The sequence below is a fragment of the Phaeobacter sp. B1627 genome, assembly GCF_006265095.1.
Classification (GTDB): Bacteria; Pseudomonadota; Alphaproteobacteria; order Rhodobacterales; family Rhodobacteraceae; genus Epibacterium.
Genome location: NZ_VCNK01000036.1, coordinates 1 through 48,316 on the forward strand (window position 1 = coordinate 1; position 48,316 = coordinate 48,316).

A 48,316-nucleotide genomic window follows, 5' to 3' on the forward strand; every position below is an offset into this window, starting at 1 on the left:
CCCGGGGCAAGTGCAACAGCGGCTTTGGTGCGCATTCCTATTCCTCCCTCGCAAATCGGACATGCCGTTTGCCTTTTGGAAAATTATGGTCGGCAATGGTATGCAGAACAACTAAGACCAAGGTGGGTATTCCAGGGCGGTGATTTTTCCACGAAATGCGGATATGATCCGTCCATTCAGGGGGAATGTTCGTGAAGTCACTAAAATATCTGGCACTATCGCTTTTGATCTCGAACACCGCAGGCCCGGTTTTCGCTACAGATTTTGCCGACCCGACTTGGCCTTGCGTACAACGCAAGGTGGAAAAACTGTCACTGGGGTTGATGTGGCCGGTCTCGGATACGGAAATTGCGCCACCCTCCCCGGAAGCCGCCCTCGCCATCGACACTCTGGCCGATTCGCTGGCGCTGCGCCGTATTGCCCTGCCTGAACTGGAACCAAAGGTCGCGGCCTTTGTCTCTGCTGATGAAGAAAACTCCGCATTGCTGGGGACGGTCTTCGAAACCGTTTTCTCCTCCTTGTCCACACGGCGCAGCCAGATCATTCAGGGCATTGGGGAATTCTCCCAAAGCCAGATCGCATTGGCGGACAAGATCGACGGGCTGCGGGCTGGCATAGCCGAAGAAATGGCAAAACCCGAGCCCGACTACGACAAGGTCGATGCCTTGGAAGAACAGCTGGATTGGGATCAGGTGATCTACAGCGACCGGCAACAGTCGATTACCTATCTCTGCGAAACGCCCGTCCTTCTGGAGAAACGACTATATGCAGTGGCGCAGATGCTGCAGAATTCCATGGACTGATCACTCGGGCTGATCAGAGGTCACTCCCACTCCAATTCCGTAAATGCCTGCGTAGCGTTACGCGGATTAAAAGACGGGAAGAGGTGCCAATGAGGCTCTTCATCTTCAGCGATATGGGTGACCGCATCCGCCAACCGTTCGCCCGCACGCAGCGCTGCGCGGGTGTCATGGGCAAGGATCTCAAGATAGCGCTGAACCGGGCGGAGACCATCCGGCCACGGCAGGACCGGGCCACCGTGACCCGGCACGATCGCCGTGACCTCAGCCGAGGACATCTCGGCCAGGACAGATTGCCATCCCAGCAACCTTCCATCGAGCGAGGGAATGTGCTGGTCAAAAACCAAATCCCCGGCAAACAACGTTCCCGTCATATGGTCGAGAACAGTCAGGTCGTTGCTGCTATGGGCCGTCGGCCAAGCCTTCAGGGTCAGACGCCGCCCGCCGAGATCAATCTCTTGCGAATGCGCCACCGTACCAGTGACTGTGGGCGCGGCGGTTCCCGCTATGGCCTCTGCTCCAATCATCGGCACCAGGCTCGCGAGATAGTTGCTCTGCCTGTCTGCCAACGCGCGCGGCAGCGCCTCATGCGCCAGGATTTCTGCGCCCGTCGCGGCCAATGCGGTCGCACCGAAAACATGGTCCGGATGCATGTGGGTCAGGATGACGTAGCGGACCGGAAGATCGCTCTTGGTGCGGACCGCACGCCACATCGCCTCGCCCAGCCAGGCTGCAGAACCGCTGTCGATGACGGCGATACCGGTCTCGCCAACGATGAATCCGAGGTTCGACACATCGCCGCGATTGTTCCGATCCGGCTCTGCCACATCCCCTTTGTGAACAAAGACGCCCGGAGCAACTTCGGTGATCTCCAGCGCGGGGCCCTGCGTCTGGCATCGCATGCCCTGTCCCACGGGCAGCGTCGCCTGACATCCCCCCAGACTATCGGCTTCATGTCCGGGCACCAGCGCGACCCGACAAGCCCGTTCCTCGCCATCGGACACCGCAACACACAGAGTGATAACCGCTTCAAATATCAATAGAACCTCCCGGAGTTGGTTCAGTCTATGCCCTGAACAGAGGCCGTGAACAGAGAGTCTTCTGTATTAGTTTCCGAATTTGATGCATACTGTTCAGGCATCCATGCAGGAGGAGAAGGCATGGTACTAACACTGCGAAAGGCCGCTTTGGTGGCGTTGTTGACGGTTGCCTGCGTGCAGATGGCGTCGGCCACCGATGCCGTCTCCAACCCGCTCATCGAGGGAGAGACATGGGCGGATCTGAAGGGAGATATCATCGGCGATGAACCGATCCTGGATGACAATACGCTATTCAGGCTAGAGGCCCCGAACCGGGCACATGATGCGGCTACGGTGCCGGTTGTGTTGAAGCAGCTCGACCCGGCACGCCCGATCCTGGGCGCGACGGTCGTGGTCGATGAGAACCCCGCCCCGGTCGCCGCCGAGTTTGAATTCTCAGAGGCTATGGCACCCTTGAATTTTGAGCTTCGGGTGCGCGTGAACCTCTACTCGAATGTCCGCGCGATTGCGCGAACGGACGCAGGGCTGATCATGGATGGCAGATTTGTCAAAGCATCCGGTGGCTGCTCGGCGCCTGCAACCCGGGATCCGGAAATGGCTGCGCAAACAATGGGGCAGATGAAACTCCGCCTGTTTGGGCCTGATCCGCAGCTGTCCCTGCCCAAAGGGACACGGCGAGAAGCGCAGATCATGATCCGGCATCCCAATTACTCGGGCTTGCAACGCAACCAGCTGACCCAACTGTTCATCCCTGCGCATTTCATAGATCAACTGGACGTCTGGCAGGGGGATGAGAAGCTGTTCACTATGACGGGTGGGATTTCCGTGTCGGAGAACCCGGTTTTCCGCTTTGAATATACCGATAATGGCTCTTCAGACCTGCACATACGGGCCACGGATACCGAGGGGAACGCGTTTGAACAGCTTCTGCAGAAAACGGCCGGGCTTTGAGCGCGGCCGTCAGTTGCTGTGCCTCTTCACATCACTGAAAACAGAATATCACTGAAAACAGACCAGCTCGGCTTCGGCCTGCGCCCGGCGCAGGTCCGCCACGATCGTCGAGGCCACTGCTGCAGACCGAAACAGCGACAAGCGCTCGCCGCCGCCCCGCCGCAAGGCCAAAACGGTTTCGGCACTGACATAGTCTTCATACGGCAGAATTCCTGCGATCTCGTCAATCGAACAGGCGCATTGCTCCAGTATCCGTCTCGTTCGGCCGTTCGCGGACATGCAGCCAAAGATGTAATCGGCACGTGCAACCGTCGGGTAGTCATTGTATCGCGCTGCTGCCCCTTGTGCATCGGCGCGCCCCGGCTGAATGGCAAGGATCAGAACAGACAGAACAGATATCATCACAAGGCTGAGGCTGGGGCTGACCCTACCGCCTCTCCGGTTCAGGAAAGCCGTCATTTCGCTGTCTCCAGACCATCAAAGCGCAATTCAGACTGATATACGGCACCGGCCTCCGCACTGAGCGCCAGATACCAGCCCGGAACCTCTTCTGACATGACCACCTGCAGCTCCAGATCTCCGAACCCTTGCATCCGCTCGCGATTGGGATCCTCTTCAAAAGGAAACAGGCTGATTGTTTGCGTCTCGATGGTTTCGCCTTCGAACTCCCCAAGGCCCGCAGTCACGTTGCTCGGCTCCACCAAAGCCTGTTTGATCCGGTTGCGAATATAAAAGGGGCTGCCGCCTGCGGCTTCCGCCATGTCCCGAATGGTGGCTTCGTAGAAAAACATGATGACCGGGTTACCGACGCTCGCCGGAAATTGACCCAGCCCGCGGTGCCTGTCGCCTTGCCGCAATTCCAGTTTCACCAGGTCCGACGGATCACTTGGACGGATGGACAGGGCAATATCACCGCTGTCTCGTTCCGCAGCTTCCGGTTTCAACTGGTTCGTGACGGACCGGCGATACACAAGCGACGTGTCCCGCGCTATACTGTCCAAAGTCCCCTCCCGAAACAGCAGATCATACGTCCCCTGCCCGTCCAGGGTTTCCGCATTGGCGAGCCCGGCGGCAAGCATCAGCCCGAAGACGGTCGCGCAAATATGGCGTTTCATTCCTATATCCTCCCCATTCGTGTTCATCTGCCCCCCAAAAAACATCAGGCCAAAGGCGATTGCCCCCCCATGCTGGCGCGGGCCTTCCATTCAATGAGTGGTCGCAGCCGTGACGGCTGAACCGGTTTGGTCATGACCGAAAATCCCCGCTCGCGACCAAGGATCACCAGATCCTCCGAACGATTTGCTGTAATCAGGATCGCCGGCACGAATGTGCCGGAGTGGGCGCGAATCTCGGCGATCGCCTGAACCCCTGTGGCCCCATGGTCGAGGTGATAATCAACCAGCAAAATATCCGGTGGCATGCCCATGTCCCGAAGGTGCTTCAAGCCCTCTTCCACCGAGCTTACCGGCAAGACATCTGCGCCCCATTGTTCCAGAATGCGGGTCGTTGCGAAGAGCACATCTTCGTCATTCTCGATGACCATCGCAATCAAATCGAGAGGCTGACCATTTTGTGGCGGAGCCGGATTTTCCGGGTCCGTTTGTACCTGATCGCCGGGCACGCATGTCATCTCAATACAAAAGAGAGAGCCCTTGCCCGGAGTCGAATGCACCCAGAGCCTGTGACCCAAATGCCGACACGCACGTTCGACGACCGACAAGCCAATACCGACCCCGGTGACAGAGGCGGAGCTTTCAGCGCGCGTGAATTCGTCGAAAATACGGGTCTGATCCGCAGGGCTGATCCCGATCCCACTGTCCCAGACCTGCAGGATCGCCTTGTCTCCCTTGCGTCTGCAGCCCACCAAAACGCGACCGCCTGAATGATTGTACTGAATCGCATTCACCACCAGGTTTTGCAATGAGCGCAGCAGATACACAGGGTCGCTCCGCACATATAGCGAACTCGGCACAACACGAAGATCCACATTCTTTTGATTTGCAACCGCGAGCTGATCGTCAAACACCCCTTGCATCAGACTGCGCAGACCAACCTCAGCATGGGTGATTGTATCTGGCGCCGCACTTTCCAGCCGCGAGATATCAAGCAGCGCCTGCAGCAGTTGCTCCGTTGACCTGAACGCGCGCTGCAACCTCTTGACGCTGTCATGGATCGGCGTGTTCTGACTGCTCTGCACTACGGTTTCCAGCATCAGTCTGGACGCGTTGACCGGCTGCAGCAGATCGTGACTGGCGGCCGCCAAAAAGCGCGTCTTCGACGAAACCGCCGCCTCTGCCTGCTCCTTTGCCAGCCTTAATTCTTCTTCAACCCGGGCCTGGGTTTCATATTGCCCGGTCAAACGCTCGTTGGCGCGGGTCAGCTCTGCCGTGCGCTCGGCCACACGTTTTTCCAATGTGGCCGTGACCCTGCTTTGTAGGGTTACATCCTTCAATTCAACCAAAAACCCACCGTCGGGCAGTGGATTGGCCTGAAGGTCCAGAACCTGACCTTTCGGATGCTCGACCCGCATACGGAATGCCCGACCAGCCGCCATGGCGTCCCGCCAATCCTTTAGCTGACGCAGCGTATATGGACCAACCAGCGCTGAACTGCGCAAGGTCGACAGGATCTGAGAGAGCGGCATACCCCATTTTATGGCGGTCCCGGGCAAGCCCAACAGCTCGCGGAACGCTGCGTTGAACATGATGACCGTACCCGAGGCAGAAAAACTGCAGACACCCGAAGTCATATTCTCGAAGACCGCCTGCAAGTAAACGGCCTGCGCGCCGATCAGGCTTTCTTTCTCATTGCGGTTTTGACGCACGATGGAGGTGATCTCCGTCATCATCAAGACCACCCGATCTTCTCTCATCGGCTGGACCCGCATTTGAAACCAACGATCCTCCGTCAGCTCCAGAACAATTGACAGGACCGGCATGCCATTTGGTGTTCGCGTGTCGCTCTGCCCGCTGTGTCGATTGGTGGAGACAAGGGTTTTACTGGCAGCCATCAGGTCCAGATACCGCGACAAAGTCAGAGATGGCGTCAGCGCTTGCGAGATGTCCGGCAGGAGCTGACGAAACAACTCGTTGCACACCACGAAATGATTGTCGGTAAAAAGCGCAAAACCGCCCTCCATCGCCTCGAGCGCATTGTCCAGATTGGCGCGTGTGCGCTGTTGTTCATACCGGAGGCTTTCCAGTTCATTGGCCGCCGCCTCAAGATCACGGGTCTTCAAGGCGACCTGAGCGCGCAGCTCGATGGCCGACTGAAACGCGCTATAGGCGGACAGGCTGACCTCATTTTGGCGGTCCGCACGGCCGATCAGGGCCGCGATAATTTGGTTTTGACGCGCGACCTGCTCCCGAAGGGTCTGATCTGTATCGACAAAATTCAGAACATTTCTCCAGCACGAGGTTCAAAAAACGCAATTCCAACAAACGTCTGGTTCATGTGCACGCCTGCATGTTGCTCGCCGTAGGTGCTGAACCCCAGCACGCGGTGATCGCGCAAAATGGCAGACACTGGCCTCAGGAGCTGCTTTTCCCCGAATTCAAGCTTGCGCAGGATGCAGTCAAAACCAAGGATGAAATCCGGCGCTTGCCCTGCAGAGTTCGTGCGATCAAGTCCGCGGCGCAGTGTCTCGATCCGCTCTTGCCCCTGACCAAGGGTCATGATCAACCCATCATCAATCGCGGCCATGAACGACAGGGCGTTTTCATCCACCACATCCCGGACAGCCCGCACATAGTGATTGTGTTTATAGAGGATCAACATCGGATTTTCGGCAAAAACCTGCGGGCACAATCGATCAACCGGGCATCCGATGAGCCGGGCATATTCCTGAGCCGCAGGCGCACCATTGATCTCATAGACCAGTCGTTTTTCCGGATCCGCCCGTGTGATCACCAGTCGCAGGTCGGTCGGCAGGAAATGGTCGAAATTGAGGCTCTGAAACTCCAGATCCGTTTCCAGCATCAGCAGCACCGCAGTGTCCTCGTGAAACTTGCCATCGTGCAACACATATGTTGTCCCGAAATTCAGCCCGTCCGCCGCTGATCCACCAAAAATCGGCAAACCTTCGAGAACGGTATCGAGGGTTGAGGCCAGAATATCCTCCTGATTTGACATGCCGTCCGTGAACAGAAGAGCCAGACGATTCCAGCCGTGCGTGTGGCGAAACCTCTCCGCATGTTTCTTGGTAGTTTCAGCGAAATCACCTACTGAGCGCCCGCTGATCCGGTCCAGTAGAATAGAAGCGCAGCGGAAATGAGCCTTTGGAAAACCCATGACCAGAAGGCTGTCAGTGTCGTATCCCGCGCCCGTGATCTGTCCCGCTGTTGTACAGCCGAAGGCCGGTACACCATTGAGCGCCGGACCCAATTCGCAGGCCAATGAGGAGCGGTCAAATCTGTTGGGTACGAAGAACAATACAAACCGGCAGTCGTCCAGATCGATTTGTGACAGGCAGTCCCGCAGGGCCTCGACCGCAGCCGGAGCGTCCGAACTTGCATATTGCACAAACAGGGGCTGGCCAACGGAGTCCTTCATTTGCAATCCAGTGATCTATTTCGCCAAAAATGACTGTGTTTCCGGTTCCATTCCTGGGCTGGGTTTCTTCATGGCCTCCAGAAGGACCGCCGCCTGGGTGCGGTTTTTAACGCCGAGTCGACGTAAAAGCGCCGTAATATGCGCCTTCACCGTGGCTTCAGCCAAATCCAACTCATACGCGATCTGCTTGTTTGGCTTTCCGGCGCAAATCAGTCGCAAAACACGTTGCTGTTGAACCGTCAGCGCCTCAAGGCGCATGCTCAGATCATTCGGGAACGCACCGCCCGGCGCTGGCGGCTGTGTGGGCTGAAAGTTTTGATTTTGGTATTCTTTTGGCAAGACCTTTCGACCTTCGGCAATCTCAAGAAGAAGCGACTTCAGCTCCTGTGCAGAGCAGTCTTTTGGCATGAACCCTGCCGCACCCTCATCGATCAACGTCCGTGCAACCTCCGGCGAAGCTAGTGAAGAAATGACCAGAATCGGCCTGTCCGGCAGTCTGTTGCGAAGGTTCATGAACCCGGAAATCCCGGCAACGTCTGGCAGTTTGAGGTCAAACATTACCAGGTCTGGCTGGAATCCCCGATCAAGCTTTTCAAGCGACGCCCGCAATGTGCCCGCTGTCTCAATCACAACATCAGGAAAGATGCGCTCCACCGCAGCAGTCAACGCGTCGCGATACAATGGATGATCATCAACGATCATCACACGAAGAGAGCCGCCCTGAGCCATAGCAAAGGTCGAGTGTTTCATTATTGAGCCTCCCTACCGAAAGGCTAACCCAGGGACGATTGATTGCATAGAATTTTATCTGCCCATTTTTGACGGCTTTTTTCTGCAATCACGGAAGAGCCCAAACTGCGCGATTGGTTTCAAGCGGCGGCGCCCCCTGATCGACGCCCCCCTCCCACGTCATCGGTCGATCGTAAAATGCGACCTCGACTTCAGCCACACGCGACACCGTCACCCGTACGCGTCGAGGGATTTTTGCGGGCGGCTCATCCGAGCAGGAGCGAAGAATCAAGATATCGTGGGCGCGACACCGTGCCTTCGCGCCCACTCCGGATTGGTGCGGCATGAGGGCACCAAGGATTTACTCTTGGCGCAAACCGGGCCCCATACTCTATCGCCGGCTTCAAAGTCACTCCCGGCGCTGAAAACGAGGTCAGCCAGGTCGCAAATCACAGGCCCAAAAGAAGCTCCCAGCCTATGTTCGCCTCTTGACCGCTATATAGGTCACGTAGTCCCTCAGAGACGCCGGACTTTTCATATATGAACTCGTCCGAAGAATAATGTATTTCGGATATGTCCTGTGATCTATCGTCACTGACCGGATTGAGAGTTTGCAACACGTTGTCGTCGGCCGTGAGGTGAGAGCTTTGGATAAAGTGAAACCCATCTTGCGCCGCCGGGTCGTTGACCTCTGGCCTGCTTGGCCGCAATTCCGCCGCATCATCAATATTTGTGGAAGAGGCAACATGCCCCCCTTCGTCAATGAAACCTTGCCGCTCTCCGGCCGATGGAGTCATGACACAGATCCATTGATCTCCTTTGACCGGATTCTCCTCGCTTCCAAACGGATTGGGGGTCGGATCCCGCCAATAGCTGACGAGTTCGTCGATAGGCGGGCTGTCAAAACCGCCAAATTGATTGACATAAGTTAAAATCGACGTGCCATACTCATCTTCTGAAATGACCCCTCGTTGCAATAAGTCGCGTACGCCGGTTGCGCCTCTCAGATGGGCCGCTGCAAGGATACCCGTCATCGTGAGCTGAACCTCAATGGTTGCGCCCGAGGCCAATTGAAATTCCAAAACCTGGCCGACATATTCCGAGGTTGATTGCCCGGATCTGGAGAGCATACCATCCAGCAAAAACAAATTGTAGCCAAAGGCTTCGCAAATGGCCATTTCCTGAACGTCGTAATTCATAAAGTCATCCAGGCTATTTACACCATTCCGGCCGACCCAGGACCCATCCCAAAGATTTTCACTTTCTCCATTCAGATAGTATTGATCGTCTTGATAGTATCCCAAATCAATCAGCAGAGCCTCACCGAACTGAAACCCGACAAATCCAAGAGAATTCATTGATCGGCTTGCCATCGACAGCCATTCATCGGACGACAATTGCGACCATGACGTATAACCATCGAAAAAGTCAGCAACAGTACCGCGAGCCCAAGTGTTGAGTTGCTCGTCTGAAATCTGACCCAGATCATACCGTCGCCGATCCCAACCTGACTCAAAATCCAAAAGGGCATTCGTGAATTCCTGAAAACTTCCCCGAGACATTGCACCCACCAAACACAACCAAAACCGGATTCTTTATCTGGTAAAACCGTGGTAAGATTATGAAGGATTCGCCACCGGAGCCGGGTAAATAGATAGAAATTTACAAGCTGCGGGTGGGATAGAATTTTCCGTAGTATTCCAGGGGATTTTTAATCTAATAATTCACTCTTGGCGTACATAATTCAGCATTGGCGCCTGCTCTTTTAGAGTGGTATTGACGCCAAAATATTCAAGTTTTTCTGACCCTGCGGGACATTGTGCAGTTAGCCTCCCGCAGCGATGAACACGGCTGTGCCGTCATCCTGTCCCGCCGCCAAAGGCACAGAATGCCACCGCGTGGCTATAGCGGTCACACCGTCAAGTGCCAGACCATCAGCGACGGCCGAACACCAACACCCGCTGAACGACATCGGCCCGGCATCTGTAAAAGTGTCACCCTAGCCCCAAGACCACGCGCGCGCCCCATCTGTGGAGTTCCAGCGACAGCCTGAGAACAAAAGTGGCAAAGAAGGGGTGATCGAAATTTGAGCACATCCCAAGGAGGGTTCCTTCTGAAAGATGGAATTCCACGGTTGCCACAAAATATGTGTTGAGGTTCAAATGGACATGGACAAGAACTGCGGATCAAGTCGGCAGGTTACTTACCATGCTAACTTTTCTGACAAGCCCATTACAGGATATGCTATGACCCGTCTGACATCTTTGACCGCTATTGCTGCCAGCTTGTTGGCCTCTTCGGTTTCTGCGGAAACGCTGACCATCTCTTGGTGGGGCTACAACGGAGACAAGCTCAACGCGAATATCATCGAGCCGTTCAAAGACATCTGCGGCTGCGACGTGGTATTTGAGACCGGCAACAACGCAGACCGCCTTGGCAAGCTGACAGCACGCGGTGGGAAAGGCGTCGATGTCATCTACCTGACCGACAGCTACAGTCAGGTGGGGATTGAAAATGGGGTCTTTCAGCCGCTCGACCGGTCCAAACTCCCCAACGTTGCCAAGCTCTACGATATCGCACAGGATCCACAAGGCGGCTACGGTCCGGCCTATGCGGTTGGCCGTGCCGGTATTGTGTATGACAGCGCGCAGGTGGAGCCGCTGACGTCCTGGGCGGATCTCTGGCGTGAGGATTTGGCTGGGAAGGTCTCGTTGCCGGGCATCACCACCACTGCGGGACCCATGGTCGTTATGCGCGCCGGTTCCGTTGCCGGAACGGATGCTTTGACAGATAGTGACGGCGCCTTTGCACAGATCGAAAAGATCAAGCCGAACGTGGTCAAGAATTACAACACCGGTTCCGAGATGGTGAACCTGTTCTCCACCGGAGAGGTCTCGGTCTCCGTTGCTCAGGATTTCGCGCTTTATTCGCTGAAAAAGGCCGTGCCGACCATCGCATGGGCTGAGTTGGAAGATGGCGACATCGCAACCTTGAACACCGTCAATATTCCCGTGGGGTCCGAAAATGTTGATCTGGCCTATCAGTTCATCAACTTCATTCTCTCCACCGAAGTTCAGACCAAGAACGGGGCAGAGGGTGTCGACGCTCCTGTCAACGCCGAGGTTGAACTGACGCCGGACCAAGCGGCCCTGTGGACCTATGGTGCCGAAGCAATCGCGAAACTGAACCGTATGGATTATTCCGCGATGAACAAGCACAAGGCGGATTGGATCGACAGCTGGAACGAGATTTTCGGCTACTGACCGCATAGATCAGTCACACAAAACCTGGGGCGGGTCACACCGCCCCTTTGACATTGTTGGACAAATAAAATGAAACACCGCCTGCTGGCTTGGGGATTGGCTTTGCCGGCCATTCTGCTGGTTGCGATCTTTCTGGGCCTGCCTGTGATTGAAACGCTTCTGACGACCTTTGCGGACCCCAAAGGAGCGTTTGCTCCCTATATCAAGTTCTTCAATTCGGGCTTCCGACGCACCGTCCTCTGGCGGACAATGGAAGTGGCGGTGATCACAACGGTTCTGTCCGTCTTGATAGGTTTTGTCACCGCCTGGGTCGTGGCAAACGCCCCAGCCAAAGCAAAGAGCTACCTCATCATCGCAGCGGTGTTCCCATTGCTCACGGGGGTTGTGGTGCGCAGTTTCGCCTGGCTGGTCATTCTGGGCAAAAATGGCATCCTCAATTCGCTTCTGCTGGCGCTCGGTGTCATTTCGGAACCATTTTCAATGCTCTACACCCAAGGCGCGGTCATCGTGGCGATGGTCTATCTATTTGTACCGCTGATGATCCTGACCTGCGTCGGAGTTCTGGAGGGCATCCCGCAGGACCTGACGGACGCGGCGGCCTCGCTTGGCGCCACACAGTGGGGAATATTCAAACAGGTGATCCTGCCAATGGCCGTGCCGGGATTGATCGTGGGGGCCGTTCTGGTGTTTACGGGCTCCTTCACATCCTACGCCACGCCGCAGCTTCTGGGAGGCGAGCGGCAGATGATGATGGGCACATTCCTGCATCAACGCGCCATGGTCGTCTTTGACTGGGTTGGCGCGTCGACCATCGCAGCCATCATGGTTGTGGTGACACTGGCGACGGTGCTGCTCATGTCGAGACTCGCCCGTAAACTCAATCCGGTCGCAGGCTAAGGGGCGGGACATGAAACGCAAATTGCACCCCGCCCTGATCGCCTTTGCCGTATTGGTGTTCATCTTTCTGACCGGCCCGCTGGTGATCATCATCGGATCGTCGTTGTCGTCTTCCGAGTTTCTGGAATTCCCGCCGCAAGGCCTGTCGCTGCGCTGGTATGAAAACGCGTTCGATATCTCGGCCTTCCGCCGCACGATGGGGACGTCATTCTTTCTGGCGGTCGCAGGGACTGCGCTGTCCATGCTCGTTGGCGTGCCTGCGGCCTATGCCATGGCGCGCTATCGTGTAGAGCTGCCGGGCTGGCTCGGCAATGTCTTCGTTCTGCCAGTCCTGATCCCAGAAATCGTTCTGGGGTTTTCAATCATGAAAACGATCACCACGGGCTATGAGGTTCCCGTGCTGCCCAGCCTGTTGATCGGCCACGCGCTGCTGGTTTTGCCCTATTGCGTCCGCGTCACCGGGGCCTCTCTGAACTCGTTCGACTTTTCGATCGAGGAGGCAGCGGTCTCTCTCGGGTGCCCGCGCTGGAAAGCATTCTTCGTCGTGATTCTGCCCAACATCCGTGCCGGGTTGATCGCGGCATTCATCCTGGCGTTCATCACCTCTTTGAATGACGTGTCGATCTCCCTCTTCCTGACCGGCCCCGGCGTGTCGACACTGCCGATCCAACTGCTCGCCCATATGGAGCAGTTCTTTGATCCGACAATCGCTTCGGTTTCCGTTGTTTTGATGTTCATCACCGTTGGGGTGATGGCCGTCGTGGAACGGACTCTTGGCCTCACCTTCCTGACAAAGTAGCCAGACATGACCGTATCTTTGACACTTGAAAACATCACCGCCCACTACGGCAAGACCATGGTCCTGGAGGATCTGGACCTCCATGTCGGCGAGGGCGAGCTCGTTTCGCTCCTGGGTTCTTCCGGTTGCGGCAAAACCACCACCTTGCGGCTTGTTGCGGGGTTTCTTGAACCAACCTCCGGACGCATCAGGCTCGGCGAGCGGGATCTGACCCGCCTGCCATCCCATGCGCGCGATATCGGACTGGTGTTCCAGACCTATGCGCTATTCCCCCATCTGAGCGTCAGGGACAATGTCGCCTTTGGCCTGAAGCAACGCGGCATTGCCACATCCGACCGCAACAAGCGTGCGATGGACATGATTGAACGGGTCGGCCTGTCCGGTTTTGCCGATCGCTATCCGGCCAATCTCTCCGGTGGCCAGCGCCAGCGCGTCGCCCTCGCCCGCGCTCTGGTCATTGACCCGCCCTTGCTGATGTTTGACGAGCCACTGTCCAACCTTGATGCCAAGCTGCGCGTTGAAATGCGGGTCGAGATCCGGCGCCTGCAACAGGCGAATGGCACCACCGCGCTCTATGTGACACATGATCAGGAAGAAGCCTTCTCCATATCGGACCGTGTGGCCATCATGAACAAGGGGCGCATCATGCAGCTGGACACGCCCGAAGTACTCTATTCCAGACCTGCGAATGCGTTCGTCGCGGATTTCGTGGGGTTCGAGAATGTGATCGAGGCCGTCGCGACCGGCGAGGAAGGCGGCATGATCCTGGCCGAAGCAGGCGGCGCGCAGCTGAAGCTTCCGAAATCGCATTTCGAACTGCCGGCAAAAGAGTTCCTGCTGGCTGCCCGGGCCGACGGGCTCCTGGTCGCAGAAACGGGCGAAGGCTTGCCCGCCACGCTTGGATTGCGGACATATCTCGGGCGCGCCTATCAATACGTCTGCGAAACCCGCGCAGGCAACCTGACCGCGAATGGCCCGCTGGGCGCACCGCTGGAGACCGGTGCGAATGCGGTTTTGATCCCGCAGCCGGAGCAATGCTGTGTCCTGCACCGCGAGGCGCGCTGAATGTACCTGACCAACGCCCGTATTCTGACCATGGATGCGGCGCTGACCGAATATGACCGGGGCTGGATCTGCATCGAGGGTGACCGGATTACGGGGCTCGGTGCCGGAGATGCCCCCGGCGCGGGCCTCGATATGGGAGGCGATCTGATCATGCCGGGCATGATCAACAATCATGCTCATCTGGCGATGTCGCTGTTCAGGGGATTGGGCGAGGATGTTGATGATCGCCTGATCCGCTATATTTTGCCGCTCGAACGCGCATTGGTCACCGCAGAAGTGGTTGAGGTTGGAACCGCGCTGTCCACGCTTGAGCTCATTCGCGGTGGAGTCACCACCGTGGCCGATATGTACTACTTTGAGGATCGTGTCGGGGCCGTGCTTGATTGCGCTGGGCTGCGCGGCGTCCTCGGGCAGACGCTGGCCAATTTCGATGCGCCCGACCACAAGAACATGGACGAGGGCTTTGCCCGGATCGAAGCCCTGCATGATCAGTACAAGGATCATCCGCGACTGACAGCCTCTCCCGCCCCGCACGCCCCCTATTCAACAGGGCTGGAGGTCATGGCACGTGTCGCGGAGTGGAACGCGGGTTATGACCTGCCGGTTCAGATGCATCTGGCCGAGACAAAGCCGGAACTGCAATGGGCCCGGGAGACATACGGCCTCAGCACTGTCGAGGTCACCGACAAAGCCTGCCTGCTGAACAGCAATCTGGTCGCCGCGCATCTGATGTACCCATCCGAGGCTGACATGGATTTGCTGGCCGAGCGGGGCGTCCATGGCGCGTATAATGCGCGATCCAACGGCAAGGCCGGTCGCGGGATCGCGCCGATAACCGAGCTGCGCGCAAGAGGAATGTCGGTCGGGCTCGCGACCGATGGTCCGATGTCGGGCAATATGCTGGATCTGTTCTCCCAGTTCGCTCCCGCTGCGATGTTCCAAAAGATCGCACAGCAAACCCGAGGCGCCATGCCCTGCACCGACATCGTCGCCATGAGCACGTCAGAGGCCGCAAAGACACTCGGCAAGGAAGATCAGATCGGCTCGCTTGAGGTTGGCAAACAGGCGGATCTGATCCGCATCTCGCTGGATGATCCACGGCAACAACCGATCTACGACATCTATTCCACGCTGGTTTTTGCCACGCTGCCCACAGATGTGCAGGCGACCATGGTGGCAGGGACATGGCTGATGCGGGACCGGAAGGTGCTCAGCATGGACGCCCCCAAAGTGATGTCGGACGCCAAGCAGATGGCGAACAGATTCAAGGCAAGGATCGTCGAAATCGACAGGGTGCAAGCAGAGGGGAACGGCGCGAATGGTTGACGACATTCTGGACTATGCCGAGGCAAACATGCAGGCCTCGCTGGAGCGCCTGTTCGAACTGATCCGCATTCCCTCCGTCTCGACTGATCCGGCCTATCGCGCGGATTGCAGGCGCACGGCCGAATGGCTTGCAGCCGATCTGAAGAATATGGGCGCCGATGCTTCGGCCCGCGAGACAATCGGACATCCCATGGTTCTGGGCCATTTCAACGCCCCCCAGGACAAGCCAAAAGTTCTGTTTTACGGGCATTATGACGTCCAGCCCGCTGATCCGCTGGCGCTGTGGGACGGTGATCCGTTTGAACCGGTGCTGGTCACCGGCCCCGATGGCAAGCCCGATATCCGGGCGCGCGGGGCCTCTGACGACAAAGGCGCGATGATGACTTTTGTCGAGGCCTGTCGGGCGTGGATTTCTGTCCGCGGAGCGCTGCCTGTCGGTGTTTCAGTCTTGTTCGAAGGCGAAGAGGAAAGCGGCTCCCAGTCGCTTGGCCCCTTTCTGGCCGAAACGGCGGAAGAGCTGGCCTGCGATGCGGTTCTGGTCTGTGACAGCGATCAATGGGATGCAGACACCCCGGCCATCACCACCATGATCCGTGGCATTTGCGGACAGGAACTGACGGTCCGGACCGCAAATCGTGACCTCCACTCCGGGATCTATGGCATGGCCGCGCGCAACGCCCTCACCCTGATGTGCGACCTGATGGCAAGCCTGCGTGCGCCGGATGGGTCGGTGGCCATTGACGGGTTTTACGACGGGGTGGAGGAACCGGACCCATTGGTGGCCGAGGCCTGGAGCAGGCAGCATTTTGATGGTGACACTTTCCTGAACGATATCGGGCTCAGCCTGCCGGCCGGCGAAACCTCCCGCACGATCCAGGAACAGGTCTGGACGCGACCAAGTCTGGATCTGCACGGCGTCTGGGGCGGCTATACAGATCCGGGCTTCAAGACGGTCATTCCTTGCGAAGCCCATGCGAAACTGTCGTTTCGCCTCGTGGCAGGGCAGGATCCTGCACGGATCGCAGAACTCTTCCAGAGCCATATCAACGCCCGCCTGCCACAGGACTGTTCCGTTGAATTCCACGACCGCACCATGGGCCAGCCGATCGCCCTGCCGGTCAGCTCGCCCTATCTGCAGGCGGCTTTGGCGGGCCTCAAGGACGAATGGGGCACGGCGGCGATTTCTGGCATGGGCGGATCGATCCCGATCATTCCGCAACTGAAGGCGGCCACCGGTGCTGACGCCCTTCTTGTGGGCTTCGCCGCATTGGACAACCGCATTCATGCGCCGAACGAAAAATTCGACCTCGAGTCCTTTGAACGCGGCATACGGTCGTGGATCCATATCCTGCACAGGCTGTCAGAGCTATGAGACCAGTGATCATCGACACGGATCCGGGAATCGATGATGCCATTGCGATCCTCTTTGCCCTGAACCATCCCGGTCTGGAGGTGCTGACATTGACGACTGTGGCCGGCAATATCGGCCTTGATCGCACCACATGGAATGCGGGTCGCCTCGCGGCCTTTATGGGACGTGACGTGCCTGTGCACCCGGGCGCCGCGCGTCCTTTGCGCAGCGACGCAATCAACGAGGAACGTATTCACGGAGATGACGGGCTGGGCGGTGTCGCCTTTCCTGCACCCCGTATCCCCGCGTCGGACGTCGGCGCGACAGAGGCCATGGCCGATCTGCTGGACCGCCATCCGGAGCGCAGCATCACGGTGCTGACCCTGGGCCCGCTCACCAATCTGGCGCAGCTGATCACGCAGGCCCCTCAGGCCGCAAGCCGCATCGGCGCGGTTGTCAGCATGGGCGGGGCCGTGCACGAGCCCGGCAATGTTGGCGACAGGGCCGAGTTCAATATCGTCTGGGATGCCCATGCCGCCGACATCGTATTCCGTGCGGGTCTGGACCTCACGCTGGTGCCGCTTGATACAACGCGAAAATTTCGCGCCGACAAGGCCTATCTCGCCGCCTTGCGCCGCACCGGGCAGAAGGCGGCGATCGCCAGTGCGGATCTGATCGCAGCCTATCAGGATCAGAAAAACATGGCCGGGCACAGTCGCCCGCTGCATGATCCATGCGTACCAATGCTGATCACCGCGCCCGGGGTGTTCGACGTTCAGCAGATGAACCTGTCAGTCGATACAGAAACCGGTGCCATCAGATCCGGCGAGTGCCCGCTCAAGGTCTCGATGGGGCTGGATGCGGAGGCCGCGCGTCAGGTGCTGTTGAGGGGGCTGTCCTGAGCCACCTCGGCGATCACCGCAGCTCCTCTTTGACCAACGAACACCAAAAGCCGACGCCAGCCGGGATACAGGCATCGTTGAAATCATAGTTGGTGTTGTGGTGCTGGCCCGCGGGCCGCATTTCGCCCATGCCCAAATGCACATAGCAGCCTGGCACTCGGCTGCTGAACTCGGAAAAATCATCGCCCGGCGTGATCGGGTCACGCTCGGTCACCAGCATATCCTGACCAAGGCCGTTGATAACCGCACGACGGGCGATTTCCGTTGGGGCTCCGGCGTTGATGACTGCGGCGGCTCCGCGCGCATACACCACGTCGCACTCCACTCTGCCAGCCGCCGCGATCCCATTCGCAATCCGCGCGATCGCTGCTTCGATCTGATCGCGAACGTCCGGGTCGTAGCAACGCGCCGTGCCGCCGATTTCAACATCATCCGGGATGACATTCAGCGCCGCGAAATTGCCGGCCCGCAACGCACATGCGGACACCACTGCCGGTTTAAGCGGGTTCAGCTCGCGTGCAACAATACTGTTCAGTTGCGCCAAAAACAGGCCCGCCGCCGTCATCGGTTCACGCCCTTCCTGCGGCTTGGCTCCGTGGGTGCCTTCGCCCTTGAACGTGACGCGCCACCGATCCGAACACGCCAGTTGAGGACCTTTTACCGCCGCGACCTGCCCCAATTCCATGCCTGGCGCATTATGAAGCCCGTAAGCTGCATCAACCGGAAACTCAGCAAGAAGCCCGTCCTCGATCATTTTCGCAGCACCGCCAAGGCCCTCTTCGGCAGGTTGAAAAATGAAATGCACAGTGCCTGAGAAATCCTCATGCACCAGCTGTTCTGCAGCCCCCAAAAGCATGGTGGTGTGGCCATCATGTCCGCAGGCATGCATCCGGCCGGTGGTTTTGGATGCATAGGGCAGCCCGGTGGTTTCAGTCATCGCCAGAGCGTCCATATCCGCCCGCAGCAGGATCGCCCGGTTTCCGCTGCCTTTGCGCAACGTTCCGACCACACCGGTGCCCCCAAACCCGCGCGTCACCTCAATACCCGCCGCCGCAAGCCGGGTTGCTACGATTTCCGAGGTCCGATGTTCTTCAAAGCCGATTTCAGGATGTTCGTGCAGATCCCGTCGCAGCGCGACGAGCTCTCTCAGCGTCTTCGGGTCCATCTGCTGCATATTCATCAACCCCGAGCCTATCTCTTTGATTTTGTCGGCAATATACCTCAGTAAGAAATTCGAGAACAAGGGGTAAGCACGTGCGACTTGATGTCTGGCAGGACCTTCATGATGATCTCCGACCCGGGGTACAGGACGACGGCGAGACCTTTGCCGCAGAGCTGGGGCGTCAACAGCTCCTGCTGCCGATCCGGACCCTGCCAAATGGCACCAATGGCGTGGCGTCCCTCATCCTGAACCAGGCCAGTTTCAGCGTCCTGGACGCGATTGCCGATCATGTGGCGGCCCGGCTTCGCCCTCATGCGCCCGACGTCATCGTGGCAATGCCAACCCTCGGCTTGCCCCTCGGCGAAGCACTTGCGCGGCGTCTGGGTCACAAGCGCATGGTTCCACTCAGCACCTCGCGCAAATTCTGGTATGAGGATGCGCTTTCCACCCCGATTACCTCGATCACCACTCCCGATCAGGGAAAGCATCTGTACATGGATCCCCGCATGGTGCCGCTGCTGCAGGGGGCGCGTGTTGCGGTGGTTGACGATGTGCTGTCCAGCGGCAAGAGCATGAGCGCGGCGCTCACCCTCATGGCAAAGGCAGGCATCGCTGCGGATGTGATCGGATGCGCCATGCTGCAGGGTGAGGCATGGCGCGGCGTGGTGGGGCGGACGCCCGTCTGCCATGCCATTCATACACCGATCCTGACGCAGGAAAAAACCGGGTGGCGCCAATGAGCGACGCTGAACTCTCCCCGCAATATGAGGCCGATCTGCGTCGGGATCTCATCGAAGTGGCCCTCGGCAAGCGCGCTGCAGACACATTGCTGCAGCTGGACAGATTGCTGGACACCGGCACTGCGCTCTGGCGGGAAGATGTGGACATCGCCATGTACCGGGGTCGCGTCGCCTATGTCGGCCCCCGCGGAAGCTATATCGGCAAGGCCAATGAGGTGGTTGCGCGCCCGGGCCTGTCTGCGGTGCCTGGATTGGGAGAAGTCCACAAACACATCGAATCCAGCCATGTCACCCCGGAATATGAGGCACGGCTGGTGTTGCCGCACGGCAATACATGGACCTGCGAGGCAAGCCATGAGTTCTCCAATGTTGTTCCCGAAAAAACATTGGATTTTTGGGAAGCTGCGCGCAAAGCAGGCTCGCCTCTCAAGATTTTTCCCCTCCCGGGCTCGGCCGTCCCGCCGACGGCCTGGGAGCACGGGGCCCATTTGGATGGCGTGAACCAGTCACAATTCCTGTCACAATCTCCGTGGGTTGTCGGCCTGGACGAAGTCATGGATTGGCCCGCAGTCAAAGGCCGCGACAATCCCGCCCACGACCGGCTCTGGTCCATGATCATTGCGACCTGGACAGCACGCGCCGTTGTCGAAGGCCATGCGGCTGGCATTCGGGATCTTCCCAATATCAACGGATTTGCGGCCTCCGGCATTGCTTCGGATCACGAGGCCTGGACCGCAGAAGAGGCGTTTGACAAATTGCAGTCGGGCCTCTTTGTCGAAATCCGTATCCACACAGGCGAGGAGATCATCAAGGGCCTGCTGGACCGCGGCCTGAAAGACTGGTCTCAGGTCGCTCTGGCGACAGATGACCGCCCCGCCTCCGAAGTTTTTGCGACAGGTGCAACAGACCAAAACGTCCGCATGGCGATCAACGCCGGTCTGCCGCCGGAAATCGCCGTCCAACTGGTCACGATCAACCCAGCCCGCCACATGCGCTTGACCCCATGGGTCGGCTCGGTGAGCCCTGGGCGTTTTGCCGACCTGGTGCTGCTGTCAGATCTCGAAACGTTTGAGATTGATCAGGTCTGGGCCGATGGTCGGCAGGTTTCACAAGGCCCGGACTATATTGCCGATGTGCCCCATGTCGCCTGGCCGGACTGGGCCACGCGCAGCATCCATATCGGCCGGGACCTGACAGCTGACGATTTCGCGATCAAGGCGGCGCCCGGCCGCGAGACCATGCAGGCCGCTGTCTTGCGCCCTTTTCACTGGGCAGACGATTTCCTGACGTTTGAGATGCCGGTCCGCAACGGCGCGGTGCAGCGAGATACAGACAGAAACCTGACGAAATTCGCGATCATTGATCGCTACAGCGGCCAGGCCTCGGTCTCAAGAATGTTCTGGCTCGGCTGCGGGCCCCGCGATGTTAACACCGCCCTGTGTTGTTCGATGGCGCATGACAAACACAATGTCTGGTGCGTCGGGTCATCGGATGAGGCAATGGCATTGGCGGTGAATACCCTTGCGGCAATGGGCGGCGGCTGGGTTCTGGTCCACAAGGGAGAAGTGGTGGCCAAAGTCCGGTACGAAGTTGCAGGCCTGATGACCGCACGCCCTGCAGAACAACTGGATGCCGAAATGCAGGCGCTCTATGCGGCTGGCGAAAAGGTAGATTGGATGTTTGAGCCGAGCTTTCACCCGCGCTGGGCCCCTGGATTTCCCGAACGTCTGGCCTTTGCAACGCTGACCTGTTCGCCCTGGCGTTGGAATTTGGTTGCCCCGTCTCTGCATGCGCCAGACGGGTTGGTTCAGGTTCAAACGGGCGAAGCGCACCCTGTGGTCTGGTGATCACGTCGTGCCGTTCAGAAAAAGCGGCGCGGCGACGCGCGTCAGGCTCGGCCCTTGTGATTTGGGGGCCGCCGCGTGGAGACAACCGGCACGCGCTTGGTGCTATCTTGATGCGAAATGGGAACTTGCTTTGATCTACCGCATGACAAATGGGTCGGGGATTGGGGCGTCGCTGGTCCGCAGCCAAACCGCCTTGACCTTGGTGTAATCTAGCGCGGCCTCGATGCCCCCTTCACGGCCGTGCCCCGACAACCCATGCCCGCCAAAAGGCGCGATCGGGCTGACCGCCCGGTATGTGTTGACCCAGACGATGCCAACGCGAAGTCCACGTATCATGCGATGCGCCCTGGTCAAATCCTTGGTAAAGACGCCCGACGCGAGACCATACGCAGTGTCATTGGCGAGCTGCAGGGCTTCGGCTTCGGTGTCAAAACCGAGCACCGACAAGACAGGACCAAAGAACTCAGTCGTCAAACAAGGCGCAGTCGGCGCGTCAGAGCAATCAAGGATTGTCGGCGGGAAATAGTGCCCTGCACGGTCAATCGCCGCGCCGCCGGTGATCACCCTGGCGCCCGCGTCCTGCGAGGCTTTGACAAGATCAACCGCGGTCTTCAGCTGGGCCTCGGTGCACAGCGGGCCGACCTCTGTCGACATGTCATCGGGGGCGCCGATCACGATCGCTTCGGCCTTCTCTTTCAAACGTGCAAGGAAAGCAGCCTTGATTTTGTTAGAGACGATCAATCGTGAACCGGCGACGCAGCTTTGCCCGGTCGCGGCGAAAATGCCCGAGATCTGGGCATTTACCGCGCTTTCGATATCAGCGTCCTCGAACACGATGAACGGCGACTTGCCACCCAGCTCAAGGGATGTGGAGGCCAGGTTTTCCGCCGAATTCCGGACGATCTGCCGGGCGGTATCAGGGCCACCCGTAAAAGCCACATGATCCACTTTCGGATGCGCGGTCAGCACCGCGCCGCAGTCCGCGCCAAACCCCGTGATAACGTTCAAAACGCCGGGCGGAAAACCTGCCTGATCGAATATGCGCGCAAATTCCAGCATCGGTGCCGGCCCTTCTTCTGACGCTTTGAGTACGACAGTACAACCTGCGGCCAGGGCCGGTCCAATTTTGACCGCCGACAGAAACAGTTGCGAATTCCATGGCACAATCGCGGCGACAACACCAATGGGCTCACGGCGTAGCCAGACCTCCATATCAGGCTTGTCAATGGGCAGATGCGACCCTTCGATCTTGTCGGCGAGCCCCGCATAGTAACGGTAGTACTCCGCCACATACGCGATCTGGGCGGCGGTTTCGCGGATGATCTTGCCGGTATCGCGGGTCTCGAGCCTGGCCAGGGCCGGGGCATTTTGCGCGATCAGGTCAGCCAAACGGTACAGTAATTTGCCCCGCGCAGAGGCCGTCAGACCGGCCCATTCAGGATCAAGAAACGCGTCTTGGGCCGCTTTGACCGCGGCATTGACATCCTCGGCCCGCGCCTCGGGCATCATCGCCCAGACTTCTCCAGTCGCGGGATCGCGGCTTTGGAATCGGGCGCTTCCGTCCGTGAAGGCCCCGCCGATGTATTGCTGAAACTGCTGCATGGATTTTCCTTATGCGAAGGCTGGCATGACATCGTTGATGAACCGCTCAAGAGAGGCTTTCTTGCGCTCAAAGCTCATCCCGCTGTCGATCCAGAACGAATATTCGTCATACCCAAGATCCGCATAGCCCCTGATCCGGGAAATCGCCTGTTCAGGCGTGGCAATCACGTTGTCGCGCAGCATGGCCTCGGGTGAATAGAAGGGGTGCGCGGCGATCTCATCCTCTGTCAGTTCGGCAATCAATCCTTGTGATACGGGCCGTTCGTTTTTGAACCATGCGCCGAAATAGCAGTAGAAGCGATTGATTTCTTCCGCCGCGCGCCGGGCGTCTTCGGCATCCGTCGCGATATAGGTGTGGTTCAGCAGCATGATCTCAGGGCGCGCGCTATCGGGGAATTTGGCGCAGGCGGCCTTGAACGTCTCCATCAGGTTTATGATCTCGGCATCCCCCTGCCAAAGGGGGGTCACCTGCACATGACAGCCGTTCGCAACGGCAAATTCATGGCTGTTGGGATCACGTGCCGCAACCCAGATGGGCGGGCCGTTTTCTTGCCGTGGTTTGGGGGAGGACGTGGTCGCCGGAAAGGAATGATACGTGCCTTCCTGCGCGTAATCCCCTTTCCAAAGGCCCTGCACAGCGGGGATCAATTCGCGCATGCGCTGGCCTGCCTCCCAGGCGTCCATCCCCGGCATCATGCGCTCGTACTCATAGCTATAGGCACCGCGCGCAATCCCGAGATCAAGACGCCCGTCTACAATCATATCCGTCATTGCCGCTTCACCGGCCAATCGAATCGGGTGCCAGAAGGGGGCAATGATTGTGCCGGTCCCAAGGCGCACATTTCGGGTATGGCGTGCCAGATCGACAAGGTTCAAAAAGGGGTTCGGAGCGATGGTGAAATTCATACCGTGATGCTCGCCTGTCCAGATTGCGTGCATTCCGCCTTCGTCTGCGATCTTCGCGAGGGCAATGAATTCATCATAGAGACCGCGCTGGTCCTGCTCGGCAGAGGTCCGCTCCATATGGACAAAAAGTGAAAAGCGCATGTGTCTCCCCCTATGCGATCACGCGGACGTCGCCGCTGTTTTGATTTCCGTAGTAGATGCCAAAGCGGCCAGTGGCGGCCTCCCGGCCCAAGCGTTCCAACATGGCAAGATTTGCCGGATCCGAGACATCATCCAAAGCGGCCGAGGTCAGCGGGACAAAGACGCCCTGGCGCGGGGTGCCCTGTGCAGCAGAGCATAGAAATGCGATATTTTGGCGTTTGCGCCCGGTGTCTTCAAAAATTGAATAGATGAAGCCCGGCTTCCCCGTGAGGCCCGCTGCATCGATCAGGCTTTGCACTGCAGCAGTAGTGCCCTCGCCGCCGACACTCGTTTCCGGCAACGCCATTCCACCGTTGCCATCATCGATCAGCAGTACGCTGCCATTCCGCTCGATCACCGCAGAGGCGACCAGATTGCCGTTTTGAGCCAAAGCCTCGGCCGTCATGGCGGGGGTAACATATGCGCCGCGCGCGTATCCCAGACCGGGGGTCGCGGTTTGCGCAAATGCCACTACAGTGCCGATCAAAATGACGTGGTCGCCCGCATCGACCGTTTTGTGCATTGCACAATCAAACCACGCAGACACCCCAGCGATAATCGGCGATCCGTGCGGACCTGTTTTCCAGTCGACCGTGGCAAATCGGTCCTCGGCCGGACGTGCGAACCTGTTGGATACCTCTATCTGCGTTTCGGCCAGAATATTCACTGCAAACCCGGCCGCAGATGTCAAAGCATTGTAGTTCCTTGAGGTCTTGGCCAAACAAACCAACACCATCGGCGGTTCAAGTGAGACCGACGTAAATGAGTTCGCAGTAAAGCCGATCGGCTCGCCGCTGTTGCCATATGCGGTCACAACGGTCACGCCCGTCAAGAAACTGCCGAAAGCGCTGCGCAGGGCGCGGGGATCAAGCGCTGTCATGGCAGCTCCCTCATCGGATTGGGCCTCGTCAACCAGGCGATCAGATGCGTGTTCGTGATGGTTGGCGCGGTCAATGTCATCATGTGGCGGTGTCCCTCCACGATAATGGCCTGGCCATCGGACGCAGCAGCGGCCATGGCGCGGGACATGGCCGGGGTTGAGTTAGGGTCATCGCTTCCTGTGAGCGCGACAAAAGGGCATTGGATTTGGGAATACTGTGACGCATAGGTCATATCGCCCCGGGCGAAGGCCCCATAGGCCGTTGCGTACCCCTCCGGATCAACCTCACTTAGCCACTGGGCCACCTGATCGCGCGCGGCGATTTCAGAGGCGCTGTTACCAAACCAGCGTGCCAAGGGCGCTTGCGGATCGAACCTGCCGACCTGGATCTGATCTGCCCTATCTATAACCGCATCACGCGCCGCTGCATCCCGGCGAAAGACCCCGTTGATGAGGCAAACGCGCGTGGTCAACTGAGGGTGGTCCACCGCGAACCCGCCGGCGATCAACGCGCCCATGGAATGGCCTGCGATGCTGACGGGCCCGAGGCCCAAAGCCAGCACAACCTCATGACACCAAGCGACAAAGGCGCGCAAATCGCTACCAGGAGAAAGTGGGCTGCTCCCGCCGTGGCCCGGCATATCCACCGCTATGACCCGGTGCGTCCTGCTGAGCGCCTCGATCTGCGGCCCCCAGGCAGCCGATTGCATCCCGACACCGTGAATTAAGACAACCGGCGCGCCAGCCCCCTGATCGCGCAGGGCAACGCTATTCCCCGATTTAGATAGACGCAGGGTTGTCAACGTCATGTCCAAGTTCCTTCAGGTCCTGATAGCGATCGCCGATCCGGTGGTGTGGGCGCCCGCCGATGGACGCACCCAAGGCGATCAAAATTTCGTCGCTGGCAGGCGCATCCGCCACGGCGGTTTGGATCGTCAGGTAATGTGAGCGCCGCCCACCATCGTTTTTATCCATCAAAGGGATCATCAGCGGAGCATTCGCAGGCCCGCGTGTGTTGCAGAAGGACAGATAGGACTTTGCGCCGACTGCATTGCGATAGTGGTTGCCGAAATGGAGAGTGTGGATCAGCGCCGAGGCATGCTCCACCTCGCCATTGAGACCAACGATCCCTGCTTTGCCGTAGCCTTCGACCTGATCGCCGCCGCCGGCGGCATCCAGGATCATCCCCGTCAGCAAAGACCCAAGGCCAGAAGCGCAATCCCGGATTTCGGGCGACAGATCTTCGACAAACCCGCGGCCCGCCCAGGGGTTCCGGATCACTGCGATCGCCGCGATCATTTTCAAAGGTTTTTCGGCAGGCTTGCCACCTTCAATCAAGGTGGTTTCGACGTGCAGCAGTGTTTTTCTGATTTCAGCGGGCATGGACCATCTTTCATAGCGCCTGTAACTTCACCACAATGGTATACCATCATACAATATGTCAATCGTGCTGTTCATTTTTGACCATTCGGGTATGGTCGCGCCTATGGAACAGTCAAAAGTAACGCTCGAAAAAATTGAAAATGCGCCGCAAACCCTTCGGGATATCGTGCAAAACCGCTTAAGAGAGGCCATTCTAAGCGGGCAATTCGCACCAGGGGCACGCTTGGTTGAGCGTCCGCTGTGCGAACAACTGGGGGTGAGCCGCACGGTGGTCCGCGAGACTATTCGCTATCTTGAGGCCGAGGGGCTGGTAGAGATCATCCCGAACCGAGGGCCAGTTGTCGCGACGCTCAGCTGGGACCAGGCCAAGCAGGTTTATGATATCCGGCGCCAACTCGAAGGGGCTGCTGCTGTAGCTTGTGCGCAATCGCACGGGAGCGATTTCGCCCCGAAGCTATCCGCTGCACTGGCCGCGCTTCAAAGTAAAATCCATGATACGGAATGGCGCGATTTTCTGCAGGCGACAACGCATTTCTATGAGTTGATTTTTGCAGAGGCGGGCCACAGCATCGCCTGGGAGATTGTCCAGCGATTGAATGGCCGGATCAGCCGCTTGCGCACGCTCACCCTCACGGACCGCACCCGCGAACGTTCAGGCATGAGCCATATGGTTGCAATCCATGATGCCATTTTGGGCCGTGACCCTCTTGCCGCTCAGCAGGCTGTCGAAGATCACATTGCTGATGCCGCCAAGGTCGCCAGCCGGTTTTTACAGACCTCCGACGCGGAGGTTGACCATGGCTGAAGGGAACGGGACGGCTCCCCCTCCTTTTAGACCTCGCTCTGCATTTTGACCGCACCCTCACCAGAAGGACGCCGCTATGGGCACATTTGACGAAGATCTGTTTCTGAAGGGGCTGGATCAGCGCAAAGCAACGCTGGGCGCTGACTATGTTGAAACAAACCTAGCCGCAGCCGACGATTTCACCAAACCATTTCAGGAAGCGATGACGGCATGGTGTTGGGGATTTGGCTGGGGAGATGACGTTATCGACGCCAAGACCAGATCAATGATGAACCTCTCCATGCTCGGCGCTTTGGGAAAGATGTCAGAGTGGGAATTGCACTGCCGCGGGGCGATCAACAACGGTGTCTCCAAAGAGGAAATTCGCGCCATCATCCATGTCATTGCGATTTACTGCGGCGTCCCGCAGGGGTTGGAGTGTTTCAGGGCAGCCAGAAAGGTCTTTGATGAGGATTGATCACCCCCTGCGGGAGCTGCGGCCCTGCGCCCGGCCCGCCCTGACCGTCAATGAAGGCGATCATCGCTTCAATGGGCGGTCGAGTTCCGCCTGAGCAAAACAGGCTGACGTCTTGGGCAATATCTCATTCGCCTGGCGCAGCACGCGGTCCTCACGTTCGAGAGCTTTTGCCCGATCGCGGTCCCCGGTTGCGAGACCATCGCGCATGGGGTGGGCTCATGTATCCCAGCAACCACGCTGGAGTCACAACGAGATCTACTCGCCACCTCCACTTACAGCATTGAATTGATCAACAAATAATCGGATGTGGGCAAAAAGCCTATGACACCGACGAATGGGCTTTTCCAAAAGAGACCCGGAATTCTCGAAAGAGAGCCGCGGCTCTCCTTTGCCGGAGCGAAAACAGTTCTGCCAGAACACTGGCGCAGTTTTCAAACCGATAGAGGATTATCAAATGTCTGATTACACAGCCGCCGAATTGCAGGAAATGGAAGCAGAATTTTCGGCCATGGATGCCGAATTCGCGGGCCTCGGCCTGGAAGAACTGGACAGCGAATTCGGTGAGGCCTTTGCCGAATTGGACGCTGAACTGGACGCCGCAGGGATCAGCACGCTGGATGTCGAGGCGATGTCCATCGGCGAGATGGCCGAGAATGACTACGATGCTCAGTTCATCGGGCGCTTCCTGCGCAACAAGGCCAAAAAGCTGATCGCCACCGTCGTCCGTCTGGTCAAGCGCTATGGCAAATGCGCCAAATGCGCACCCAAGGTCCTGGCCGCCGTGAAGTACTTCAAGGCGAAGAAATATGCCTCCGCGATCCGCGCCGCCTATGACGCCTATCGCTGCATCCGGGCTTGCACCAAGACGTAACGCCCGCCCGCGAGACCATGCCCTCCCTCATGGTCTCGCGGCCCTCTTCGCCTGGACCCAGAAAACGGCTGGCATGCCCAACAGGAGCTCCCAATGACACGCCCCATCCTCCCAAGCGATCAAGAAGTGATCGATGCGTTTCTCGCCGAACATGAGGCGGCCGAGACCGAACCGCTGACACACGACGCCTCCATCGATCAGTTGATTGCCCAGCTTGAGGCCAGTTTTGCAACCGTCAAACAACTGACCGAACCCGAACCGACCGGTGAAGACCGATTGCGTGACGCGGTGCGCGACCTCGCGACGCGCCTTGAGGAGATCGCCACTGATCTGGCTCAGATCAATCAGCAACTCAACGACTAAAGGATAATGCAATGCACGAGGTCACATCCCGCAAAGATCGCAAACCCACGCGTCAATTCATCATTGGGAAGCCAGCGACCCCGCCCGCCCATTTGCAGGAGGTCGATCTGGAAGCTCTCGGTGAAGAACTCACGCGGCGCCAGGTGCAAATCGCGGCCCAAACCGTTGAGGGCGATGCAACTGCCCCTCTGGCCTTCAAAGCGATGCGCGACCCGGACAGCCATCAAATCCACACCCTCCAGGTCGAGCTGACAGAGGCCCATGCCGATGAACTGCGCGCGCGCCATGGCGAAGCCTTGATCATCGAAGAAGATCACGACCTTGAGATGTTCACCATCAGCCCCGGCGCTGACGCTTTCGAAATGAGCATGGCGCGCCCTCTTGCGGCCCAAAGTGACGAGCTGAAAGTGACGTTGAAAGTGGTGGACGAAAACGATGCCCCGCTATCAAAGGTGCAGGTCGATCTTGCCGGTGATCTGTGGTCGGATCGCCAGTTGACCAGCACTCAGGGCAAGGTCACGCTCAAGCTGTTCGGCGAAACACTCGACAGCCTGACCCAGCTGCGTGTGAAGCCCGCAAATGGGTATTGGAGCCGCGTCATTGAAAGCCCGGCACTCGCAGCGCAAAACAACGTGGTACGGCTCAGCCCGTTGCCGGTCTCGCTTGAGGGACCACAGGCCGATATGTGGGGAAACGAAGCGGTCGGCAATGTCGTGATGCCCGAAGGCAATCGGGTGCGCGTCGCAGTGATCGACAGTGGATTTGCCGATGGGCACCCCGATGTGGTCGCGGCAGGTGGTCGCGGTTTTGCCGAAGGGGGCGATCCGGAAGAGGACTGGAAGACCGATGACAGCGGGCATGGCACCCATGTGGCCGGCACCATCGGCGCGCTGAACAATGCCATCGGCATGCGCGGTGTGGCAGACAAGGTCGATATTTTCGCGCTGCGCGTTTTTCCTGGGGCCAGCATCTCCAAGCTGATGGCCGCAATCGATACAGCCATCGAATTGCAGGTTGATGTTGTCAACATGTCTCTGGGCGGCCCCAACCCCAGCGCGCTTCTGCAACAGCGCATGCAGGCGGCGCGGCAAGCGGGAATTCTTCTGGTGGCGGCTGCAGGCAATAATGCAGGCCCGGTGATGTACCCCGCCGCCTACCCTGAGGTGATGGCCGTGGCGGCGATCGGGAAGCAGGGCACATTCCCCGAAGACAGCTTCCACGCCCGACATATCACCCAACACACCAGTACGGACGGCACCTATTTCGCAGCCGGCTTCACCTGCCGGGGGCCGGAGATAGATGTCTGTGGACCGGGGGTCGCGGTAATTTCAACCGTGCCAGGCGATAGTTATGTGGCAAACGATGGCACATCCATGGCTTCGCCCCATATCGCCGGTCTCGCGGCCGTCCTGCTGGCGCAAAACCCGGACATCCAAACGATGCCGCGCAGTGATGCCCGCTCTCAGGCATTGTTTCAATCGATTTTGAATGCGGCCCGCCCTCTGGGCCTGCCCGCTGAATTTCAGGGACGCGGCCTGCCTGTCTTGACCGGAACCACGCCCCCTGCGCCCCAGCCTGGCGGTGGCGAGACGCCGGCACCTGTGGAGGACACTGGCCTCGATACGGTGGCCGACCTGATCCAAAAGGCGCTGGATGCGGCCAAACTGATCAAGGAACAAGCCTGAGAAATCACCCCAAGGCTGCAAACATTACAGACTCCGCAGGGTGAAACCTTGCGGAGTCTTGAATTTGGGATCGTAGCCTCGTTCAGCTGTGCCGTATCGCCCAGATATAATGTCAGGCATAATGCAACGTGGACTGTTCTGCCTTTCCCAATCCCGCCTGAACCGCCGATACTGCCAGCGCCGTGCGGTTCGCGGCACCTGTCTTTTGCATAATGGATTTCACATCACTCTTCACTGTGGTGAGCGGCACGCTCAGTGCGTGGGCGATCTCTTTGTTGGGCGCTCCGCGCAGCAACTGACCCAGGACTTGGGTTTCGCGTTGCGTCAAACCGGTCTGGATCGCCCGCAAACTGGCCAGCGGCCGGGTGCTTTGCACAAGCCGATGCAGGACATCCGCCGCCCCGTCCGGCAGCACCCGCTGACCTTCGGCAGCCAGCCGGATATACTGTGGGAACGTCGACAGCGGCGCGCAGGACTGAACGCAGCCTGCAGGTCCGCAGGCAAAGATCCGGGCCAACTGCGCCGCGTCAAACCCCGGAACCACCAGCAAGGACCGCAACCGGGGTTTGTCCTGATGCAACTTTGACAACGCGCGAAAAACCACCTCCGACAGCCCCTCGCCCATATCCACCACAAGCACATCTGCCGCGCCCGAGGCGTTGCCCCCGCACCTGCAAAGCGTCAGAAAATCCTCGACTGAGACGGCAAAGCGAATGCCATCCTGCTCCAGCACTGCGCCCAAAGCCGATGTGAAAAACGAATTTCTAGACACCAATAAAACCTTCATGGTGCGGTCCCCCGTTGAAAATGCAAAATTTTAAAACACAGCCATGATGGCGGAGCCGCGTTAGTCCGCCGTAAAGCTTCCTCAGCGTGAGCTTTCGAGGTCGAGCGGGAAAAACAAACTGAAAGCTCAAGCCAGTGCGCGACACAGACGGTCCCGCAACTGCGCCTTTGGCCATCACGTAACGCGGCTGGCCGGGAAACGTTAACGCTTCACTAACGGCAGCCTTGGCAAAGTGATTCCTGCATTTGGACGGGAAGTGGAAAATGCTTTTGAACACAGAACATTTTGAATACGCCTTAGACGCAAGTGGAAAGCCGTCCTTTTCGCAGCCCGATTTTCCATCAACACATGGATCCGGCGCTGCGAGCACGAGGGCGCACGTTAGTCCCTCTTCTCTTCCAAATGCACCAGTTTCTCCACATAATCAGGGCATGACAGCGCCAACACAGACCGTTGCGAGGCTTTTTGTAATCGGACCGCTCAGGCTGACTGACGGGGCCGGAAATTCGGTCACGCCCCGCAGCAAGAAGGCCTGTGCGCTTCTGGCTCTTCTGGCGCTGGCACCCCGTTGCCAACGCACAAGGGTCTGGTTGCGCGACAAACTCTGGAGCGAAAGTTGCGAACGCAAATCCTCCACAAGCCTGCGGCAACTGCTCTTCGAGCTGCGCCGTGATCTTGGCGGGCTGTTCGATGCCATGCTCGAAGTGGATCGGCACGCCATCATGCTGAGGCGCGATGCGGTCTGGATCGACATCCGCAACGTCGAGACAGATCCAAACACGCTGACAGCGCTGAGGATCACGCCGGACACCGACCTGCTCGAAGGGATCGATGTGGCGGACGAAGAATTCGAAGACTGGTTGCTGCTCGAACGTCAGGCCTGGCACAACCGCGCGACGGACCTCTTCGCGCAAATCACGGACCTGTCCACGGCTTCTGCCGCGCGCAGCCTGCCACAGGCGGCACTCTTTGCCGAAACGATCCCGGAGCCCCGGCTGCGTGTGGGGGTGCTGCCGAATATCCAGCAAGGTTGCGATGCCGATACCGCCTTTGTCGCCGACCACCTTGTCGAGGGGATCGTCAAAAACCTCAGAGAGTTGCACCCGCTGGACATCTACGACTTGCGCGATACCAGCGGCCCGTCCGACGGGCTCGTAGGCTCCGGCAACACGGATCATTTGCTCCGGGTTCGGGCGCTGCAGATCCGCCATACCCTGACATTGACCTTCTTCCTCTACTCGGCCAGGAACATGTCTCTGGAGTGGAGCCAATCCATTCAGACAAGCGTCGACGAGGCCCTGAACTTTGACAGCTATGTGCTGGCGGGGTTCATCAACCAGAACGTCGACCGTATCTCGCGCCATTTCGAACAGCGTCAGACAACCGAATTGGCGGAACAGCCCAAGCCAATTGTGGCCGCCATGTCGGCGCTGAACATGATGTTCCGGCTTGACGATCGCGCCCTGGAAAACGCCGAAGCCATGCTTCGCAACCACGCAGATACTGCCTCATCGGGTCTATTCGATGCTATGCGCGCCTATGCGGCCAGTTTTAAAGTGGGGGAAAACCTTGGCAGGCTTCAGTCTGATGACGTGAACGCCACAAGTGATCTGGCCCGTGGCGCTCTGAGCGGTAACCCGTTCAATTCCATCTCGCTTGCCTGCCTGGCGCATGCGATGGGCTATGTGTTCCATGAACATGGGCTGGCCAGTGATCTTCTGGACAAGGCACTGCGGCTCAACCCCAACCAGGCGTTTGTGTGGGATCACTATGCGCTCAACCGCATGTATGTGGGCGATTACGAAGCGGCCCACAAAGCGGCCGAGCGCGCGGTCTATCTGGGCAGTTTCAGCCCGCTCAGCTACAGCTATGACACCACACTAGCGATGACCTCGACGATGCTCGGCCGCAATCAGCTGGCCATCGCATCCAGCCGGAACGCTTTGCGCAAACAACCAAATTTTGCGGCAGCCATGCGATATCTGCTTGTAAACCTCTCAAAAACCGACCGCGAGGAAGAGGCCCGCAGCACCTATGCGGCGTTGTTGAAACGCGATCCCGATTTTGCTGACCCAGAGATCCAGAAAACCCGTTTCCGCCTTGTTCAGAAAGGCACTGAAACCGACCTGATTTCAACAATCAAAAAATTTACATAAAGGGAGACGACATTGGATATTGAAGAGATTTTGACCCAGCACAGGTTCACTGTGACATCCACTGGCCTGCGCCTTGACGGTCAGACCGAAGCGCCGGTTGACAATCCTGACACGGCGGCAGCCGGAGGCGCGGCATTGTCGCTCTTGTCTCTGAACCGCAATCGCAACAGGAACAGAAACCGCAATCGGAACAGAAATCGCAACAGGAACAGAAATCGGAACCGGTCGCTTGACATCGGGACGAGCGCAGCGCCGCAGGAGCCGTGGAAAGAACGCGAACGGTTGCATGATCTACGCTCCGAATGGCAAGATCTGCCTTTGCCGTTGCCGCCGAACGCCGAAGGGCTGCGCAGGCAGGCGCTCGATCTGCTGGTCAAGCAAGCATTGCGTGCGACACCGCAGGAGGCCAGTCGTGAAACAGAAATCTTGCGCGAGGCAGCTATCGAACTCTCCGGCTATCTGCGCCCCTTGGGGGTCGAAGAACTCGGCAGCTACGGCGCCACCGAAACTCTGTTCTATCTTATCCTGGCCCTGACCGACGAAATTGGCCTGCGCTATAAGGATCGCTACAACGTTCTGCGTCCCAACCAGATTGAACCGCGCCTGCGTCCAGTCCTGCCCAATCCGCCGCATCAATCCTATCCGTCGAACCACTCCTTCCAATCGTTTTCGATCGCATTTTTGTTCTCGCGGATCGTGCCGGAACACCCGGCCAGCTCCGAGTTGTTCAACAGTGCGCGGCGGATTGCGGAAAACCGCGAATGGGCCGGATTGCACTACGCTTGCGATACGCAGGCGGGGTATCAACTGGCCCGTATGGTCGCGCCGGTTCTTGAAACAGTCTGCAAAGAGCAAATGCTCGCAGCCCAGGCGGAGTGGCTCTGATGGGAAAATATGAACAGGATATCGTCGCAACCGGACAAGGGAACTATCCGGATTACGACGCGCTGTGGCACTTGCAAACCTTGGGCGTTCTGGACGCTCGGCATGCGCCGCTGGACTGGTCGCCCAGGCCACCCGTGAAGCCCACGCGGGTGGCGGTGATCGATACCTCCGTTGCAGTGGAACACCCCAATCTGAAAAACACGATCAACACAGAGTTGACGATTGATTTCTTCTCAGCGCGCCTGGGGTCCTTTCCATATCGCGGCGCACTCGATGCGCTCGATCTGAATTGGGACACCAATATCGCCGATGGCCTGCCGCATACAGTCCGCATTTTGACAGAGTTCATTGACAGGCTGTCCAGCGGTTCTGCCGCCCGTCACAACAGGGTCCAACCCTGCGTGCGGCCGGATTTCTCCGGTCATGGCACCTGTATTGCCGGTCTTGTGGGCGCCCGCCCCTGCATAACAGAACAGCGCCTGTCGTCCGGCCGGACGGCCTCGCTTGCGCTGCCCTATACCGGTGTCGACCCGACGTGTGAAATCGTCCAGATCTCCACCAATTTTGACCCGGAGCCCGAGGGCATGATTCTCGCCTTCCTCTACGCGGAATTGATTCAGGCCGACGTCGTCCTGTTGCCGCGCACCATCTCGGACCCCAGCCGCATGATCCCTGAACTGGGAGACGTGATGCTGGGCGATCAAAGCGTCAGGGATCTCGTCCGTCAGGTCGCGGCTTCGCCAATTCAGGATGAAATGTGGAGCGAACTGGCCCAGTTGATCGTCAATGTATCCCAAAACCGCCCCGTCGTCTGTGCTGCGGGCAACGCGAATGAAGAAGGCGCGATCTACCCGGCCAATCTTGCCACGGATCACAACGGCATCATTTCGGTCGGCGCGGTCAATGCCAAAGGCTTTCCCAGCAGCTACTCGGGGCGCCAGAACATCACTGTCTTCGCCCCGAGCAACGACGCCGAAGCCTTTGACGCCAGTCAGGTGCGGCTTGATGAACAGAATTCCGAATACGACCCCATCGGCGTGCCGGTCAGCAACGACAATGACAAGTTCTCTAGTTTTGATGTAATCAGTACCGATGTCCCTGGTCCTGCCGGCTACTCGGGCAGCACTTTTGTCGGTATGCCGCAAACTGGCGAGATGCGGGAATATGGCTCCTATTTCAGCCGGTTCGGGGGGACGTCCGCCGCGTCCGCACTGGTGGCAGGCTTCATGTCACTGGGGCGCTCCATGGGTGAGTACCCGACCAATTCGGGGAATGCAGCCAAATCCTGGCTCCTGTCGAAGAGCCATGAACAACAAGGGTGTGATATGCCCTTTGGCGTGCCTTGCTGGTCTGGCGCCCCCAGCTTTCCCGACACTTAAATCGAAGGCGCGTGAGGTTATCAAACCGCACGCGCCGCGCCATTTTCGCTCCTCCCGCAAGCGTGTGACTTGGTATTCCTGCATTTGAAGGCAGCGCTTTGCGCGAGTGCTCTGCCTCCTGAAAACGTTCTCGTCTTTGGATAGAACTTTCCGCCAAATTTCCCTTGGCGGGGAGGTCTGAAGTGCTGAATCCCAAGATCCGCCCGCCTCTGATCGGCGGCCGCGCGAAGGGGCCCGGGGGGCACGTGCTGACTGGGCTGCGAATCTCGTAGCTGAGAATTGGGGCACACAGTATATTTGCTGACCATCGTTTATTTAATTCACCCCCTTCCCGAAGGATTTTTGGGGTGCCCGGCTTTGATGATGTATCCGCCCCCCGACCTAAAAAAATTGTAATTTCGCAATGCGTGTGTGACCTTTTGAAAGGTTGGTCGGGCCATTGGGAGGAAAAGGCGTGAAACATGAGGTTTATGGTTGCTCTTGCTGCAGCGGGGCATTCGGCAATCTGTTCAAGAACAATCGCACAGTCCGAAAAATTGCCGCATCCGATCCTGCCAGGGGGCTTCCGATGATCGCGGGCATTGCCAACAGACGCGACGTGCTCAAGGGGGCAGCGGCGGTTATCGGCGCGGCCAGCCTCATGTCGCGCGGCGCTGTCGCCCAGACTACAGGACAGACTACAGGACCGACGGTGTTTACGGGCGGTACGATTCTGACGGTCGACGAGGATTTCTCGGAGGCTGAAGCCATAGCCATCACCGGCAACACGATCGTCGCCGTGGGGACCGAGGCCGATGTGCGCGCCGCCGCCGGACAGGGCGCTGCGGTGGTCGATCTTGGCGGCCGGACGATGCTGCCAGGCTTTTGCGAGGCGCATACGCATCCGATCTCGGGCGCCATCGTCGATGCGACGATGGAATACATCGGGATGGCGCGTTTCCGGACCACTGACGAAGTGCTCGCCCGGATTGCCGAACGTGCCGCGGAAACGCCGGCGGGGGAGTGGATGGTCTTCCGGAATTTCGACCCGGCGGTGCAGGAGGGCGTTGACGAACTGACCTTTGCCGATTTCGACGCGATCACGACCGAACATCCGATCTTTGTTCTCAACGCGTCCGGGCACCTGGGCTATGCCAACAGGATGGCCATGAACGCCGCTGGCATCGGCGAAGACGCCGAGGATCCGGAGGGGGCCGAATACGTGCGTGACGCCGATGGCAAATTGACCGGCGTCATCAAGAACCAGGTGGCTTTTGTCCCGGTTGTCATGGCCTATCCCGCGTTCTCGGAGGCCGACCCGATCGATGCCTTCATCGGCCTGCTCGACAAGTGGAGCGAACAGGGCGTGACGACCTGCAGTGACCTTGGCCATGGTGCATTGACCCAGTCACCCGCCGATTTTCAAATCATGATGGCGGCGGCCTCGACCGGGCGCTTGAAGTCACGCATCCGGGCCTATCCCTTTTACAGCATGGGCGCAGAGACCTGGGATGCCGCCGGGATTTCCATGGGCGATGGCAATCCGATCGCGCGCATCGCGGGCTACAAGCTGGTCGCTGATGGGTCGAACCAGGGGTTCACCGGTCTGCAGCGAGAGCCCTATGTCGGAACCGACAGCCGGGGCCTTGCCTATATGGACCTGGATTGGCTGACGGGAGAGGTCATCGACCGCGCAAGCAAGGGGTGGCACATTGCGATCCACGGCAATGGGGACGCCGGTATCGACAATATTCTCGACGCGTTCGAGGCCGCCCGTGACGCCGGTATCGACCTGTCGGACGCGCGTCCCCGGATCGAGCACTGCTCCATCCTGCATGACGATCAAATCCAAAGGATGCGTGACCTCGGCGTTGGGGCCAGTTTCCTGATCGGCCACGTCTACTATTGGGGCCAGTTCATGCGCGATGAGGTCTTTGGCGAGGACAAGGCGCAACTGCTTGACCGTGCCAAAAGCGCGGAGGATGCCGGCATAGGCTTCACGCTTCATTCGGATTTCATGGTGACCGATCCGGTGCCGCTTCACATGATCGAGATGGCCGTCACCCGGCGTCTGTGGAAAGAGCCGGACTATGTGCTTGCCCCGCAGGAGCGGATTTCGGTCGAAACCGCCATCCGGGCCATGACCATCAATGCGGCCTATCAGATGAACTCTGAAACCGAGGTCGGCAGCCTGGAAGTCGGAAAACTGGCCGATTTTGTCATCCTCGACACAGACCCGCGCAGCGTTGATCCGGACAGGATCAAGGACATCAGGGTGCTTGAGACCTGGATGGACGGACAGCAGGTGTATTCCGCCTGATCAGTAATCCCAACCAATGTGCGCTGAGGCTTCTTTCTTAACGCCATAAACATGACGGACAAAAAAGAAGGGTAGTGGCCACAGTTGCTTACACTGACTTTCCCCGCGATTAGGGCCGGGTTGATCTGGAATTCTCCGGTTGGGTTTGAGTGTTGAGCGGCAGCGTGGAGACCGCAAGAGTCTCAAGCGCTGGCGCGGTGGTTCTCGTCAGAAACTCCGTAGGTGACAGATATCCAAGCGCCGAATGAGGGCGCTTGGTGTTGTAGTGGTTTCGCCATTGACCGATTTCCTCGCGCGCATGGCGCAGGGATCGGAACCAATGCTGCTTCAGGCACTCGTCGCGGAATTTGCCGTTGAAACTCTACACAAAGGCGTTCTGCACCGGCCTGCCTGGCTCGATAAACCGCAGGCGCACGCCGATCCGCTTGGATCAATCGAACAGCGCTGTGCTGGTGCCTTCGGGTCCGTTGTCGAGGATGATCTCCGCCGGAAGGCCAACGCGCAGCGCCAAGTCATCAAGGAACCGTGCCACGCGTGCACCGGGGATCGACACATCAACAATCTGGCCCGGGCAGTACCGACCGCGCAAGCCCCACGATCCGGCAGGCGCGCCGCTCGCTGAACCCACGCTCGGCCATCAGAAAGCCCACAGCTCGTCGCTTCAGCTTGGCGTTCTCCACTTCCAAGGCCCTCAGACGCCTGACGTCGCCAGCCTCAAAGCCACCGTACTTTTTGCGCCAACTGTAGAAGGTCGCTGAGCTGATGCCGTGGCGCCGGCAGATGTCATCCGTCTTCGCGCCTGCCTCGCTCTCCTTCGCCACACTGATGATCTCGTTTACATGGGCTTACGCGGCCTCGCTGGGGCCACGGTCCCATTCCAACTCTGTGAAACGCTTCCGCGTCATGAGTCTTCCTCCTTCGTGCATTCAAAGGTGGAAAATGCCAGTTCGCAATGGCCCGGATACCGGGTGGGAAGGTCAGCACCACGAAACCCTTTCTGCTTTTCAGCGGGGAAAGCGCTGCTTCAGTGATTTGCGACCAAAAGCAATTGCAATGCTGCAGATTGTTTGTTGATCAATGCGATGTCTCCCTTGCGTTGACGAACACGGCTGCTCCCTGCATCATCATGGATTGCCTTTTCTTCGCCGGTGGGTCTTTTCTGCTGCGCTCGCAAAGCGCGCACGCATGGCATTCCAAGGAGCAGGTAGAGCGGGAAAGAAACTGGCGCTGTGGGATTGAGAAATGGGCAAGGCCTGCTGGTCACATGGCGGCAATTTTGCATTTGAACTTGGTAGACATCCATCAAGCACGGCGACTTCGGTGATTGCTGCACGGCTAGGCGCCTGCGGTACCGGGCGCTCATTCCGAGCAGCCGTTCTGAAATCCGTTGTCGCAATGTGCCTTCAGCAGATCAGAGGCGTCGCTCGTCCAACCCAGGGGGTCGGTGACCTGCGCCCATGGGACGATGTAACTCTGTGCGTAGTAGGCATGCCCGTAGCCGGGCGGCGATCCAAAGGACAACGCCAGGTCCAAAGCCAGTTGGAACTGCGTCACGATGGGCATGAAGAACAAATGCTCCGACATGTCATCGGCGGCCGGGTCGCGCATCCATTCGGGCGGGCGCCAAAGTGACCTGGGGTCGTAGAATACGATCGGATCGCTGGAATACTGCAAGATGACGATGCGCATGGGACCCCAGTCGGCAGGCGCCGCAGAAGCATCGCTGGTGCGCGAGGCATAGCGCACCAGCGAGCCGTCTCCGATCTGCGGCAGAACCCAGGGGCTGCCGGGATTGCGCTGGTTCTGGACGTAATTCCAGAAACTCGACGGAAACGGCGGACCAACCCAGAAGGCGCCATCGATCGGATCGTCCAGCAGGCGAAAGATATTGGTCGCGTACATCGACGACCAGGCCCCGAGGCTGAGCCCGTGCACGTAAAGGCGCGGCCGCGCGTCCTCTGGCAGCGTTTTCCAGTATCCGTGCACGACGTCCTGAAGTGCGATGGCCTGCTCGAGGCCGGTATTGGTTTCGAGAAGCAGCGCCAGCGGCGACTGCAGATAGGAATACTGCACGGCGACGGTCGCGATGTCGCCGTTGTGCATGTACTCGACCGGATCATGCGATCCCGGGTCCATCCAGCCCGTTCCGGTTGGACTTGCAATGATCAGCACCGCGCGGTCGAAGGCGCCGAGGCGGCGAAGCTCGGCCAGCGCCAGTTCTGCACGGTCCCGGGGCGATTCTGCGTTGGCCCGGCCGACATACACGCGAATCGGGTCCAGCGCGGGCCGTCCCGAGAAGGCCGCGATGTCTTTGGCATCAGGTCCCGAGGTGATGAACTCCCGGCCCGGCTTTCCGATTGCCGTCCAGTCGACAAGAGACGCCGCGCTTCCGGTCATGCGCGGCTCTGTCGGCGGTGGCGGGGCGTCGTCGAACAGCGCCTGCGCGGCCTCGTAGCTTTCGTCCAGGGCGGTGACGACCCGGTCGAGAATGCCGTCGCGGGTGACCAGAAAGAGGATCAGCACCACCGCGATCACGCCCAGGACATTGGCCCTCCGAGGCGGCATCACCCGATAGAACTGGCCCCGGATCAGCCGGAACAGCGAGGCGACAAGCCGCCCAAGGCCAAAGGCCACCGCGAATGTCGCAATCGCAATGGTCACGATACGGACGATTTGCAAAGCGTCAGCCGGCGCCATCTGCATCTTCAGGCGAAGATCGTTCTGCCAGGTCAGACTGTAGGCCAGCACCCAGAGGAAAAGCGCGATGATCACAGCCGAGAAGACCCAGGTCAGTATCCGCGCCAGCGCGCGCGGCAAACGCGGCAGGTCGGCGGCGCGCGCGACGAGGCCGACGATTTTTCCCGACAGATACCCAAGAGCCGTGACCAGCCCGCCGAGCACACCCTGCACTTCGGGCCCGCGCGGAATGAGCGAGGGCGTCAAGGAAGCCGCGAAAAAGACAAGACCGAGCAGAAGACACGGCACGGAGATTGGCCCGAGGAGTCGCGAAAAGAAACGTTTTGTCATCCGGAGGTTGCCCTTGTGGCCGACACGCAGCGGTACGATCGGTCCGGGCGACAAGCCCGGAGCGCGTTCGGTTCAATCGAAGTCCTCCAGCGGGCTGAACGCGCTGTTCCGCGCAAACATCGCTCCGGCCCGCCGAAGGAATACATGACTGTTATCAAGCCAGAGACGCCCTAGCCAGTCCTGGCTGCTTGCGACACACGGGACCTGTCCAGCCCGTCTGTCCCTACAGCGGCAAATCGCGGTTTCCCCCGAGCGTTGCCAACACGCGTTCCAGTGCTGGCGATTGTCGCAGTGCCACCTGGCCTGCCGTTGGCAACGCGATCCGACATGGTTCAGACCGGTATGTATGTGCAGGAATAGGGTGCCCAGCGGTGCTTCCGTGGGCGTGCCTGCTGCAGTTCGAAGGCCAACTCGTAGAGCATCCTGTCGTTGCCCGTCGCAGCCTGGAACATCGAACCGACGGGCAGCCCGCTCTCAGGATCCCAGTTCAGCGGCACCGACATGGCCGCGTGGCCGGAGACGTTGACAGATGCGGTGAAGGAAAGACCCTCGTGAAGAAAGTCGATCACGGAGTCGTTGACGATCGTTTCCGCTGACCCAGGGCAGCGATCGCGTGACATTCGATCTGGGCACCGATGCCGCGTCACGACCGTGTTCTTCAACCTCACCAGGCGCTACGATTTCGGAAAATTGCCCCCCTATGCCGGTGCCGGTATCGGACTTGGCTTTGCACGGCTGACACCCAGATCCCCCCTCCTCGACGGCGAGATCGACACGTTGCACGCAGGCACCCAGGCCCTGATCGGAATCGACTACGACTTGAAGGACAACACCGATTTGGGAGCATTGCTGCGGGTCAAATACGTTGACAGGCGCCCGCTCGACGTCGGCTTGCGGTATTCGGACAGGGGGGCCACGCTCTAGCTTGGAAACAGGATCTAATCTCAGGGCACGGGAATCTCGACCTTCCTGAACTGGACGCGCCAAACCCCGAATGTAGACTTTCCTTGCCGGATCCAACCGTCTAACAGGTTCGAATGACGGACCCACAAATCATACCGATTTCCGCGTTCACGGCGCTGACGCTTGGGATCGTGACCTATTTCGTCGGCGCAAAGCTCACGCGCAAGATCCCGCTGCTGGCGACATACAGCATTCCTGAATCCGTGAGCGGCGGCTTATTTGCCGCCATCGGGGCGCTTGGGATCTACCTGATCACGGGCCGGGAGATCGCCTATGACCTGGCGGGCCGTGATGCGCTCCTGGTCTATTTCTTCACGGCGGTAGGATTGAACGCGCGCATCGGCGACCTGCTTCGCGGGGGGCGTCCGCTGGCAATCCTGCTTGCCCTGACGGTTCTGTTCATGGTCTGCCAATCCGCTGTCGGCGTCATCGGTGCCACCCTGTTTGACTACCCGCCCCCCGCTGGCATCATGCTTGGCACCGCCTCGCTTGTCGGCGGTCACGGAACGGCAATCGCATGGGGGCCATCGATCCTCACGCAGTTCAACGTCCCCGGCGCGGCGGAAATTGGCGTTGCCACCGCCACCTTGGGTCTGGTTCTGGCAAGCCTCATCGGCGGGCCCATCGCCAAGACGCTGATCGAGCGCAACGCGCTCAGATCCCCGCCGGAATTGCCGATCGACACCGCAGCCGAGCCCGACGCCTCGGAGCCTGACCGCGTGACGCATGTGTCCCTGATGCATGTGATCCTCTGGCTCCACGTTGCGATCTTTTGCGGCCTTGCCGTGTTCGAGGCGCTCGAAACGATGCATGTCAGGGTGCCAGTGTTCCTGCCGTGCCTGCTGTGCGGGATCGCCCTGTCGAACCTCGCACCCCGCATTGTCCGCCGCGCGACGTCGCCCGCTGGATCGACAACGCTGGCCGTCGTCTCAGAGTTCAGCCTCTCCGTCTTTCTGTCCATGTCGCTGATGAGCATGGAGCTCTGGGCGCTCTCCACCAGTTTCGCGCTCCTCTTTGTGACGATTTTCCTGCAACTGGTGCTGGCAGTCGCGTTCACGGTCTTTGTTGTGTTCCGCAGTCTCGGCCGGGACTATTTCGCCGCCGTCCTGTCAGCGGGCTTTGCAGGCTTCGCGCTGGGTGCGACGCCGACGGCCATCGCCAACATGACCGCCGTCACCCAACGATACGGACCGTCGCCGCTTGCCTTCATCGTCCTGCCACTGGTCTCGGCATTCTTTGCCGATATTGCCAATGCGATCATAATACAGTGGACAATCTTCCTCGCCGCTGGCTGACCCCCGGTCGTGCCGCCCGCCCGTGCGCCCGTTTTCAGATCTGCCCGCGTGCCGAAAGCATGATGACAATCGGTCGCGTCGCCGGAAGTTCGGCAAGAACGATCATCAGGCTGACGGTGAAGGGGATTGCCAGAACGGCACCGGCGATATTCCAAAGCGCCCCCCAAAAGGCAAGCGACACCAGAACGACCAGCGGGCTGAGGTTGAAGGCGCGCCCCATGAGGCGCGGTTCAAGGAAATTGCCGATGTAGACTTGAACGGTAATCAAGGACACAAGCGTGATCAGAGCCAGTTCAATGGACGCCGACTGCACCAGGCTCAGCAACACCGGAAACACCACGGCAATCCATGAACCGATATACGGGATGTAGTTCAGAACGCCGATAAGCACCGCCCAAAAAAGAGCGAACTCAATTCCGATCACATACATCACCACGAAAGAGAGCGTGCCGAGGATCAGGTTGATCAATGTCTTGACCAGCAGATACTGGCCTACCCGATCGTTTATCCGGTCGAGCAGGGACATGATCTTGCGGGCCTTTCCCGCATCCCCGATCGCCCGCTCGAGCTTTTCCGAGAAATGGATGCGTTCCGCAAAGACGAAGACCGCGTAAATACTCACCAGAAACAGCGTGACGCCCAGATCCTTGAGCCCGTTGAGAAACGGCATCAGGATCACAAAGACGTCAATCTGCCCGATTGTGGAGTCTCGCACCCGCTCCCAGCTGGGCGTGCCGTCAAATCCGAACGTATGGGCGATCTTGCCGATCAGCACATCGAAGTTTCGTTCATAACCGGGCAGTGCATCGACGACCCGCGCGACGCTGGACCCAATGAAGATGAACAGCACCAGAAAGCCGACTGTGATCGCCAGCAGCACCAGCAGCCGCAAAAGCGTCTTGGGGATGCGGTCCAGAAACGGAATGCGGCACAGGGCGGTGGTGACCCCAAAAATCAGGTACAATGCGATGATCGCGTAAACCAACGGCAACATGATCGTCTGGCCGATCCACAACAGCCAGACAACCATGATACACAGCGCCAGGGCATGCGTCGCCTTTTCAATCCTCATTCCGTGCTCCCTGCGGCTTGGCCATCATCTCGTGCCGCGTGGCAATTGTCGGCGGTTCCCGGACAGTCCATGACCGAGGCGGACGTCAGAGGATGTCATAAACCCACTGGTCCAAAGCCAACAACGTTGCGGCCAGCACGAGAACCACCATCATCACGATATGGCGCCAGCGGTTATCTCGCTTGCCCCTTTCCGTCCTTGCGACAAGCAAAGCCAGATATACCGTTGCCAGCCAGATCACCGCCAGCAGGACGATGGTCATATTGGGAGAAAGCCACATGTTCGTCTCTTGCCTCTGGATATTAGCGCCAACGTTGAAGCGCGCCTGCAAGGAATGGTTTGCGGGAAACTTCCCGATTGCGTCCCCGTCCGCGCGAAAGAGACTGCTCCGTTTGATCACAAGAGCGTTGCTGACCCAAGGGGCTCATCGCGCGGTGAGGTCAAAGGTCGGCCCACGCAGCGGCCTTGAGGACCACCCTGCGTGACAGATTGCCGGTAGACCGACACGCAGAAACAGTCCCGGCAGGGGGCAGGGACACCGAAGGCCCCCGGCATCAGAATGATATACGCAGCCGCATGCCAATTTGCACGTACTCCTTCGCCGTCGGCGTCGCCGGGTCAAGGTAGATCGCGTTGACTCCCACACGCAGGCTGTCGGTGATCTCGGCCTCGTAAAACGCCTCCATTCCGTATTCATCGTCGAGATCCAGGTTATTGGCGTTCAACGCATCGATCAAGGCACGCGACCAATCCGTATAGGACAGTGCGATCCCCCAGCGATCACGCCCCCTGCCCTGGATCGGGGATGTACCGCCAACCCCGAGAACGTAATTGGCATCCAGCAGGTGGGGGTTTCCGTCGCCGATGCCGATCTGTCCGAAGATACCCCAGCCGCCGCCCGGCGTGGTTGGGTCGACGGACAGGTACTGCTGAAATTTCAAGGCGACATAGGTTATCCCGCGCGTGGTGCTCGCGAAATCCGCGGCATCGGGAGGCAGCAGCAGGCTGTCCAGATCGGTGGCTTCCGCGGTGCTGTGCGCGACGTTCAGGGTGTAAAACCCGGGAAGATTGCCGATTGTTGTCTTGTAGGTGGCCGAAGCGTTGTACACGATGCCTTCGGAAAACGGCTTTTTCCAGAAATCGCTGCCCTGCGCGTTGCGCGCGTCGTAGATGAACAGGCTGTAATTCACCGGATCGGTCGTGACCGAAAGCAAAGCGCCAAGCGCGTAGGGCGGAAAAACGAGGCTGGGTGTCGCGGCGATGCCGGTATAGAGGAAACCGCCGAGGTCTCCGCCTCCGGCCAGCGGGGTCCCGCGTGCCATTTCGGTTGCGCTGAACTTGCCGATGCTCAGGCGCGTGGACGGCGAGAGTTCCTGGGTCAAGTTCACCGACAGGGTCGCGTTGGTATCCGCCAACGCGCGTGGCGCGATGGAATAGACGTTCGACGGCCATGCAAGGCCCGATTTCAGCTCGGTGATGTCGTCACCCCCGGCAACCTCAAGCTGTGCGCTGAGCGTCGCGCCCGCCCAGACATTGCTCCAGGTCAGGAACCCATCGAGCCGTCCGCTGAACTGGATGGCGCCGTCGGCATCTCCGGACACCGCGCTGTCCGCGTAAAGCGTCGCGCGGAACCGCAGTTGCACATCGTCCGACTGGGCAAGCGCCGCCGCCGGGGTGACAAGAAGGGTGGCGATCAACCCGCCGATCGATTTTCGCATATTCGAAACCTTTCGTGGTATCGTCAGGTTCGGGCATTCTTCGGACGCTCAACCTGCGTTTGTCGCAACGCGGCACTCGGAAACGATCCGGGTGTCGCGGTCTTGCTCAGGCGACAAAGGTCTGCCGCCCGTCCATCCAGGTTTCCAGCACCTTGATGGTCCTGATCTCGTTCGGGACGACGTCGCGCGGATCCTTGTCGAGGATCACCATGTCGGCATATTTACCGGCCTCCAGGCTGCCGACCTCATGATCCGAGAACAGCTGCCAGGCGGCTTCGGACGTCAAGGCGCGGATCGCCGATTCAACCGGGATCGTTTCCTGCGGCGCAAGCACATAGTCCGGTTCCTTCCAGGTCGTGCGCGTCACGGCCATCTCGATCATGTGCAACGGGTCCGGGTCGATCACCATGAAGTCCGAGTGCAGCGTAAAGCCGACCCCGGCTTCTTCGACGCTGCGGCAGCGGTCAAGAAGCTGGACTTTCTCCTCGCCAAAGACCTCGTCGCGCAGGGCCACGCCCCAGTAGTGGACATGACCGATCAGGAAGCTGGCCGAGACACCCAATTCCTTCATGCGGGCAATCTGGTCATCGTGCAGGATCGAACAATGTTCGATCCGCGCGCGGACCCGGGACATGTCGATGCCTGCGTCGCGCAGGGCCTCGCAGGTGTTCAGGATGTTGTCGATGGCCGCATCGCCATTGCCGTGCAGTGCGAGATGCCAGCCTTTTTCGGCCCGCTCCATCGCCAGTCTGGTCAGTTCATCAGGCTCGAGATAGGCAAGCCCGCGATCCTCGCTGTTCAGGTAGGGGTCGCGCTGAAGCCCGGTGAACCCCTGGTTCGACCCATCGGCGATCAGCTTGTACCCCGCGATGCGCGCCATGGCGTCGCCATCGCCCTGGCTTACGCCGCCGTCATCCCAGTTTTCCGCCCCGATACTGAAAAGCGGATAGGCGCGGATACGCGCCGCCAGGCGGCCGCTTTGCGACGCGGCAGCCAGCACTTCGGCATCGGCGGGCGACTGGGTCAGCGCGCCGAGGCTCAATTCGCTGATCGTGGTCAGGCCGAGCGCGCTCCATTTCTCCAACAGCGCGATCAGCGCCTCCAGCGGCTGGGCTTCAGCCAGCGCGGGGTAGGCCCCGAGAACCCGAAGGTAGGAGATGTTGTTCTTCATCGTGCCGTTCAGAGTGCCATCGGCGTCGCGGACAAATTCGGCCCCCGGCGGATTTTCGATGTCTGCCGGGATGCCTGCGGCCGCGAACGCCGCCGAATTTGCATAGGCCAGGTGACCCGAGGCGTTCAGTACAAAGATCGGATGATCGGTCGAGATCGGGTCAAGGTCTGCGAAGGTCAAGGCATCCAGCCCGTCCTGCACCGCGGGGTCAAAGTTGCGGAACACCAGCCATTCCCCGGCCGGCGTTTCGGCCACGCGCGCGCGGATGTGATCCAGCACCTCGTCCGAGGTCCGGAACCGGATCATGCCGACATAGTCCATGATGGCATCGACAACGCTGCCAGTGACGACATGCGTGTGCGCATCGATGAAGCCCGGCAGCATGGTCTTGCCTTCGAGATCAACAACCCTGGCACCGTCACCCGCGACAGCGCGAACTTCGCCTTCGGTGCCCACGGCCAGAATGCGGTTGCCGCGAATGGCAATCGCGTCCACCTCCGCGAAATCGTCATCCACCGTCAGCACCGTGCCGTTGGTGAAGATCGTGGTGGATTGGTCCTGTGCCCGCGCCGGTTCGGGAAGCATGGCCGCAAGCCCGGCGGTGGCAGCACCACCCTTGAGGAAATCCCGGCGCCCTACGATGCCCCAGTCAATGCCCCAGTTACAGGACCAGCCTCCGCCGCTTTCGGCTTTGGACTTCAGGTCGCGGACCTCTTTGTTTTCCTGAAAAACCCGGTCGAGCAGTCCACTGCAGCAAGGGCAGCCGTAAGTTTCCCTTTTCATCGCAATCCTCCCAGTCACTAGTCCAGTTTCCGAGGCAATAATGAATATGTGCCACAAATGATATTGTAGACGGAATTTTTCCATTCTTACCGCACAATTTGCCCTTCCGGGGAAGTTTTCCAGGTCACATTGGCAAATGGCGGAACCAAAGACGGATTGAGGTGATGTCGATGAATCCGGCTCTGATGATGTAATCGCCCCCTGAGACCTTCCGCAAGGCCCGCGA

Annotated in this window: 44 protein-coding genes, 2 pseudogenes and 1 other annotated feature; of the genes and pseudogenes, 23 read left to right on the forward strand and 23 right to left on the reverse strand. The window is 59.1% G+C overall.

Going from position 1 to position 48,316, the window contains the following annotated elements:
- Both FGE21_RS20200 and FGE21_RS17130 read left to right on the forward strand, forming a co-directional pair.
- On the forward strand, nt 1-195 hold a 195-nt coding region (locus tag FGE21_RS20200), incomplete at its 5' end, for a hypothetical protein (protein WP_218062786.1).
- Nucleotides 192-803: a hypothetical protein gene (locus FGE21_RS17130; protein ID WP_255731634.1), complete on the forward strand. Its 612-nt coding sequence runs from the start codon at nt 192-194 to the stop codon at nt 801-803. The genes FGE21_RS20200 and FGE21_RS17130, both read left to right, overlap by 4 nt.
- 20 nt (nt 804-823) lie before the next feature.
- Here FGE21_RS17130 and FGE21_RS17135 read toward each other — a convergent pair whose 3' ends face one another.
- Entirely contained in the window at nt 824-1,840 is a 1,017-nt protein-coding gene (locus tag FGE21_RS17135) for a quinoprotein relay system zinc metallohydrolase 2 (protein ID WP_255731635.1), read from the reverse strand.
- A gap of 120 nt (nt 1,841-1,960) precedes the next feature.
- Here FGE21_RS17135 and FGE21_RS17140 point away from each other — a divergent pair, with 120 nt between their 5' ends.
- On the forward strand, nt 1,961-2,791 hold the full coding sequence (locus FGE21_RS17140) for a quinoprotein dehydrogenase-associated SoxYZ-like carrier (RefSeq protein ID WP_139664640.1): 831 nt from the start codon (nt 1,961-1,963) through the stop codon (nt 2,789-2,791).
- Between the two features lie 48 nt (nt 2,792-2,839).
- On the opposite strand, the gene FGE21_RS17145 is transcribed toward FGE21_RS17140, so the two are convergent.
- The 6 genes from FGE21_RS17145 to FGE21_RS17170 all read right to left on the reverse strand — a co-directional run bounded on the left by FGE21_RS17145 (nt 2,840) and on the right by FGE21_RS17170 (nt 9,633).
- Nucleotides 2,840-3,193, reverse strand: coding sequence for a hypothetical protein (locus FGE21_RS17145; protein WP_139664680.1), 354 nt, complete (start codon nt 3,191-3,193; stop codon nt 2,840-2,842).
- Between the two features lie 53 nt (nt 3,194-3,246).
- Nucleotides 3,247-3,906 carry a hypothetical protein gene (locus FGE21_RS17150; RefSeq protein ID WP_139664641.1) on the reverse strand — a complete coding sequence of 220 codons (660 nt, stop codon included), beginning with the start codon at nt 3,904-3,906 and terminating at the stop codon, nt 3,247-3,249.
- Nucleotides 3,907-3,950: 44 nt separating this feature from the next.
- A complete protein-coding gene (locus FGE21_RS17155; protein ID WP_255731636.1) occupies nt 3,951-6,029 on the reverse strand; it encodes a PAS-domain containing protein in 2,079 nt (692 codons plus the stop codon).
- Between the two features lie 155 nt (nt 6,030-6,184).
- Nucleotides 6,185-7,342, reverse strand: coding sequence for an FIST N-terminal domain-containing protein (locus FGE21_RS17160; RefSeq protein WP_139664643.1), 1,158 nt, complete (start codon nt 7,340-7,342; stop codon nt 6,185-6,187).
- 15 nt (nt 7,343-7,357) lie between these two features.
- Complete coding sequence (locus tag FGE21_RS17165) at nt 7,358-8,092, reverse strand: response regulator transcription factor (RefSeq protein ID WP_139664644.1); 735 nt, start codon at nt 8,090-8,092, stop codon at nt 7,358-7,360.
- Nucleotides 8,093-8,520: 428 nt separating this feature from the next.
- On the reverse strand, nt 8,521-9,633 hold the full coding sequence (locus FGE21_RS17170; RefSeq protein WP_139664645.1) for a hypothetical protein: 1,113 nt from the start codon (nt 9,631-9,633) through the stop codon (nt 8,521-8,523).
- 684 nt (nt 9,634-10,317) lie between these two features.
- Here FGE21_RS17170 and FGE21_RS17175 point away from each other — a divergent pair.
- The 7 genes from FGE21_RS17175 (at nt 10,318) to FGE21_RS17205 (ending at nt 17,674) form a co-directional block, all read left to right on the forward strand.
- Entirely contained in the window at nt 10,318-11,334 is a 1,017-nt protein-coding gene (locus FGE21_RS17175) for a PotD/PotF family extracellular solute-binding protein (protein ID WP_139664646.1), read from the forward strand.
- Between the two features lie 69 nt (nt 11,335-11,403).
- On the forward strand, nt 11,404-12,231 hold the full coding sequence (locus tag FGE21_RS17180; protein ID WP_139664647.1) for an ABC transporter permease: 828 nt from the start codon (nt 11,404-11,406) through the stop codon (nt 12,229-12,231).
- Between the two features lie 10 nt (nt 12,232-12,241).
- On the forward strand, nt 12,242-13,030 hold the full coding sequence (locus FGE21_RS17185; protein WP_139664648.1) for an ABC transporter permease: 789 nt from the start codon (nt 12,242-12,244) through the stop codon (nt 13,028-13,030).
- A gap of 6 nt (nt 13,031-13,036) precedes the next feature.
- Entirely contained in the window at nt 13,037-14,095 is a 1,059-nt protein-coding gene (locus FGE21_RS17190; RefSeq protein WP_139664649.1) for an ABC transporter ATP-binding protein, read from the forward strand.
- Complete coding sequence (locus FGE21_RS17195; protein ID WP_139664650.1) at nt 14,096-15,421, forward strand: amidohydrolase family protein; 1,326 nt, start codon at nt 14,096-14,098, stop codon at nt 15,419-15,421. It begins immediately after the preceding gene.
- On the forward strand, nt 15,414-16,793 hold the full coding sequence (locus FGE21_RS17200; protein WP_139664651.1) for a M20/M25/M40 family metallo-hydrolase: 1,380 nt from the start codon (nt 15,414-15,416) through the stop codon (nt 16,791-16,793). Before FGE21_RS17195 ends, FGE21_RS17200 begins: the two co-directional genes overlap by 8 nt.
- Nucleotides 16,790-17,674 (forward strand): nucleoside hydrolase, encoded by an 885-nt coding sequence (locus FGE21_RS17205; RefSeq protein ID WP_139664652.1) that lies wholly within the window; start codon nt 16,790-16,792, stop codon nt 17,672-17,674. The genes FGE21_RS17200 and FGE21_RS17205 overlap by 4 nt, the downstream gene beginning before the upstream one ends.
- Nucleotides 17,675-17,687: 13 nt before the next feature.
- Here the strand turns inward: FGE21_RS17205 and FGE21_RS17210 are convergent, their stop codons facing one another.
- Complete coding sequence (locus tag FGE21_RS17210; protein WP_255731637.1) at nt 17,688-18,848, reverse strand: amidohydrolase; 1,161 nt, start codon at nt 18,846-18,848, stop codon at nt 17,688-17,690.
- Nucleotides 18,849-18,928: 80 nt separating this feature from the next.
- Here FGE21_RS17210 and FGE21_RS17215 point away from each other — a divergent pair, with 80 nt between their 5' ends.
- Entirely contained in the window at nt 18,929-19,576 is a 648-nt protein-coding gene (locus tag FGE21_RS17215; protein ID WP_139664654.1) for a phosphoribosyltransferase, read from the forward strand.
- A complete protein-coding gene (locus FGE21_RS17220; protein WP_218062787.1) occupies nt 19,573-21,423 on the forward strand; it encodes an adenine deaminase in 1,851 nt (616 codons plus the stop codon). Before FGE21_RS17215 ends, FGE21_RS17220 begins: the two co-directional genes overlap by 4 nt.
- Before the next feature lie 135 nt (nt 21,424-21,558).
- Here the strand turns inward: FGE21_RS17220 and FGE21_RS17225 are convergent, their stop codons facing one another.
- Genes FGE21_RS17225 through FGE21_RS17245 form a run of 5 tightly spaced genes read right to left on the reverse strand, consistent with a single transcriptional unit; the run spans nt 21,559 to nt 26,374 of the window.
- On the reverse strand, nt 21,559-23,025 hold the full coding sequence (locus FGE21_RS17225) for an aldehyde dehydrogenase (protein ID WP_139664656.1): 1,467 nt from the start codon (nt 23,023-23,025) through the stop codon (nt 21,559-21,561).
- A gap of 9 nt (nt 23,026-23,034) precedes the next feature.
- The gene (locus tag FGE21_RS17230) at nt 23,035-24,072 is read right to left on the reverse strand and encodes an LLM class flavin-dependent oxidoreductase (protein WP_139664657.1); all 1,038 of its coding nucleotides are present in this window, start codon (nt 24,070-24,072) and stop codon (nt 23,035-23,037) included.
- A 10-nt stretch (nt 24,073-24,082) separates the two neighbouring features.
- Nucleotides 24,083-24,991, reverse strand: coding sequence for a flavin reductase family protein (locus FGE21_RS17235; RefSeq protein WP_139664658.1), 909 nt, complete (start codon nt 24,989-24,991; stop codon nt 24,083-24,085).
- Nucleotides 24,988-25,800: an alpha/beta fold hydrolase gene (locus FGE21_RS17240; RefSeq protein ID WP_139664659.1), complete on the reverse strand. Its 813-nt coding sequence runs from the start codon at nt 25,798-25,800 to the stop codon at nt 24,988-24,990. The genes FGE21_RS17235 and FGE21_RS17240 overlap by 4 nt, the downstream gene beginning before the upstream one ends.
- Complete coding sequence (locus FGE21_RS17245; RefSeq protein WP_139664660.1) at nt 25,772-26,374, reverse strand: amino acid synthesis family protein; 603 nt, start codon at nt 26,372-26,374, stop codon at nt 25,772-25,774. Before FGE21_RS17245 ends, FGE21_RS17240 begins: the two co-directional genes overlap by 29 nt.
- 55 nt (nt 26,375-26,429) lie before the next feature.
- Between FGE21_RS17245 and FGE21_RS17250 the strand changes: the two genes are divergently transcribed.
- Nucleotides 26,430-27,179 carry a GntR family transcriptional regulator gene (locus FGE21_RS17250; RefSeq protein ID WP_370285784.1) on the forward strand — a complete coding sequence of 250 codons (750 nt, stop codon included), beginning with the start codon at nt 26,430-26,432 and terminating at the stop codon, nt 27,177-27,179.
- 76 nt (nt 27,180-27,255) lie between these two features.
- Nucleotides 27,256-27,636: a carboxymuconolactone decarboxylase family protein gene (locus FGE21_RS17255; protein ID WP_139664661.1), complete on the forward strand. Its 381-nt coding sequence runs from the start codon at nt 27,256-27,258 to the stop codon at nt 27,634-27,636.
- Nucleotides 27,603-27,742, reverse strand: a sequence feature (AL1L pseudoknot). It overlaps the preceding gene by 34 nt.
- On the opposite strand, the pseudogene FGE21_RS17260 reads toward FGE21_RS17255, so the two are convergent.
- Nucleotides 27,683-27,819: pseudogene (locus tag FGE21_RS17260) on the reverse strand (IS3 family transposase); the annotation flags it as partial. It overlaps the preceding feature by 60 nt.
- A gap of 271 nt (nt 27,820-28,090) precedes the next feature.
- Between FGE21_RS17260 and FGE21_RS17265 the strand changes: the two are divergent.
- The 3 genes from FGE21_RS17265 to FGE21_RS17275 all read left to right on the forward strand — a co-directional run bounded on the left by FGE21_RS17265 (nt 28,091) and on the right by FGE21_RS17275 (nt 30,555).
- Nucleotides 28,091-28,507 carry a hypothetical protein gene (locus tag FGE21_RS17265; RefSeq protein WP_139664662.1) on the forward strand — a complete coding sequence of 139 codons (417 nt, stop codon included), beginning with the start codon at nt 28,091-28,093 and terminating at the stop codon, nt 28,505-28,507.
- A 93-nt stretch (nt 28,508-28,600) separates the two neighbouring features.
- Nucleotides 28,601-28,870, forward strand: a complete 270-nt coding sequence (locus FGE21_RS17270) for a hypothetical protein (RefSeq protein ID WP_139664663.1) — start codon at nt 28,601-28,603, stop codon at nt 28,868-28,870.
- Nucleotides 28,871-28,881: 11 nt separating this feature from the next.
- Nucleotides 28,882-30,555, forward strand: coding sequence for a S8 family peptidase (locus FGE21_RS17275; protein WP_139664664.1), 1,674 nt, complete (start codon nt 28,882-28,884; stop codon nt 30,553-30,555).
- Between the two features lie 112 nt (nt 30,556-30,667).
- Here FGE21_RS17275 and FGE21_RS17280 read toward each other — a convergent pair whose 3' ends face one another.
- A complete protein-coding gene (locus FGE21_RS17280) occupies nt 30,668-31,342 on the reverse strand; it encodes a response regulator transcription factor (protein WP_139664665.1) in 675 nt (224 codons plus the stop codon).
- Nucleotides 31,343-31,773: 431 nt separating this feature from the next.
- On the opposite strand from FGE21_RS17280, the gene FGE21_RS17285 reads away from it, so the two are divergent.
- From FGE21_RS17285 to FGE21_RS17300, 4 genes are all read left to right on the forward strand, one after another.
- Complete coding sequence (locus FGE21_RS17285) at nt 31,774-33,498, forward strand: tetratricopeptide repeat protein (RefSeq protein ID WP_139664666.1); 1,725 nt, start codon at nt 31,774-31,776, stop codon at nt 33,496-33,498.
- A gap of 12 nt (nt 33,499-33,510) precedes the next feature.
- Nucleotides 33,511-34,383 carry a phosphatase PAP2 family protein gene (locus tag FGE21_RS17290; protein WP_139664667.1) on the forward strand — a complete coding sequence of 291 codons (873 nt, stop codon included), beginning with the start codon at nt 33,511-33,513 and terminating at the stop codon, nt 34,381-34,383.
- Nucleotides 34,383-35,762: a S8/S53 family peptidase gene (locus FGE21_RS17295; RefSeq protein WP_139664668.1), complete on the forward strand. Its 1,380-nt coding sequence runs from the start codon at nt 34,383-34,385 to the stop codon at nt 35,760-35,762. Before FGE21_RS17290 ends, FGE21_RS17295 begins: the two co-directional genes overlap by 1 nt.
- A 568-nt stretch (nt 35,763-36,330) precedes the next feature.
- Nucleotides 36,331-38,061 (forward strand): amidohydrolase, encoded by a 1,731-nt coding sequence (locus FGE21_RS17300; RefSeq protein WP_255731638.1) that lies wholly within the window; start codon nt 36,331-36,333, stop codon nt 38,059-38,061.
- Nucleotides 38,062-38,170: 109 nt separating this feature from the next.
- Here the strand turns inward: FGE21_RS17300 and FGE21_RS17305 are convergent.
- From FGE21_RS17305 to FGE21_RS17320, 4 genes and pseudogenes are all read right to left on the reverse strand, one after another.
- A pseudogene (locus tag FGE21_RS17305) lies at nt 38,171-38,891 on the reverse strand (integrase core domain-containing protein).
- 194 nt (nt 38,892-39,085) lie between these two features.
- Entirely contained in the window at nt 39,086-39,367 is a 282-nt protein-coding gene (locus tag FGE21_RS17310; protein ID WP_139664670.1) for a hypothetical protein, read from the reverse strand.
- 53 nt (nt 39,368-39,420) lie between these two features.
- A complete protein-coding gene (locus FGE21_RS17315; protein ID WP_139664671.1) occupies nt 39,421-41,088 on the reverse strand; it encodes an alpha/beta-hydrolase family protein in 1,668 nt (555 codons plus the stop codon).
- A 332-nt stretch (nt 41,089-41,420) separates the two neighbouring features.
- Entirely contained in the window at nt 41,421-41,708 is a 288-nt protein-coding gene (locus tag FGE21_RS17320) for an amidase family protein (RefSeq protein WP_139664672.1), read from the reverse strand.
- A 31-nt stretch (nt 41,709-41,739) separates the two neighbouring features.
- Between FGE21_RS17320 and FGE21_RS17325 the strand changes: the two genes are divergently transcribed.
- Both FGE21_RS17325 and gltS read left to right on the forward strand, forming a co-directional pair.
- Nucleotides 41,740-42,012, forward strand: a complete 273-nt coding sequence (locus tag FGE21_RS17325) for a hypothetical protein (RefSeq protein WP_139664673.1) — start codon at nt 41,740-41,742, stop codon at nt 42,010-42,012.
- A 113-nt stretch (nt 42,013-42,125) separates the two neighbouring features.
- A complete protein-coding gene (gltS, locus tag FGE21_RS17330) occupies nt 42,126-43,346 on the forward strand; it encodes a sodium/glutamate symporter (RefSeq protein WP_139664674.1) in 1,221 nt (406 codons plus the stop codon).
- Nucleotides 43,347-43,380: 34 nt separating this feature from the next.
- Here gltS and FGE21_RS17335 read toward each other — a convergent pair whose 3' ends face one another.
- The 4 genes from FGE21_RS17335 to FGE21_RS17350 form a co-directional block, all read right to left on the reverse strand.
- Complete coding sequence (locus FGE21_RS17335; RefSeq protein ID WP_139664675.1) at nt 43,381-44,418, reverse strand: AI-2E family transporter; 1,038 nt, start codon at nt 44,416-44,418, stop codon at nt 43,381-43,383.
- Nucleotides 44,419-44,503: 85 nt separating this feature from the next.
- Nucleotides 44,504-44,698: a hypothetical protein gene (locus FGE21_RS17340; RefSeq protein WP_139664676.1), complete on the reverse strand. Its 195-nt coding sequence runs from the start codon at nt 44,696-44,698 to the stop codon at nt 44,504-44,506.
- A 274-nt stretch (nt 44,699-44,972) separates the two neighbouring features.
- The gene (locus FGE21_RS17345; RefSeq protein WP_139664677.1) at nt 44,973-46,136 is read right to left on the reverse strand and encodes a carbohydrate porin; all 1,164 of its coding nucleotides are present in this window, start codon (nt 46,134-46,136) and stop codon (nt 44,973-44,975) included.
- Nucleotides 46,137-46,242: 106 nt separating this feature from the next.
- The gene (locus FGE21_RS17350; RefSeq protein ID WP_139664678.1) at nt 46,243-48,090 is read right to left on the reverse strand and encodes an amidohydrolase; all 1,848 of its coding nucleotides are present in this window, start codon (nt 48,088-48,090) and stop codon (nt 46,243-46,245) included.
- Nucleotides 48,091-48,316: the final 226 nt, after the last annotated feature.

What these genes read in the sequence shown, in the direction of transcription:
- FGE21_RS17140 (WP_139664640.1), top strand. Translation starts at nt 1,961, where the DNA reads ATGGTACTAACACTGCGAAAGGCCGCTTTGGTGGCGTTGTTGACGGTT.
- FGE21_RS17145 (WP_139664680.1), bottom strand. Translation starts at nt 3,193, where the DNA reads ATGATATCTGTTCTGTCTGTTCTGATCCTTGCCATTCAGCCGGGGCGC.
- FGE21_RS17150 (WP_139664641.1), bottom strand. Translation starts at nt 3,906, where the DNA reads ATGAAACGCCATATTTGCGCGACCGTCTTCGGGCTGATGCTTGCCGCC.
- FGE21_RS17160 (WP_139664643.1), bottom strand. Translation starts at nt 7,342, where the DNA reads ATGAAGGACTCCGTTGGCCAGCCCCTGTTTGTGCAATATGCAAGTTCG.
- FGE21_RS17165 (WP_139664644.1), bottom strand. Translation starts at nt 8,092, where the DNA reads ATGAAACACTCGACCTTTGCTATGGCTCAGGGCGGCTCTCTTCGTGTG.
- FGE21_RS17170 (WP_139664645.1), bottom strand. Translation starts at nt 9,633, where the DNA reads ATGTCTCGGGGAAGTTTTCAGGAATTCACGAATGCCCTTTTGGATTTT.
- FGE21_RS17175 (WP_139664646.1), top strand. Translation starts at nt 10,318, where the DNA reads ATGACCCGTCTGACATCTTTGACCGCTATTGCTGCCAGCTTGTTGGCC.
- FGE21_RS17180 (WP_139664647.1), top strand. Translation starts at nt 11,404, where the DNA reads ATGAAACACCGCCTGCTGGCTTGGGGATTGGCTTTGCCGGCCATTCTG.
- FGE21_RS17185 (WP_139664648.1), top strand. Translation starts at nt 12,242, where the DNA reads ATGAAACGCAAATTGCACCCCGCCCTGATCGCCTTTGCCGTATTGGTG.
- FGE21_RS17190 (WP_139664649.1), top strand. Translation starts at nt 13,037, where the DNA reads ATGACCGTATCTTTGACACTTGAAAACATCACCGCCCACTACGGCAAG.
- FGE21_RS17195 (WP_139664650.1), top strand. Translation starts at nt 14,096, where the DNA reads ATGTACCTGACCAACGCCCGTATTCTGACCATGGATGCGGCGCTGACC.
- FGE21_RS17200 (WP_139664651.1), top strand. Translation starts at nt 15,414, where the DNA reads ATGGTTGACGACATTCTGGACTATGCCGAGGCAAACATGCAGGCCTCG.
- FGE21_RS17205 (WP_139664652.1), top strand. Translation starts at nt 16,790, where the DNA reads ATGAGACCAGTGATCATCGACACGGATCCGGGAATCGATGATGCCATT.
- FGE21_RS17210 (WP_255731637.1), bottom strand. Translation starts at nt 18,848, where the DNA reads ATGCAGCAGATGGACCCGAAGACGCTGAGAGAGCTCGTCGCGCTGCGA.
- FGE21_RS17220 (WP_218062787.1), top strand. Translation starts at nt 19,573, where the DNA reads ATGAGCGACGCTGAACTCTCCCCGCAATATGAGGCCGATCTGCGTCGG.
- FGE21_RS17225 (WP_139664656.1), bottom strand. Translation starts at nt 23,025, where the DNA reads ATGCAGCAGTTTCAGCAATACATCGGCGGGGCCTTCACGGACGGAAGC.
- FGE21_RS17230 (WP_139664657.1), bottom strand. Translation starts at nt 24,072, where the DNA reads ATGCGCTTTTCACTTTTTGTCCATATGGAGCGGACCTCTGCCGAGCAG.
- FGE21_RS17235 (WP_139664658.1), bottom strand. Translation starts at nt 24,991, where the DNA reads ATGACAGCGCTTGATCCCCGCGCCCTGCGCAGCGCTTTCGGCAGTTTC.
- FGE21_RS17240 (WP_139664659.1), bottom strand. Translation starts at nt 25,800, where the DNA reads ATGACGTTGACAACCCTGCGTCTATCTAAATCGGGGAATAGCGTTGCC.
- FGE21_RS17245 (WP_139664660.1), bottom strand. Translation starts at nt 26,374, where the DNA reads ATGCCCGCTGAAATCAGAAAAACACTGCTGCACGTCGAAACCACCTTG.
- FGE21_RS17250 (WP_370285784.1), top strand. Translation starts at nt 26,430, where the DNA reads ATGTCAATCGTGCTGTTCATTTTTGACCATTCGGGTATGGTCGCGCCT.
- FGE21_RS17255 (WP_139664661.1), top strand. Translation starts at nt 27,256, where the DNA reads ATGGGCACATTTGACGAAGATCTGTTTCTGAAGGGGCTGGATCAGCGC.
- FGE21_RS17265 (WP_139664662.1), top strand. Translation starts at nt 28,091, where the DNA reads ATGTCTGATTACACAGCCGCCGAATTGCAGGAAATGGAAGCAGAATTT.
- FGE21_RS17270 (WP_139664663.1), top strand. Translation starts at nt 28,601, where the DNA reads ATGACACGCCCCATCCTCCCAAGCGATCAAGAAGTGATCGATGCGTTT.
- FGE21_RS17275 (WP_139664664.1), top strand. Translation starts at nt 28,882, where the DNA reads ATGCACGAGGTCACATCCCGCAAAGATCGCAAACCCACGCGTCAATTC.
- FGE21_RS17280 (WP_139664665.1), bottom strand. Translation starts at nt 31,342, where the DNA reads ATGAAGGTTTTATTGGTGTCTAGAAATTCGTTTTTCACATCGGCTTTG.
- FGE21_RS17285 (WP_139664666.1), top strand. Translation starts at nt 31,774, where the DNA reads ATGACAGCGCCAACACAGACCGTTGCGAGGCTTTTTGTAATCGGACCG.
- FGE21_RS17295 (WP_139664668.1), top strand. Translation starts at nt 34,383, where the DNA reads ATGGGAAAATATGAACAGGATATCGTCGCAACCGGACAAGGGAACTAT.
- FGE21_RS17300 (WP_255731638.1), top strand. Translation starts at nt 36,331, where the DNA reads ATGATCGCGGGCATTGCCAACAGACGCGACGTGCTCAAGGGGGCAGCG.
- FGE21_RS17315 (WP_139664671.1), bottom strand. Translation starts at nt 41,088, where the DNA reads ATGACAAAACGTTTCTTTTCGCGACTCCTCGGGCCAATCTCCGTGCCG.
- FGE21_RS17320 (WP_139664672.1), bottom strand. Translation starts at nt 41,708, where the DNA reads ATGTCACGCGATCGCTGCCCTGGGTCAGCGGAAACGATCGTCAACGAC.
- gltS (WP_139664674.1), top strand. Translation starts at nt 42,126, where the DNA reads ATGACGGACCCACAAATCATACCGATTTCCGCGTTCACGGCGCTGACG.
- FGE21_RS17335 (WP_139664675.1), bottom strand. Translation starts at nt 44,418, where the DNA reads ATGAGGATTGAAAAGGCGACGCATGCCCTGGCGCTGTGTATCATGGTT.
- FGE21_RS17340 (WP_139664676.1), bottom strand. Translation starts at nt 44,698, where the DNA reads ATGTGGCTTTCTCCCAATATGACCATCGTCCTGCTGGCGGTGATCTGG.
- FGE21_RS17345 (WP_139664677.1), bottom strand. Translation starts at nt 46,136, where the DNA reads ATGCGAAAATCGATCGGCGGGTTGATCGCCACCCTTCTTGTCACCCCG.
- FGE21_RS17350 (WP_139664678.1), bottom strand. Translation starts at nt 48,090, where the DNA reads ATGAAAAGGGAAACTTACGGCTGCCCTTGCTGCAGTGGACTGCTCGAC.